The sequence below is a fragment of the Variovorax sp. 05L425 genome, assembly GCF_056397705.1.
Map to the genome: position 1 here is coordinate 1 of NZ_JBFTNY010000010.1, position 56993 is coordinate 56993.

Consider the following 56993-nt stretch of genomic DNA (forward strand, 5'->3'; position numbering starts at 1 on the left):
CACGGCAACCCGAAGGGAAGGTATGCCAGGACGGGCCACTCGGCGTTGCGCTCCTTGCATGTGCCAACGCACATGCGGCGTCGCGCGCCTTGATTGGCCCGTCCTGGCATACCTTCGCGACCCCGGAAGTAGTGTGAACAGGCCCTAGCGCAGCCCCTGCCACCAGCGCACGTTGGCCCGCGGCTGGCCGATGGTGAGCACTTCGCCGATCTCGGGTGTCGCCAGCTCGATGTTCTTGCGTTCCGCGAGATCAGCGATGCGGTCGAGTGGGTCGTGCCAGGCGTGGAAGGCCAGAGCGAAGGTGCTGTTGTGCACCGGGAACAGCACCTTGCCGCGCAGATCCTGGAAGGCCTGCACGCTTTGCTCGGGCGTCATGTGCACCGAAGGCCAGTAGGCATCGTAGGCGCCGTTTTCGATCATCGCGAGGTCGCAGCCGCCGAAGCGTTCGCCGATCTGCGCGAAGCCTTTGTTGTAGCCGGAGTCGCCGCTGTAGAAGATGCGCTGGTCGCCGCTCTGGATCATCCAGGACGCCCAGAGCGTCTTGTTGCGGTCGTTGAGCGTGCGTCCCGAGAAATGCTGCGACGGCGTGGCCGTGATTTGCACGCCATCTTGCTGGCCGGTCTGCCACCAGTCGAATTCGGTGACCCGATCGGCCGGCACGCCCAGCTCGACGAGGCGGGCCTTCACGCCCAACGGAACGAAGTAATGCTGCACGCGAAGCGCAAGGTACTCGATGGTTCCCACGTCGAGATGGTCGTAGTGATCGTGCGAAAGGATCAGTCCTTCGATTGGCGGAAGTTGCTCCAAGGCAATGGGAGGCTTTTGAAAACGACGGGGCCCGATCCATTGGAAGGGCGATGCGCGTTCGCTGAACATGGGGTCGGTCAGCCAGTAGTTGCCGTGGAGCTTGAGCAGGTTCGACGAATGTCCAATGCGGATCACATGGTTGGCCTTCGGATCCAGCGCTTCGAGTTGCTCGATGCTGACGGTTCGAACGGGGATCGGATCGACCGGCATCGTGTCAGGCTTGGACTCGAAGAGAAAGCGCGACCAGATCTTCCACTGGCTTGCGGTGGGCAACGCGTCGGGGTTGGGCGGATTCCGGAAGCCGCAGCCCACGAATTGCGGCGATGCCGCGTAGGGGCTTTCGCAGGCGCCGTGGGTTGCGCAGCTGGCGAGCAGGCCGCCCAGGGCAATCAGCAGGCTCGCGAACATGTGGCGAGGCCAGTCTCGGGGCTGGTGCAGCAGCTGCAGCGGGTTCATTGGACGCCGACTTTAACCAACAGCGCCTGCAACCCTGCGCTCCGGCATAGACCGTTCGAGCCATTGATGCAGCGGGTCAACCATGAAATATTGCAGTTCGAACGACGAGGAGCGGCATGGACGAGACCATCCAGAAGCTGGTTGCCGAACGTCGCCGCGCACTTCATGGCGACGACGACGGACGACGGCCCTGGGGCCTCGCGTTGTCCGGCGGAGGGATCCGCAGCGCGACTTTCTGTCTCGGGCTGCTCAAGGCGCTGGCCAGTCATCGGCAATTGCTCAAGTTCGACCTCGTCTCGACCGTGTCCGGCGGCGGCTACATCGGCGCGACTTTGGGGCGCCTGTGCACCAATGCCAAGAGTCCCGACGACATACGCGAGATCGAACGCGCGCTCGGCGATGTCGATCGCGCGCGTTTCGGCTGGTGGCTGCGCGCCAACGGCCGCTATCTGATTCCGGGCGGCCTGCGCGACACGCTCTTCGCCGGCGCACTCTATCTTCGCAACCTGCTGGGTACGCACATCGAACTCGCGATTGCCGCGAGCCTGATCGGCATGGTGCTGGCCGCGACGAATCTGCTGCTGTGGGACGCGGTGTTCCGCGCCGTGGACCTCAACAGCGTGCCGCCGGACACGGTGAGCAGCGTCACCGATCTGGATGCGATGCAATACCTGCGGCTCCTGGTGGAGTGGGCCACGCAATGGCCGACGCTCTGGTTCACGCTCGTGGGGCCGTTCATCGCATCCATCATTCTTGCGTGCGCCTATTGGTCGGTGCGCGACAAGCCGTCGACCTCGTCGATGCTTTTGCAGATCGCGATGTGGCTCGCGCTTGGCGCCGGCGCGTGCTGGATCGGCGGCCCCTTGGTGGAGCGCTTCAGTGGGCCGGTGTGGATCACGCCCGCATTCGTCGGCTTTGCGCTGTGCTGGGTCATCGCCTTGCTCTGGGTGCTCTACTACAGCCGAAAGAAGAACGCGGCCGCGCTGCGCAACGAACTGACGGATCGGCTGGCCTCGGTGATCAACACGGCACTGCTGATCGTGATGCTGGGTCTCCTCGACCGCAGCGCCTGGTGGCTGGCCGCCGAGGACCAGCAACAGCGCGTGTCGTACGGCGCGGTGCTGCTGGTGGTCGCGGCGGCGCTGCGCGGGGTTCTGCCGATGTTGCTGTCCCATCGGCAGGAAATACCGGGCGTCGGCAAGACGGTGGTGCTGACGCTGGCGAGCCTGCTCGGGCTGGTCCTGGCCTTCTGCCTTGCGGCCTGGTGGGTGTCGGTGGTCTATGTGGCCGTGCTGTTGCCCGTGTTTACGCCTGCGGGACTCCAGTTCACGCGCGGCTGGGCGTGGCTTGGCACCATTGCCGTGATCATCGGCAGCTACGCATTGGTGACGGGGCGCAACTTCGCCTTCCTGAACGTCTCGTCGCTGCACATGTTCTACAAGGCGCGCATCGTGCGAGGCTATCTCGGCGCGGCCAATGCGCGGCGGCTCGGCGCCAGTCCGACCGATCAGGTCTCGGGGCTGGAGCCGCCGCAGGTGCCGGTGGGCGAGGTCGACCCGCACGACGATATTTCGCAGCTCCACTACGCGCCACAGGCTCACGGCGGGCCGGTGCATCTCGCGAACATCTGCATCAACCAGACGCACGACACCAAGGACCGGTTGTTCAACCGCGACCGCAAGAGCCAGCCGCTCACCGTCGGTCCGCAGGGCTGGATGCAGGCCGGCGGCGCGCAGTGGATGCAGGCACATGGCGACGGTGCGCTCACGCTCGGCGGGTGGATGGCGATCTCCGGCGCGGCTTTCGCGCCCGGCCTCGGGCGGCTCACCAAGCGCGGCCTTGCAGCGCTGTCGGTGTTCGCGGGCCTCCGGCTCGGTTACTGGTGGAACAGCGCCGAGGCCGGCATCGCGCAGCACGGCGCGGTCGTGCATGCGAGCCCGCTGCTGATGAAGACGCGTTTCCTGCTGCTGGAGTGCTTCGGCGCCTTTCCGGGCAGCAGTTCGGCCAACTGGTATTTGAGCGACGGCGGCCACTTCGAGAACACCGGCGCGTATGCCCTGCTGCGCCAGGAGTGCGCGCTGATCGTGATCGCGGACTGCGGCGCCGATCCGGAATACCGCTTCTGCGACCTGGAGGTCCTCATCCGGCGCGCGCGCATCGATCTCAATGCCGAGATCACTTTCATGAAGCCGCGTCCGGGCGCGGAATGGACGCATCTCGAAGCCTTCGGTTCGCTCAACGACCTGGCCTCGTCGAGCAGCCAGGCGTGTCTCGCGCTGGCGCAGGTGCGCTATGCGAGCGGCGCGACGGGGCAGATCGTGCTGGTCAAGCCCAATGTGTCGGCGTCGCTGCCGGTGGATCTGGTGAACTTCAAGGCCGCCAATCCGCTGTTTCCTCAACAGCCGACGACGGACCAGTTCTTCGACGAGGCGCAGTGGGAGAGCTACTTCCGCCTCGGCTCCGAGATCGGCTACAGGCTCGAGGACGAGATGCTCGCGCACGTGGCGATGGGCGCCCCGGGCCTGTTCGTGCCGGACGACGGCCAACCGGATACGTCCGCGCATGCCGCCAAGCCTGGCGACAAGGACAGCGCCGCCGCCGCCGCGGTCGGAACGATGAGCCGTCTGCAGGCGCGCGTGCTCAGGGCGGGTGCGGTGACGGCCTCCATCGGCATCGGGACGGCGGCGACCTTCGGCGTGGCCGCGTGGCAAGGCATCGACAGCTGGCGCGGTCAGCGCGCGGACCAGACGAATTCCGAGAACGCGGCCTTCAAGGACCTCACCGAACGATGGGCGCACCTGCATGCGGGCAACGCCGGCGGGGATGCACCGGCATTGCTGGCCGCCGAATTGCTGCGCACGGGCGACCTGTTGTGCAGGGAAGGCAGCGACAACTTCATGGCGAAGTTCCGCCTGTCGGTGCGCATCGTCGACGATGCAAAGCAGGCCTGCGGCAACGAGGCCTTGCCGCAACGCTCGCCCGCGTGCGCGCGGCTGCTCGATCCGGGCAACGGCATCGACTGTCTGCAGCCTCCACAGGCGTCGCCATGTGCGCCGCGCTATTGGGCGCGCGACTATTCCGGCCAGACAGGTTCGAAGCAGAACTGCAGCGGCATCCTGCCGGAGCCCTGGCCCGTGGCGGTGTGGGCGCGCGACCTCGTGACGGGGCGCCGCGGCGAAGTACAGGTGGCATCGGCGCCGCCGCCGCCGCCGCCGCCCGCACCAACCCCACCGCTGGATGCCGGGGGCAGTGCGCCGTCTTACGGGGGGTCGGCTGCCGCGCCCGCCGCGCCCGCACCGCCGCCGCCCGATGTCTGCGCCGGCGCCGTGATCTACATCCAGACCTACGGCACTGCGCTGCGCGACAAGGCGCGCACATGGCGCGGACCCTGGCGCGCCCTGGGCGCCTCCGTGCCGCCGATCGAAGACGTGCTCAGTACCTCGCGGCGTGCCGGTCGCGCGCCGCCGGTGGGGCATCCGGATCCGACGGTCGTCATCCGCGAGGAGTCGTCACGGGCCTGCGCACAGGCGCTGATCCAGACCGCTGCATCGCCGACAGGCCAGCCCTGGGTCATCAAGTACCTGCCCCGGGCGATCAAGGCCGATCCCGGTTCGATCGAAGTGTGGCTGCCCCGGATCAAGGATTCGGCGGCCAGTTGATCCTCTTGGCGAGGGATGACAGCGGAGTCGGCACGGTACCCAATCGTGTGACGAGGAGGAATGGCCATGAACATTTCACCTACGGCGGCGCTTCTTGCGCTGGGCGCACTCGTCGCCGCCTGCGAATCACAGCCCAGTGTCACGTTCGTCACGAACGGGAGTGATTTCAACGTGCTCGGCCTGACGCACGACCAGTCCACCTGCGAGGCGCCCGGCCGCCTGGCTTACCTGACGTGGTGGGACGGCCAGACGCTGCGCGGATGCTGGGTGCGCGACCATGCGCACATTCGTGCGCGTTTCGACGACATGGACGACCGGCGCATCCCCGTCGGCGAATTCCGGCCCACCGAGGTTGCCGACTACCAGAACCTGTCGCTCGATTGAGCTTCAGTCCGAGCCTGCCCGCCAGACCTTCGCCAGCACGCCCAGCTTGGTGCGGAAGGTATGGCGCTCGTCGGAGAGCGCATCGATGAAGTCCGACAGCCGGCGCGACTTGACCATCGTGTAGACCGTGAGCCAGGTCGTCAGCACAAAGGTCACGCCGAACCAGAGCAACTTGCGCCACATCGGCGATTCGGCTTCGGCAAGCAGGTTCATGCCGAGGAAGCCGGTCGTGATGGTGCCGATCAGGCCGAACAAGGTCACCACGGTGAGCCGCACGACCGTGTTGGCCTGTCGCCGCAGGCTGTCGGCATCGAGGTAGGTGTTCATGTCGGCGATGCGCTCCTTGAGTTCGTCGTAGAGCGGATCGAGCCCCAGGTGCGTGGTGCACAGGTGCGACAGCGCACGCACCTGCGCCTGCTCGGAGATCTCGTGGAACCAGTAGCGATGCGTGAAGCGCAGGAAGCCCTCGAAACTGGCGCGGATCGCACGCTTGAAGCGCTTGACGCTGGCAACGTCGTGAATGTTCAGGTTGCGCAGCGCCTCGACGAGCTTGTCCGAATACATCAGCAGCGCAGCCTTCTGGAAGTGCGCGATGAGGAACAACAGGAAATGCTGGTGACGGAACTGCGCCAGGACACCGCGGTCGCGGCAGCAGAAGAACTCCGAGTCGGCCTGGCCCACCACGATGAGCGCGCGGCCGTTGCACAGGTAGCGCGTGTTCGGCGCCGCGCCGGCGTTGACCCAGAAGCGGTCGTAGCAGTAGCGCTGCTCGAAGTCGATCATGAGATCGTCTGCGAAGGGCAGCGGTCCGGTGCCCGACACGGCGGGCTCGGCCGCGCCCGATACAAGCGCGAGCCGAATGAAATCCGCGCGCGACAGCCGCCTGGGATCGTCGAGCGCGAGGTAGGCCATGACCGGCATGCGGTAGTACTCGATCTGGCGGTAGCGCAACTCGCCGGGCTCGTCGGAATGGTCGATCACCAGCGGCTGCATCAGCCAGGCCCAGTGCGCCGTGATGCGCGGCGCGCGGTGCTCCGCCACGTGCGAGAGGAAGGGCTCGCGCTGCTGAGCGTCCGAAACGGACAGCACCGTGCCGCCCGCACCCAGCCACTCGACGCTGTGCATGCAATGCAGCGCTGCGCCCTGGGCATCCCAGCCGCCGGGATAGGCGCGGCCGAAGCGATAGAGGATCTCCTGGGCCTGCGGCAGGCTGAGGTCGTCCGCGCCGATCTCCATGTTGAGGATCACCACGTCGACGTCGAAGAAGAAGTACAGGTCGACATGCACCACCTGCAGCGTGATGGGCGCGTCGCCCGATCGTGCAACGACGCGCACGGCCGTCACGTCGCTGCGCCGGAATACGCGCATCGGCGAATCGCTTCCATAGTCGGTGCCGCCGGCCTGGCCCCCCTTGCGTCCGTCGCCGTAGAGAAAGCGCTGAACGTAGGGCAGGAAGCTCACGAACTCGTTGTAGTGGCGCTCGTGGAAGCGATCGCTTCCGCCGGTGTATTCGTCGATCTCCTCGCGCCACGGCGACGCATCGCCGAGGTCGCGCAGCACCTGCCACGGGCCGCGATGCGCGTGTCGCGGCTGCGCCGTGGGCATCAGGCGCAGCGGCCAGAGCAGGGTCTGGCGGAGGTGATGCACGGCAGGCGTGTCGACTGCACTCGCGACCTGAGTTTCTGCTTCCGATGATTCGGTGATCAGCATGCCGTCAGTGTAGGCACGGCGGGGTCCTAGGGGAATCCCTAGGCTGGTGCTGAAACCGGTTTCACATATACTGACCTGCACCGCGGCGACGTTCGTTCGAAGCGGAAATGCACCACTCCGAACCTGCTTCGAATAGCCACCACTGCCGTGAACTATCAATTCCAGTTCGATGCCGTCTTCGCGGCCTGGCCGCTGCTGCTGAAGGGCACGTGGATCACGATCCAGCTCTCGCTCGTTGCCACGCTGCTGGGCCTGGTGGTCGCCATCTTCTGTGCCTGGGGCAAGACTTCGGGACCGGGCTGGCTGCGCTTCATCGTGAACGCGTACATCGAGGTCATCCGCAACACGCCGTTCCTGGTGCAGTTGTTCTTCTTTTTCTTCGCGCTGCCGGCCATCGGGCTGCGCTGGTCGCCTTACACGGCGGCGCTCACGGCCATGGTGGTGAACCTCGGCGCTTATGCGGCGGAAATCGTGCGCGCGGGCATCGAATCCATTCCCAAGGGCCAGATCGAGGCGGGCAGGGCGCTCAACCTCAAGCCGTGGGAGATCTTCCGTTTCGTGATCATCAAGCCGGCGCTCAAGGCAATCTACCCGGCGCTCACGAGCCAGTTCATCCTGCTGATGCTCAGTTCGGCAGTGGTGTCGGTCATCTCCGCCGACGACCTGACCTCGGTCGCTGCCAACCTGCAATCGCAGACCTTCCGGAGCTTCGAGATCTACATCGTGGTGGCCGGCATCTATCTCGCGCTGGCGCTGTCGTTCTCGGCTTTGTTCAAGCTGATCTACAGGCGCACCCTCAACTATCCGGATCGGCGCTGAACACCATGCGTACCTTCGGCTTTCCAGAATTCTTGTTCATCCTCCAAGCGGCCCAATGGACGCTGGCGCTGTCGCTGATCGCCTTCATCGGCGGAGCGATCCTGGGGCTCTTGATCGCGCTGGCGCGCACGTCGGAGAACAAGACGGCGCGGGTGCTGTCGACCGCCTTCATCCAGATCTTCCAGGGCACGCCGCTGCTGCTGCAACTGTTCCTGATCTTCTTCGGCGCGCCGGTGCTGGGTTTCGACATCAATCCGTGGATCGCGGCGGGCGTGGCGCTCATCCTGAACAGCGCGGCCTTCCTCGGCGAAATCTGGCGCGGGTGCATCGAGGCGATTCCGCGCGGCCAGTGGGAGGCAGCGCAGGCGCTCAACCTCAACTACGTTTCGCGCATGCGTGACGTGGTGCTGCCGCAGGCCTTCAAGATCGCGCTGGCACCGACGGTGGGCTACGTGGTGCAGATCATCAAGGGCACCTCGCTCGCGGCGATCATCGGCTTCACCGAAATCACGCGCGCCGGGCAGATCATCAACAACGCGACCTTCCAGCCGCTGGAAGTCTTTGCGACGGTGGCAGCGATCTACTTCGTCATTTGCTGGCCGCTTTCGTTGCTGGCCGCGCGCATGGAGCGCAAGCGTGCTCGCGCTCTTGCCCGCTGACCCGCCCATCCAGTTTCTCTTTCGCCTTTTCGTTTTCAGTCCTCAAACTCAAGGAGACCTTAGATGATTCGTTCCAACACCCGCCGCGCTGCCATCGCAGCCCTGGGCCTGGGCGCCGCGCTGACCGTATTCGCCCCCTTCGCAACGGCCCAGACGGTGGCCGACATCAAGAAGAAGGGTGAGCTCACCATCGGCATGCTGGTCGACTTCCCGCCCTACGGCACCACCGATGCGAAGAACCAGCCCGACGGCTACGACGCCGACGTCGCCAAGCTGCTGGCCAAGGACTGGGGCGTGAAGGCCAACATCGTGCCGGTCACCGGTCCGAACCGCATTCCCTTCCTGCTCACGAACAAGGTCGACCTCCTCGTCGCCTCGCTGGCCGTGACGCCCGAGCGCGCCAAGCAGGTCCAGTTCTCGCAGCCCTATGCGGCAGCGACCATCGTGCTCTACGGCAAGACTGGCACGCCGATCAAGACCGCCGCCGACCTCAAGGGCGTGCGCGTGGGTGTCGCCCGCGCCAGCACGCAGGACGTGGCCGTGACCAAGGCAGCGCCCGAAGGCACCGAGATCCGCCGCTTCGACGACGATGCATCGGCCATGCAGGCACTGATGTCAGGGCAGGTCGACGCAATTGGCGCTTCCACCACGGTCGCCGCACAGATCGCCAAGCGCGTACCGGCCAACACCTTTGAAAACAAGTTCACGCTGGTGCAGCAGAACATGGGCATCGCGATGCGCCCCGGCCAGGAAGACTTGCAGAAGAACGTGAACGAATTCATCCAGAAGAACACAGCCAATGGCGAGCTCAACAAGCTCTACCAGAAGTGGCTCCAAACCGACCTGCCCAAGCTGAACTGATGAGCTAACCCCCAGGCTTCGCGCACTTCGTGTCGCTACGCCAACCCCCTTGCTGGGGGCAACACCGGCGGCCCGGCAAAGCCGGTTCCGCGGTGTTTCCCGAAAAATCCGGGACTGTGAATTCTTGAAATGATGGAACTCTTATGACCGATGCAGTCACGACCCACGCCGGCACCGAATCGATCATCCAGATGGAGGCGGTGAACAAGTGGTACGGCACCTTCCAGGTGCTGACCGGCATCGACCTTTCGGTGCGTACCGGCGAGCGCATCGTGATCTGCGGGCCTTCGGGCTCGGGCAAGTCGACGCTGATCCGCTGCATCAACCGGCTCGAGACGGTGCAGAAGGGCCGCATCGTGGTCGACGGCATCGATCTCACCGCCGGCGGCAAGAATGTCGATGCGGTGCGTGCCGAAGTCGGCATGGTGTTCCAGCAGTTCAACCTGTTCCCGCACCTCACCATCCTGCAGAACTGCACGCTGGCGCCGATGCGCTCGCGCGGCATGTCGAAGACGCAGGCGGAAGAGGTTGCGATGAAGTACCTCACCCGCGTGCGCATTCCCGAGCAGGCGCACAAGTATCCGAGCCAGCTTTCCGGCGGCCAGCAGCAGCGTGTGGCCATCGCGCGCGCGCTGTGCATGTCGCCCAAGATCATGCTGTTCGACGAGCCCACTTCGGCGCTCGACCCGGAGATGGTCAAGGAAGTGCTCGACACCATGATCGGCCTGGCTGAAGACGGAATGACGATGCTTTGCGTGACGCACGAGATGGGCTTTGCGCGCAGCGTGGCCGATCGCGTGATCTTCATGGCCGACGGAAAGATCATCGAGCAGGGGCCGCCGGCCGAGTTCTTCGGCAACCCGAAAAACGAAAAGACGCGCCAGTTCCTGGGGCAAATCCTGAGTTCGCACCAGGCGCACTGAGGCGTCGATCACCAACGGTATGACGCAGGTATTGATTTCTCTCTCATCGTTCGGCGCCGCCGAGATCGGCCGCCACGGCCAGCTCTGGTGCGCGCAGCTCGCCAAGGCAGCTGGCGCCGACAGCGTTGAAGTGCGCGGCGAGTTGCTGCGCGATCCGGCGACGGAGTTGCCAGCGATGGCTGGTCTTGCATCTGTCTATTCCAGCCCCGAAGGCCTCTGGGCCGAAGGGGGCTGGCTCGACAGCGCCGCGCTCGGGCGCGGCATCGCGGCCGCGACCACGCTCGGCGCCAAGCGGCTGAAGATGTCGATCGGCGACTTCCGCCCGTCGTCGCACGGCTCGCTGTGGGGCCTCAAGGTTCAACTCGCCGAAACGCGCATCGAACTCGTGATCGAGAACGACCAGACCGTTTCCGCCGGGACGCTGAACGCGCTGCAGGCCTTCTTCGACGCCGCCGACCATGCCGGGCTCGACCTGGGCATGACCTTCGACATGGGCAACTGGCACTGGGTTGGCGAATGCCCCCTGCAGGCCGCCCAGGCGCTGGGCCGCCGTGTGCGCTACGTGCATTGCAAAGGCGCGCAGCGGTTGCCGGCCAAGTGGGTGGCGGTGCCGCTCGCGGACTCCGCGGCGCCCTGGCGCGCCGTGTTGCGCGCGCTGCCGGCCGACGTGCCGCACGCCATCGAATATCCCCTGATCGGAGACGACCTGCTGGCCGTCACGCGCGACCAGATCGCGCACATCCGCTCTTTGCGAGCCACTTCATGACGAATCCTTCCTTCGACGTCGCGCTGTTCGGCGAAGCCATGCTGCTGCTGGTGGCCGACCAGCCCGGCCCGATCGAAAACGCCACCGCTTTTCACAAACGCACGGCCGGCGCCGAGACCAACGTGGCGATCGGCCTTTCGCGCCTCGGCCTCAAGGTCGGCTGGGCCAGCCGGCTCGGCACCGACTCGATGGGCCGCGCGCTGCTCGCCACCATGCAGGGCGAAGGCATCGACTGCTCGCACGTGATCACCGACGCGACGCAGCGCACCGGCTTCCAGTTCAAGGGCCGCGTGACCGACGGCAGCGATCCGCCGGTCGAATACCACCGCAAGGGATCGGCCGCCAGCCACATGGGCCCCGGGGATGTCGATGAGAACTGGCTGCGCTCCGCGCGCCATTTGCACGCGACGGGTGTGTTCGCGGCGATTTCCGACACCAGCCTGCAGGCGGCGATCAAGTCGATGGACGTGATGCGCAGCGCGGGCCGCACCATTTCCTTCGACCCGAACCTGCGGCCGACGCTGTGGTCGTCGGCCGAGACGATGCGGCACTGGATCAACGATCTTGCGTCGCGCGCCGACTGGGTGCTGCCCGGCATGGAAGAGGGCCTGATCCTCACCGGCGAAAGTACGCCCGAAGGCGTGGCGCATTTCTATCGGAAGCTCGGCGCGAAGCTGGTCGTGGTGAAGCTCGGTGCCGAGGGTGCCTACTACGACAGCGATGTCGCGGGCACGGGGCGCGTCGAAGGCTTTCCGGTCAAGAAAGTCGTCGATACCGTGGGTGCCGGCGACGGCTTCGCGGCCGGCGTGGTCAGCGCGCTGCTCGAAGGCAAGTCGGTGCCCGAAGCGGTCCGGCGCGGGGCCTGGATCGGCGCGCGTGCCGTGCAGGTGCTCGGCGATACCGAAGGACTGCCGACCCGCATGCAACTCGAAGAGGCTGGCATCGAAGGCCCCCACGCTCAGCGCTTCGCGTCATCGCTGCCCCCCGAGGGGGCCGCAGCCGCCTTGGGGCGGCCCGGCGGCGGCTGGACTCGCAAGAAGATCCTCGTCTTTCGCGAACTCCCCGACGATCAACTGGCCCGACTGCAGGCCGCGCACGATGTCACGGTCGCCAATCCGCGCGAGGCCGCACAGCGTGATGCATTTGATGCAGCGCTGCCGCACGCGCAGGGCCTGATCGGTTCCAGCTATCCGGTCGACGATGCGCTGCTCTCGCGAGCGCCGCGGCTCGAAGTCGTGTCCAGCGTCTCGGTCGGTGTCGACAACTACGCGCTGGCGTCGCTGCACGCGCGCGGGATCATGCTGTGCCATACGCCCGGCGTCCTCGATGAGACCGTGGCGGATACCGTCTTCGCATTGCTGATGGCGACCAGTCGCCGCGTCGTCGAGCTGTCGAGCCTCGTGCGCGAGGGTGCCTGGACGAAGAACATCGGCGAAGACCTGTTCGGCTTCGACGTGCACGGCAAGACGCTGGGCCTGCTGGGCTTCGGCCGCATCGGCCAGGCGATTGCGCGGCGCGCGGCCCTGGGCTTCGGCATGCCTGTGCTCTATCACGCGCGCCGGCCGGTGGATCTCGCAACGCAGGCGCCGGAACTGCAAGGACGCGCAATCCACACGCCGCTTGACGCGCTGCTCGCGCAGTCCGACTTCGTCGTCGCCATGCTGCCTTTGTCGGACAGCACGCGCGACATGATCGACGCCAAGGTGTTCGGCGCGATGAAGCCTGGCGCCATCTTTGTCAACGGCGGACGAGGCGCCACGGTGCGCGAAGATGCGCTGCTCGCGGCGCTCGATCACGGCACCCTGCGCGCTGCCGGCCTCGACGTGTTCGCGACGGAGCCGCTGCCCATGGATTCGCCGCTGCGTACGCATCCTCGCGTGACACCGTTGCCGCACATCGGCTCGGCCACGCACGAGACGCGCCACGCCATGGCCGAGCTTGCGACGACCAATCTGCTGCGTGCCTTGGCCGGTGAGCGGCCGCTCGCCGTCTACGACACGGCTTCGGCTTGAACGCACGAAATCCCATGCAGCGAACGGGGCGCGCGACCATTGCCGACGTGGCCAAGGCGGCCGGCGTGTCGAAGGCCACCGTCTCGCGCTTCCTCAACCATCGCGAGCGACTGCTGAGTCCGGACATCGCGGCGCGCGTCGAAGCCGCGGTCGCCCAACTCGACTACACGCCGAGCCCGATGGCGCAGGCGCTGAGCCGCGGCCGATCGCGGCTCATCGGCCTGATCGTGGCCGACATCACCAATCCGTACTCGGTGGCTGTGCTGCGCGGTGCCGAGAAGGCCTGCCAGGACGCCGGCTACCTCGTGATGCTCTTCAACCTGGGCAACGATATCGATCGCGAGCGCGAGGCCATCGATGCGCTGACTGGCTACCAGGTCGACGGCTTCATCCTCAACACGCTGGGTCGTGGTGCCGGGCTGGTCGATGCCGATGCGCTGCACGGCAAGCCGGCGGTGCTGGTGGACCGTCGTCACGCCGGCATGCATACCGATTTCGTGTCGCTGGACAACGTGGCCGCGATGAAGTCGGCATGCAGCCATCTCGTGGACGGCGGATTCCGCGAACTGCTCTACATCACCGAACCGCTGAAAGGCGTGAGTTCGCGGCGTGAGCGTTCGGCGGCGTTCGGCGCCTGCATGAAAGCGCACGAGCCGCGCGTGGCCGGTGAGGTTTTCGAATGCACGGGCGACGACAGCGAAAGCCTCGATACCGCATTGCGCGCGTTGCACAAGCGTGCCCGACGTGGCCGCCGCGCCGCCGTGCTGGCCGGCAACGCGGTCGTGACGCTGCGCGTGGCCACGGCGATGGCGCGGCTGGGGCTGAGTTTCGGCACGGACATCGGCTTTGTCGGCTTCGACGATCCCGACTGGGCGCCGCTGATCGGGCCCGGCCTGACCGCCGTCGCTCAACCCACCGACGCGATCGGACGTACTGCCGCTGCCTGCCTGATCGAACGCCTGCAGGGCCTCGAAGGGCCGCCACGGCAACTCTTGCTGCCGGGCGAACTGGTGATTCGAGGCTCGTCGAGCCAGGTTTGAGGGCAGCCTGTGGGCAGCCGCAGTGGCTGTGCGGCTCCCACTCGCCGCCTGAAGGCCTATAGCCGGAAGCCGACATTCACGTCAACAGGACCGCCTCACCCATCTTTGCCGGATTCGCCACGATGCTGATCGACGAGATTCGATCCTCGTTCGTCTCGAACGCCAGCACTGAATGCAGCGTACCGTTGAAGAAGCGAAGCAGTCCCAACTCGCCGTTGACGCGCACCGGGCGATAGTCGAGCCGCGCGGCATGCGCGGAAACTTGACGGGCGATCACGTGGAAGAGCCGCGCGATGCGCTCTGCTCCTTGCAAGGGCTTGAGCACGACGCGCGCATGGCCGCCACCGTCTGCCACGACCTGCGCATCGTTGGACAGCAACCCGACGATGCGGTCGATGTCGCCGCTCGTCGTGGCCGCCACGAACTGCTCCACCAACCAGCGATGCTGTGCCGGCGATGCTCGAATGCGTCCGCGCGGCTCGCCCAAGCGTTGCCTCGCCCGATACACCAACTGGCGGCATGCGCCCTCACTGCGTTGAAGGGCGTCGGCGATATCGGCGTAGTCGTAGTCGAGCATCTCGTGAAGCAGGAATGAAGCGCGCTCATCCGGGCTCAACCGCTCGAGCATCAACAGAAAGGCAATGGACAAGTGCTGGGCCTTCTCCAGCTCGGTCTCGGGCGATGCCACCTCCGCAACGATGGGCTCTGTCAACCACGGCCCGACGTAGGACTCTCGTTCCACTTTCAAGGTCCGCAGGCGGTCGATGCACCAGCGCGTCGTCACGCTCACCAGCCACGCTTCCGGCGAGCGCACGCGGCTGGTTTCGGCCTGACGCCACTTGAGGTAGACCTCCTGCACGGCGTCTTCAGCCTCCTGCCGTGTTCCCAACATCCGGTAAGCAATACCGAACAGGCGTGACCGAAGGTTCAAAAAAGTCTGGGTATCCGTCATCGCAGTGAACAGTCGTGGACGGTGACTCGGCACGCGGTGGTGACGAAACCGGAACCTCAAACGTCTTGTTCGATGAGGCTCATCGCCGAGGGGTTTCACGATGTATAGCGACTTCGATCAACCATTGACGTGGGAAGGAAATATGCTTGAGCACACCAGCACAGATGAACAGCGCATTCTCGTCACGGGCGGTACCGGCCATCTCGGCCGTGACATCGTGGGCCAACTGCTGGCCCGGGGCAAACAGGTACGAGTCTTGGCCAGGCTGCCGGGCGACGACCCACGGGTCGAATGGACCCGCGGTGATCTTGCGACGGGCGCCGGCTTGCGCGAAGCGCTTCATGGCGTGACCACCGTCATCAACGCTGCGACCTTCTCTCCGATCGCCCAGCGCGGCCGGATCCGACTGGTGGACTTCTTCACCACGCCTTCAGCGGTGGACGTGGGCGGAACGGGGCGGCTGCTGCATGAATGCCGGAATGCCGGGGTGCAGCATTTTCTGCACGTGTCCATCGTCGGCCTCAGCGAGGCTGCTTCGCTTCCTTATAGCAAGGTGAAGCTACAAGGCGAAACACTGGTTCGGCAATCGGATGTTCCGTGGTCCGTGGTGCGCGCCGGCCCGTTTTATTACCTGCTGGCGCGTCTCTTTGCCAGCATACGATGGATGCCTTGGTGGATCGTTCCCAACGTCATCATGGACGCGGTGGACACCGCCGATGTCGCGTCGTATCTCATCGAGTGCGTCGACGACGGCAGGCGCGGTGTGCGTGACGAGATCGGCGGGCCGTCAGCACTGCAGCTCTCGGAGCTTGCCCGCCAATATCTGCAAGCACGCCGACTGAACAAGCGCGTGGTCGGCTTCGATGTCGCCCCACAGACGGCGGTCCGGCTGGGCTTTGCCGAAGCGCACGGCCGCAAGGGGACCGCTGCCTGGCGTGAATGGCTCGCCGCCAACATCGACGAACCCAAAGGCAGGGTCAGGCGAGCGCCACTGCCTGCAACCGCATTCACTCCCGATGAAAGAGGCGCAAATTGACTACCAACCCACTCGACACCTGGCATCGCATCGTCGTTACTCAAGATCCGAGCGGTCTGCGAGACCTGCTCGCCGACGACGTGGTGTTCCACTCTCCCGTCGTCCACTCGCCGCAACGCGGCAAGGAACTCGCGACGCGTTACCTGGACGCCGCGCTGCACGTGTTCTTCAACCCGACCTTCCACGTCGTTCGCAAGCTCTTCGGCGAGAAGGACGCGATGCTTGAGTTCGAGAGCGACATCGATGGCGTGACCATCAACGCGGTGGACATCGTCAAATGGAATGCCGCTGGCCAGATCGTCGACTTCAAGGTGATGGTCAGGCCACTGAAGGCGATCGGCGTGGTGCAGCAGAAGATGACGGCGAGGCTTCTGGCGGGCAAGTGACGGACTCGTTGGGGACGCTCGATCGCCTTCGCAGAATTGCAGCTGACTCCATCGCCGTCCTTGACCCGAACGTATCGGGGTAGGCATGATTCAGTATCGCCGCCACCCAATTCGGGGACGGGCTCAAGATGCTGGGAGGTGGGACATGATTGGGCGTCGTCGAATCATCTCTGGCCTCGCGTGTGCCCTTGGGACGACGGCGCTGGCCCAGGTTCCGGGGCGGACGTATCACATCGCCTGGTTCGGATACACGGCAAAGAACACTGCGGACGAGGACCGGTACTTGGCGGCGTTCATCAATCGACTGGTTGAGCTCGGCTTCGTGGAAGGTAGGAACCTGACAATCGATTGGCGCTACGCGGAGGGAAAGAATGAACGCTACGCGGAGTTCGCTGCAGAGATGCGGGACAAGGGTGTCGACCTGGTCGTTACCGGCACTTCGACGGCGGCACACGCCGTGGTCGAGGCAAGCCGTAACATCCCAGTAGTCACGTTCGGAATCTTCGACCCGCTGCATACGGGTCTGGTCGAGAGCTTCGCACATCCGGGCGGCCAGGTCACTGGGATTTCAAACTTCAACTCCGACCTCATGCCAAAGCGAGTCGAGCTGTTCAAGGCCGCGGTCCCCACCGTCTCCAAGATCGCATTGGCCCGATGCCCGGAATGCGGGCGGCTGTCGGGCCTCAGCAGCGCAAGTATTGATGCGGCTTTCGAGAGCTACCGTGAAAGCGCGCGATCGGTTGGAGTCACCCTCATCCCCCTGGACATCAACGCGTCCGCAGATTTCTCGGCGGCGGTCGCGTTGATCGAGAGGCAACGAGCCGACGGAGTACTCCTGGGACCCAACCAGATCAACGCGAAGCTGCAGGATGACTGGCTTGCCTTCGAGGCAGCGAATCGGGTGCCTGTGATGGCAGGCAATCGCTTTGGAGCTCTCCTGTCATACGGCCCGGACTATGCGGCGATCTTCCGACGCGTGGCGGAGATCGGGGTGCAGATACTCAATGGCGCAAAGCCCGGCGACCTGCCGATGGAGCTGCCAACGAAGGTTGAGTTCGTTGTCAATCTGAAGGTTGCCAGAACCATTGGCTTGACCATCCCGCAGAGCGCGCTCCTTCGGGCCGACCAGGTCATATCGTGAGTCTCTCGTTGAGGCATGCTGTGCCGAAACCTGTTCCACTTGAGGAATCTGCTTCCCCCTAAGAGGTCGCACCATGAGACATGCCTCCGCCGACCATGACCAGCTGGAGCGACTTGCTCGCCGTCGCGCCAGCGCCAAGATGGGTTGGTACATCCATGCGTTCGTGTACGTTCTGGTGAACCTGCTCCTCATTCTGTTGGCTTCCTCGCGCGGGCAGAACTGGTATGTGTACCCGCTCCTCGGCTGGGGCCTGGGGCTCCTGATACACGGCGCGGTGGTATTCCTTGTCGCGCCGGGCGGGGGCCTCTACGAGCGGGTGCTTGAGCGCGAGCGCAAGTCGCTGCGGGGCGGTGACCGTCGGTGACCCCCACACTGCCGTGAACTACGCCGACGGTCTGATGTTCTGGTTCAGGCGAAAGAAGTTGGCTGGATCGTACTTGGCCTTGAGCGCAGCGAGGCGTGCGTAGTTTTCGCCATAGGCGGCGCGCACGCGATCCTCGCCCTCATCGCCGAGGTTGTTCGCATAGACACCTCCCGTCGAGAAAGGCTTGACGGCGTTCCAAATGTCGCGTGCCCACCGGACGGCCGGACCCTCCTCGGATGGCGCATCCCAGATTGAAATGGGAAAGCAGTCGTAGCGCGCATCGCGATTCGCGTAGGGCGTTGCCGAGGCGGCGACGCGAGCGATGGCGCCGCCGACGTGCTGGAACACCACGAGCGAGGTCGTCGAGGGCGCACGCGCGTAGACATCGAGCAGCGTGTCGATCGCCGCGTCGGTGAGTGAGTGCAGAAACTGCGCCTTCCAGTAGTAGCTGCGTCCTCGCGGAAAGAGACTGTCGCCGCCTGACTGAATCTGAAGGTAGGGAACGGGCGTCAGCTGGCTTTCGACCGAAGAGCCGTGCGCCAGGAGCGGACGCATGATGCGCTCGCCGATCTCGTTCGGGCCGCAGTAGCAGGCCGAGATGTTGAAGAAGCGCTCGCCCGACGCATTCGTGACGAGGGCCGCGTCCACACTGAGTTCGTCCGGGGCCTGGGCGCAGAAATCGTCGTAGAAACGCATCGCATCGCGCGCGCGGGGGTAGGGGTGGAGGGCGGTGTACATCAGCAGCGCTGGCCCGACCGGGTGGAGTTGGTATTCGAAAGTCGTGACGATGCCGAAATTGCCCCCGCCACCGTGCAATCCCCAGAACAGGTCCGCATTCTCGGTGGCGCTTGCCCTCAGCAAGCGGCCATCCGCCAGCACGACCTCCGCGGCGAGCAGGTTGTCGCAGGCCAGGCCGTGTTTGCGGCCGAGCTTGCCGAAACCGCCGCCCAGCGTCAGCCCGGCAATGCCCGTGTCGCTATTGACGCCCATCGTGGTTGCCAATCCATGGGCCTGCGTGGCGGCATCGAACTCGCCCAGGCTGAGGCCGGCCTCGGCGCGGGCCACGCAACGTTCCGGGTCGACAGAAACGCGTTTCATGCGAGACAGATCGATCACGATCCCATCGTCGCAGACCGACAGGCCCGCCACATTGTGTCCGCCGCTGCGGACCGCCACGAGATGGTTGCCCGATCGCGCGAACGCCACGGCTTCGATGACATCGGCGGTGCTGGCGCAGTAGACAACCATGGCCGGACGCTTGTCGACGGCGCCGTTCCAGACCGCGCGCGCTTCCTCGTATCCGGGATCGTCCGGGAGGACCACTTTGCCATGCAGCTTGCGCCGCAAGGTGTCGAGATCGGACGTGGACTGACCGGCCCCGAGGCGGTTGCCTGAATGATGAGTGTCCATTCTTACCCCCATGTTTTCGGGCTGATCGGTGCCAACCCATCTGACAGGGAACATGCTGTCACACGCTGCTGCGCACGGCAAAATCAAAGAACTCAGCTGCAGGTGAGGAAAACTCATCCACGTCACGTCCATGAGAAAGCTGCCCCCTCTGCGATCGCTCCAGGCCTTCGAGGCTGCCGCCAGGCTTGGCAGCTTCAAGGCGGCGGCCGCCGAACTCCATGTGACGTCTACAGCCATCAGCCATCAGATCCGGCTCCTGGAAGAGACCTGCGGGCACAGGCTGTTCCAGCGCCATCCGCGACCTCTGGTGCTCACGGGCGCGGGGGCGAGGTTGTTCCCGGCGCTGCGTGATGGCTTCGATGCGCTTGTGAGTGCGGTGGCCTCGATTTCAGAGTCCGGCGCGCCCGTACCACTGCGCGTGACCAGCCCCAATGCGTTTGCGAGCCGATGGCTGGTTCCGCGCCTGCCTGCGTGGCGGGAGCGATATCCGGACATTCCGCTCGAGATCATCGGAACGGATGCGGTCCTGGATCTTCGATCCGGCGACGCCGATGTGGCGATCCGCTACGCCCGGACCATGCCGACCGGGTTTGTCGTTCAGGAGATCTGTCGGGACATGTTCTATCCGGTCTGCAGTCCGGCGCTGCTGGCGAAGGATGGACAGGCCATCGAGCGCGCCTCGGATCTGCTGCGTTTTCCCCTGATTCACTTCGACTGGATGACCCGGGATCCGCAGGCGCCCACCTGGCGGCAATGGCTGGCGACCGCAGGCCTGATCGATCCCGACCTGGCGGTGATCGACAAGACGTGGGCGATCAGCTTTCGGGAGGAACTGCATGCGATCGACGCCGTGGTTGCGGGGCAGGGGATCGCGATCTGCAGCGATGTGGTGGTGGGGCGTGAATTGAATTCCGGGGCGCTGGTCAAGGCGCACCCGCTGTCGCTGCCGGGATATGGCTTTTACGTCGTCACCATGGCCCGTCATTTGCGGCAAGCAGAGATCGAGGCGTTTGCGACCTGGATGGGGACGGCAGACTGAGCGGAGCCTGCGGCCCACGCAAACTTCCGTGCCCCGTGTGCGCGGCGGCTCGGGCGCGCTAAGCCTCGACCAGCGCGAGCACGCGCAACGGACTGCCCGAGCCTTCCTGGATCTTCAGCGGCGCCGACACGATCAGCGCCCCGGTGGGAGGAAGCTGATCCAGATTCTTCAGGCACTGAAGCCCATATCGGTTGGCGCCATGCATCAGCGTGTGGCAGGGGTAGGCCAGCGGCCAGCCGTACGACTGGCCGGCATCCGTGTTGATGGTCTCGACGCCGAACCCATGCACGTTCCGCTCGCGGATCAGCCACTCGACCGCCGCCTGGGTCGGGCCCGGCGTGTGCGCGCCGTCTTCGCGCATGTTGACGAAGGCGGCCGGGTCGCCGAGCCGCTTGGACCAGTCGGTGCGGAACAGTACCCAGGCACCTTCGGGAATGCGGCCATGGGTGGATTCCCAGGCTTCGAGGAACTCGACGGTGAGCAGCCAGTCGGGGTTGTCCGCGACCTCCGCGCTGGCGTCGATGACCACGGCGGGCGCGATGAAGTTGTCGGGCGCGATGGTGTCGACGGTATTGCGCGGGTGGTCCTTGCCCGTGACCCAGTGCGCGGGCGCATCGAAATGCGTGCCGGTGTGCTCGCCGCATGAAAAGTTGTTCCAGTACCAGCCCGGGCCGGCTTCGTCGTAATGGGAGATGCGCTCCATCTTGAACGGGGAGACCTGGCCGAACTGCGGCGGCAGTTGCAAGGCGGGGAAGTCTTCGCTCAAGGTGTGCGTCAGGTCGATCGTGCGAACCGTCTGGTTGCGCATGGCCTGGGCCAGTTCGGTCAGGATAGTCATCGGTGGGTCCTGTGAAGAGAAATGGAGATTAAACGCTGCGCCGCGCGGTCACTTCAAGCTCGACCTTCGCGCCTTCCACGGCCAGGGCGCTGCAGAGCGTGGTGTTCGCCGGGCGGTTGCTGCCCAGGCGGCGCCGCAGCACCTGGCTGACGGCCACCACGTCGCCACGGTCCGGGATGTAGACGCGCACGCGGACCACGTCGGCCAGGCTTGAATGCGCCTGCGAGAGGGCGCTCTCGATCGTGTCGAGCGCGACCTCGCATTGCTGCTCCGCCGTCGCAGGAAACTCGCCGGTCGCAAAGTCCTGCCCCAGCGTGCCGGAGACGAAGACCCATTCGCCGTCGACCACCGCGCGCGAGTAGCCGGCCAGTTCTTCCCAGCGCGAGCCGCTCTGGATGAATTCGCGTCCCATGTTCGACGCGTTCGTCATTGCGCCTTGAAGCCCGACTCGCGAATCACCTTGCTCCAGTTGCGGTTGGTGTCGACCACCCATTGCGCGACCTCACGGGCCGGCGCCGGATCAACCTCGTTGCCCATCTTCGCAAGGCGTTCCTGCAGTTCGGGCTCCGCCAGCACGGTCTTCATCGCCTGGTCGAAGGTCTCGACGAATTCCGGCGACATGCCCTTCGGTCCGAAGAAGGCCAGCCAGGGATTCTTGTCGATGCCGCTGAACCCGAGTTCTCGGAAGGTCGGGATTTCCGGTGCGGTCTTGCTGCGCTCCTGGCCCGAGCTGGCCAGGATGTGGACCTTGCCGTTGCGGTGGTATTCGATCAGCTCGGTCATCGAGGCGATGCCGATCGGGATCTGGCCGGCGAGCAGGTCCTGCACCATGGGCGCGCCGCCCTTGTAGGGCACCGAGTTCATCGTGACGCCGAAGGACTTGCCGATGATGTGGCCGATGAACTGCGGCACGCTGCCTGCGGCTGGCACGCCGTAGTTGGCCTCGGTCGGATGCGCCTTCACCCAGGCGCGGAGTTCGGCCATGTCCCTGACGCCGGTGGAGGCGCTGACGGCGAGCACGTTGTAGTAGCCCGCCACGCCAGCCAGCGCGGTGAAGTCGTTCACCGGGTCGTAGCCGGCGGCGGCGACCGTCAGAGGAATGATCACCTGCGTGTGGTCGATCGACAGCATGATCGTCGAGCCGTCCGGCGGCGCGGCCTTGAGCAACTGCGCGGCAATCTGCCCCCCGGCGCCGGGCTTGTTGTCGACGATGAAGACCTGGCCGTTCATGGCCTTGCCGAGCTTGTCGACGATGGCGCGTGCCACCACGTCCGTGGCGCCGCCCGGAGGAAACCCCACCAGCACGCGGATCGGACCGGTGTAGGGCTTCGTGGCGGCGAACAATGGCGACGAGAGCGCGGGCGCGAGCAGGGCGGCGGTGAATGCCTGGCCGAAGTGACGTCGGTTCATGGTTTTTTCCTCGTGGTGGTTTTCGGAGAACTGGCGGGTGCTATCCGTGGTGCTTCTGCAGATCCAGCCGAGCCTGGATCAACAGCACTTCGACTTCGTGGCAGCGCACGAGGCGCAGCCACCGGTCATCGTCCATGCCGGGTGTGCGTGACGCGAGCAGGCTGATTCGGCAGCAATCGTTGCCTTGGGCGAAGGCGGTGCCGGGTTCGACCACGGCGCTGATGCGCGGGCTCAACGCTTCCGGCGAGCCGCCCACGTGGTACACGACCGTGAGGCGCGCCGCGTCGGCAACGGGACGCACCCAGCTCGGCTGATCGTCGAACAGGGAGTGGCCCTGCACCACGCCGTCGCCGACGGACCGCGTCTGCCAGCACCCCATTGCCCATTGCCCGAGTTGAAGGCCGTCGGCAAGAAAGGCCAAGGCGACATCCGCGGACACCCGGCACACGATCGAGGCGCGATGCGACGGCAAGGAAAGCGTCGACATTGGGGACATCAGCGTGTCAGGCGCGCCAGTTCGCGCAGGGCGCCGACAACGTCGTCGGCGGTGTTGTAGAAGTGCGGGGCGATGCGAATGACGTCGTTGCGCGCCGAGACGACGTAGCCGGCTTGCAGCATCTGTGCCTCGACCTGCGCGGCATTCGGGATGCGGACCGCCGTATTGGCGCCCTTGGCGGAAGGCGTCGCCGGGCTGGCCACCGACAATCCCAGGCGTGCGGCTTCTTCGAGCGCGACCTCGGACAGTTGCGCCAGGTACGCCTCGATGGCGGGCACGCCGATCTCGTTGAGCAGGCCGATGCTGGCGCGCGCCACGCTGGCGCACATCATGGGCGGCGTGCCCGTGTTGAAGCGCTGGGCGCCGGCGGCGAAATCCAGCTTGCCGGGGTCGAACTCGAAGGGGTTCACGCGGCCGAACCAGCCGGTGACCGTGGGCGTGAGGTGCCGCGCGAGTTCGGGCCGCACATAGAGGAAGGCGATGCCCGGAATCCCGAGCAGGTACTTCTGTGCGCCGGCGGCGAGGATGTCGATATCCTGCGCGCGGACGTCGATCGTGATCGACCCGGCCGACTGGTATGCGTCGACGAACTGGACGGCGCCGTGCCTGCGCGCTTCGCGGCCGGTGGCGGCGATGTCGACGATCTGGCCGTCGTAGAAGCAGGCGTGCGACACCGACACCAGCGCAGTCTGCGCGTCGATGGTTGCCGCGATGCGGCGCGTCGCATCCGTGCTGCCGGCATGGCCCTGCACGAAGCGCACCTGTGCGCCGCGAGGCTGCTGCGCCAGCCAGACGTGACAGAGCGACGGGAAGTCGAGCGTGGTGGTGACGATGTCGCGGCGATCGCCCTCGAACCGAAGCGACGAGGCGATGCTCGACGCGGCATCCGACACGCTGCCCAGCACGGCGATGTCATCAGCATCGGCATGGATCATGCGAGCGAACTCCGCGCGCGCCAGCGCCACCTGGTCCATCCAGTAGCCCCAATCGGCACCGCGCCGAATCCAGACGTCGAGGTATTCGTCGATCGCGCGCTTGACCGGCAGGCTGAGCGCGCTTTGCGAGCAACTGGACAGCTGGATCGCGTTGTCCAGGATAGGGAAGAGCTTTCGGTACGAAGAGAATGGGTGTTTCATGAACTTGCCTTGTGCGACGACAAGGCCTTGAGGCGATGAACAAGAATGCCGACACGGCAGCTTCCCCTTCGGCGTGGATCGAGGTGCCGCATTTCGGTTGGAACACACTGATCGCGGACAGTGCGCCCACGGTGTTGTTTCGCAAGGGGGAAACCCTGTATTCGCAGGGCGACCCCGTCACGCGCGTGTATGTGGTGGAGGAGGGGCGCGTGCGCCTGGTGCTGCTGTCGGAGGCCGGCCATGAGAAGCACATGGCCATCGTCGGCACGCACGGCATGGTCGGGGAGTGCAGCGCATTCCTCGATGGCCGGCACTCCGTGAGCGCCGTGGCCTCGTCGGATGTCGTCGCGCGCCAGGTCGAGCGCGCGCAGTTGCTGCAGCGCATGGAGCGCGATCCGGAATGCCTGCGCCAGGTGCTGTGGCTCATGAGCGTCAAGCTGCGTGTGCTGGCGAACCAGAACCTGCTGCTGAGCCAGGCGACGGCGGCCCAGCGGGTGATCCATCATCTGGTGCAACTGGCCGACACGTACGGCGAGGTGCAGGCGGCCGGTGTTTCGATCCGCATTTCCTTCACGCACCAGGAGATGGCCAACATCACCGGCCTCAGCCGCGTCATGACCTCGAACGTGCTGATTCAGCTTCAGGATGAGGGACTGATCGAGATGGCCAGGTCGCATTGCGTGATTCGCGATATGCAGGGGTTGAGGCGGCGTGCGCCGGGTCTGTGATGCGTTTTGAAAGGTTGTGGGCCAGTTTAGGAATGCGCCGGAACGCCGTATGTCAACGGCTTTACATCGGCTGATGTTTTTTCGCGGCCGACCTTTCGACCTTTCGACCTTTAGATCATTCGCCCCGTCGTTTCGTCCGAAAGGCGCGGCGCTTCGCCGCAATGCTGGCTTCCGCCTGCCAGCATCCGACTCTAGAGTTGGGCAGGTGCCGGCGAACGCCGTGGAAGGGGACCCTCATGAACACGCTCAATCTCGGAATCGTCAAGGTGCTKGTCCTGGGCGCCGGCAAGGTGGGGGCCACGGTGGCCGACATGGTGGCCGAGTACCACCACCTGCCCGTCACGCTCGCCGACCGCATCCATCCGCCGCACGCGCCTGGCGACCGGCTGGTGTCGCGCGCGCTCGTCGATGTCGAGAACGACACGGCACTCGCTGCGGCTCTGGCTGGCCATGACGTGGTGATCAACGCCTTGCCCTTCTATCTCGCGGCACGCGTTGCAGCCGCGGCCCGCGCCCATGATGTGCACTACTTCGACTTGACCGAAGACGTGGCCGCAACCACCGCCGTCCGTGCCATGGCCGATGGCGCGAACGCCGTGCTGATGCCGCAGAGCGGACTCGCACCCGGCGTGATCGGCATGCTGGGCGGCCACCTGGCGGGGCGCTTCGACGAACTCTACGACCTGCACCTGCGCGTCGGCGCGCTCTCGCGCCATGCGACCAACGGCCTGCGGTACAACTTCACCTGGAGCATCGATGGCGTGATCAACGAGTACTGCCAGCCGTGCGCGGCCATTGCGCAGGGCCGGCCGGTGTCGGTGCAGCCGCTCGAAGGCCACGAGACGCTGGTGCTCGACGGCGACACCTACGAAGCCTTCAACACCTCGGGCGGGCTCGGAACGCTCTCCGAGACACTGGCCGGACGAGTGCGCAACCTCGACTACAAGACGATCCGCTATCCCGGCCACCGCGATGCCATGGCTTTCCTGTTGCACGACCTGCGCCTGATCGAGCGGCGTGACCTGCTGCGGCAGGTGCTCGAACAGGCCGTGCCGCACAGCCGGGAGGACGTCGTGATCGTGTTCGCTTCGGCATCCGGCCTGCGAGGCGGACGCTTCGAGCAGGAAACCCGCATGGCGCGCATCCACGGCGGCCGGCTGCGCGGCGTGGACCGGACCGCGATCGAACTGGCGACTGCGGCCGGCGTGGTCGGCGTGTTCGAGTTGCTGCGAAATGGCCGCCTGCCGGCACGTGGATTCGTCGGACAGGAGCACGTGTCGCTCGAAGACTTCCTTGCCACCCGCGTCGGCGGCTGCTATGCCGCGCTGGGCGCACCGGGCGCCGACGCGGCACCGCCCAGCCCGCACCGCGGCACGACCTTCGCTCATACTTGGCCGCCACAGGCGCGACGCCGCGCCAGGAAGGAGCCCAGCGAATGAACGACCTGCGAAATGTCTTCGAACGGAGCGGCATCGCCGCCTCCGAACTGTCCGGTGGCACCTTGGCCGTGCGCTCGGCCGTCGAAGGCGCCGAACTGGCGCGGCTGCACGAGACACCGATGGCAACGATGCCCGACGTGATCGGGCGGTCGGCTGCCGCCTTCCGCCATTGGCGCGAAGTCCCGGCGCCGGCGCGCGGCGAGCTGGTTCGCCTGTGGGGCGAAGAGCTTCGCAAGGCGAAGGCCGACATCGGCCACATCGTGTCGATCGAGGTCGGCAAGATCGCGCAGGAAGGCCTGGGCGAAGTGCAGGAGGGCGTCGACATCTGCGAATTCGCGCTCGGCCTGTCGCGGCAGCTCTATGGCAAGACCATCGTGTCCGAGCGGCCCGGCCACCGCATCATGGAGCAGTACCACCCGCTGGGCCCGGTGGCGGTCATCACGGCATTCAACTTTCCGAGCGCGGTGTTCGCGTGGAACGCAGCCATCGCGCTGGTGTGCGGCGACCCGGTGATCTTCAAGCCGTCGGAGAAGGCGCCCTTGTCCGGGCTCGCGACGTTCAGGGCCTTGGAGCGCGCGATGGCGCGATTCGACCGCGCGCCGGAGGGACTCGCGCAGATCGTCATCGGCCGTGCGGCACAGGCGCAGGCGCTCGTCGACAGCACCGACATCGCGCTGGTGTCCGCGACCGGCTCCACGCGCATGGGCCGCGAAGTCGGTCCGCGCGTCGCCGCACGCTTCGGCCGGCGCATCCTCGAACTCGGCGGCAACAACGCGATGATCGTGACGCCCGCCGCCGATCTCGACATGGCACTGCGGGCGATCCTCTTCAGCGCGGTGGGCACTGCCGGCCAGCGCTGCACCTCGCTGCGCCGGCTCATCGTCCATCGCACCGTCAAGGACGCGCTGATCGCCAAGCTGCTGCCGGCCTATGAAAGCCTGCGCATCGGGCATCCGCTGGAGGAGGGCACGCTGGTCGGCCCGCTGATCGACGGGGCGGCGTACGACACATTGCGGCGCGCCATCGACGATGTCGAGGCGCAGGGCGGACGCATTCTCACAGGCGGTGATCGCGTGCTGGCCGAGCGCTTCCCCGAGGCCTTCTACGTGCGTCCCGCCATCGCGGAGATGCCGACGCAAACCGAACTGGTTCGCCGCGAAACCTTCGGTCCGCTGCTTTATGTGCTCAGCTACGAGGATCTCGACGCGGCGATCGCGATGCACAACGATGTTCCGCAGGGACTGTCGTCGTGCATCTTCTCGAATGACTTGCGCGAGGTCGAGCGCTTCATCTCTGCGGCCGGTTCCGACTGCGGCATGGCCAACGTCAACATCGGCCCGAGCGGCGCGGAGATCGGCGGCGCATTCGGCGGCGAGAAGGAAACCGGCGGCGACCGCGAGAGCGGGTCCGACGCGTGGAAGCAGTACATGCGGCGCACCACCAACACCATCAACTTCTCGACCGAACTGCCGCTGGCGCAGGGCATCCGGTTCGGTTGAGTTGCTCGCTACGCAGCCAGCCGCAGCGGAATCCGCCGCCGCCCGAAGCCTTTCTCGAAGGCGCCGAAGCGGCCGGCGATCGGCGTGCCGCAATGCGGGCAGATGCCGCGCTCGTCGAGTTGGCAGTCCAGCACGAGATACCAGTCGCGCCGCACCAGCGCTTCGTGGCATTGCGGGCAGAAGGTGGTGCCGCCTTCGACGTCGTGCACGTTGCCGGTGTAGACGTGGGGCAGCCCGTTGGCGAGCCCGATCGCGCGGGCTCGCTTCAGCGTGGCCGGTGGCGTCGGGGTGACGTCGAGCATCTTGTAGTCCGGATGAAATGCCGTGAAGTGCAGCGGCACATCCGGCCCGAGCCGGTCGGCGATCCAGCGCGTCATCGCATCGATCTCGGCATCGCTGTCGTTGTGACCGGGAATCAGCAGCGTGGTGATCTCGAACCAGCAGTCGGTCTCGAACCGCAGGTACTGCAGCGTGTCGAGCACCGGCGCGAGGTGGGCGCCGGTCTGCTGGAAGTAGAAGTGCTCAGTGAAGCCTTTCAGGTCGACGTTCGCCGCGTCCATGTGGTCGTAGAAAGCGCGCCGCGGCTCGGCATGCATGTAGCCCGCCGTCACCGCGACGCTGTGCAGGCCGAGCGCGTGGCAGGCGTCGGCGGTGTCCATCGCGTACTCGGCAAAGATCACGGGGTCGTTGTAGGTGAAGGCCACGCTCGCGGCGCCGCTTGCGCGCGCCGCCTCGGCGATTCGTTCGGGCGAGGCAGCGTCCATCAGCCGGTCCAGTTCGCGGCTCTTCGAGATGTCCCAGTTCTGGCAGAACTTGCAGGCGAGGTTGCAGCCCGCCGTGCCGAAGCTCAACACGCTGCTGCCGGGAAAGAAGTGGTTGAGCGGCTTCTTCTCGATCGGATCGATGCAGAAGCCCGAACTGCGCCCGTAGGCGGTGAGCACCATCGCGTCGCCCACGCGCCGGCGCACGAAGCACATCCCGCGCTGGCCTTCGTGCAGCCGGCAGTCGCGCGGGCACAGGTCGCACTGGATGCGCCCGTCGTCGAGCCGGTGCCACCAGCGGCCGGGCGTCATGGCAGCGCTTCGAAAGCGATCGAGCAGTAGCCGACCACGCGGTCGTGGGTGCCGGCGGTATCGCCCGAGTTGCGCAAGTCGAGCAGCCGAGGCGCGAGGCCCTGCCGGCGCGCGGCGACCAGCGCGCCGTTGATTGCCGTCGATCCGCAGGCCTCGTGTGGCGAGAGGCCGGCGTCGAGCCGCAGGATGCGTTCCGCGGTGGCCCGGTCGGCGACGCGGGCCTGGGCGTACGGCAGGTAGTGCGACAGGTCGGAGCTGATCACGATCACCGTCTCCGTGCCGCCCCAGAGCCGCTCCAGCACTTGCGCCACCGCCTCCGCGCCGGCGTCGCCAACCACCAGCGGCACGAGCGTGAAGTGGCCGAGCACGGCCTGGAGGAATGGCAACTGGACTTCGAGCGAATGCTCGCGCTCGTGCGCCGCGTCGTTGCGGATCACCTGCGGCAGGTCGTCGAGGCTGGCGAGCGCCTCGGCGTCAAGCGGGATGCGGCCCAGCGGTGTCTCGAAGGCCGTGGCCTCTGGGGCAGCGAGGCCGCGCACCCGCACGCGATGCGCGGGGCCAAGCAGCACGACGCGGCGGATGACGGGCTCGCGCCGCCGTCCGAGCAGGGCATACGCGCGCGCGGCGATCGGGCCGGAATATTCGTAGCCGGCGTGCGGCGCGATGAGCAGTTTCGGTGGGGGGAGTGCACCCTCGCTATCGGCAACTTCGTCCAGGTAGCCCGCGATCTGCCCGCGCAGCGCGATGGGCGCGGCGGGGTAGAACAGGCCGTCGACAGCGGCGCGGCGCACGGCAGGCATGGGCAGGACTCCTACCGTTGAATTTGAACCTTCTGCGGCTGAAAATCAACCTTGGCCGGCTTCGCCGAAGCGCCTCATCCGGGAGATCGCCATGAATGAAGAGACCTTCAATCTCAGCATCCGCAAGTTTCTCAAGATGGTCGGCGTCAGCTCACAGCGCGAGATCGAACAGGCCGTGGCGAAGGCGGTTGCGGCGGGGGCGGTCGCCGGCAACGCCGCCTTGCCGGCCAGGATGACTTTGGAGATCCCGGGCCTCCAGCTGAAGATCGGGTTCGACGGCGAGATTCGGCTGGACTGAGATCTCCCCCAGCCTCGCCCACTTCGTGTGGCTCGGGCACCCCCTCTCCGGGGGCAACCCTGGCGGCCCGGCGAAGCCGGTTCCGCGGGGTTTCTGGAGTGGGCTGAGCCGCCCCGTCAGGCTGCCTGAGGCGGTGGCGCCACGGCGCTGCGGCGGTCGATCTTGCGGCTGAGGACCACCGAGGTGTGCGTGTGCTGGATGCCTTCGATCAGGCCAATGCGGTCGAGCAGCGCGTCGAGCTGCTCGTTGCTCTCGCAGCGCAGGAACACCATGTAGTCGTACGGGCCACTGACGGCTGAAAGCTCCTCGACTTCGGGCAGGCGTTCGAGCGCGCGGACGACGGCGGCGCCAGTCTTCGGTGCAACGACGAGGCCGCAATAGGCGCGCACCGCCGCCTGTTCGAGCCGCTGGCCGAGTCGCACACCGTAGCCTGAGATCACGCCTTCGCGCTCGAGCCGCGCAATACGGGCGACGACCGTGGTGCGTGCCAACTTGAGCTTGCGCGCCAGCGTCGCCGCCGGCTCGCGTGCGTTGGCCTGGAGCAGGCTCAGCAGATGGCGGTCGGTGTCGTCCAAGACGGATGCAGCTTCAGTCCACTTCGGCGATCAGCTCGATCTCGACGCAGGCGCCCATCGGGACCTGCGCGACGCCGAAGGCGCTGCGGGCGTGGGCACCTTTTTCGCTGCCGAAGACTTCGGCGAGCAATTCGCTGGCGCCATTGGTCACGAGGTGCTGCTCGGTGTAGGTGCCGACCGAGTTGACCAGGCTCATGACCTTGACGACGCGCTTGATCTTGTTGAGATCGCCCACTGCGGCGTGCAGCGTGCCGAGGAGGTCGATCGCGATGGCGCGAGCGGCCTGCTTGCCTTCGTCCGTCGTCATCGTGGCGCCGAGCTGGCCGACCCACGGCTTGCCGTCCTTCCGCGCAATGTGGCCCGAGAGGAAGACCAGCTTGCCGGTCTGCACGAAAGGCACGTAGGCCGCGGCCGGGACCGAGACGGGCGGCAGGGTGATGCCGAGGCTGGAGAGTTTGTCGTAGATGCTCATCAAGGCTCCTGGTTCTGGGATTGCGTTTGCGATTGCGTTTGTGTTTGTGATTGCGTCTGCGTCTGCGTCTGCCTCTGCGCGACTTGCACCGCTTCGTCCCGGCGCTCCTCCAGCGGCAGCACCGTGACACCAACGTGCAGGGTATGCCGCGCGCCGCCGTGCAGCACGCCGCGCATCGGCGACACGTCGGAGTAGTCGCGGCCGATGGCCAGCGTCACGTAGTCTTCGCCGGGCTGGCGGCCGTTGGTCGGATCGAAGTCAGCCCAATCGCCCGGGCCGTCCTCGCCGGGCAAATAGACCGATACCCAGGCGTGCGACGCGTCGGCGCCGACCAGGCGGGGCTCGCCGGGCGGCGGCTGTGTGAGCAGATAGCCGCTCACGTAGCGCGCGGGCAAGCCCATGGTGCGCAGGCAGGCGATCATGATGTGCGCGAAGTCCTGGCACACGCCCTTGCGCTGCGCGAGCGCCTCGATGGCCGGCGTGCTGATCTCGGTGCTGTCGGCGTCGTAGGTGAAGTCGCGGAACATGCGCATCGTCAGGTCCATCGCGGCGTCGAAGGCCGGACGGCCGGCCGCGAAGCTGGCGCGCGCGTAGGCGGCAAAGTCGTCATGGCGCGGCACGTAGCGCGAGGGGAAGACGAATTCCGCCGCGGGGTCGTAGCTCGAACCCTTCACGTAGCGGAAGCGCTCGCGTACTTCTTCCCATGGCAGGTCGCGCGCCACGGCGGACGACAGCAGCGGCTCCGAAGTCTCGACCACGCTCTCGGCCGTGACGACGAGTTCCTCGTGCGTGGATTCGAGTGCGAAGAAGGCGCGCGTGTTGCCGTAGACATCGGGCGACTCGCTGCTTTGCGCAGGCGTCGGGCTGATGGTCAGCGCGTGGCTCACCAGCCGCTGCGATGCCGTGCTCATGGGCTTCAGGTGCGCGAGGTGCTGCGCCGTCTCCACCGGCGGGGTGTAGTCGTAGCGCGTCGAATGCGTAACGTGCAGCAGCATGGTCAGGCTCCCACCGACCTGAGTGATTCGGACGTGAGCGTGAAGTAACGCGTGCCGATCGCGTCCGACACGTGGTAAGCGGCCGTCTCGCAGGCGGTGAACAAGTGGACGAGCGCAGGATACTGCGCATCGGGCCCGGCTTCGCACAGACGTTCCAGCGTCCACTCGTCGGGATCGGGCAGTTCGTAGGACAGGGCGGTGAGCCTGTCGGGCGCGCTGCCCGCCAGCTTGGCGATGCGCTTGCGCAGTGTTTGCGCGACCCAGCACAGCGAGCGCGGGTTGTCGCCGTCGAGCACCAGCAGGTCGACCAGCGTCGCCACGTCGCGGCGCTGCTGGTAGCGGGCGTGGAAGGTAATCGTGCTGTCGAACACCGCCACCATGGCCTCGAACCCGCTCACCTCATGCACCGAGCCGTGCTCGAAGCCGGCCGTGAGCGCGCTGCAAAGGAAGGCCAGGCGCTCGATGTGCCGCCCGATGGACAGCAGGCGCCACGCATCGTCGCGCGTCATGCGGTCGGTCTGGGCGCCGGTCATGGCGGACAGTGCGCTGCTTGCCGATTCGAGCAGGCGCAGCGCGGCGCTGGTCTCGTAGCCGGCTTCGCCTTTTTCGCCGGCTTGCTCGGCGCTGCGGCGGAGGAAGTCGGTCTCCGCACGCACGATCTGGTTCCAGTGGTCCTGCGACAGCCGTTCGCGCACCGCGGCGGCGGACTGGCGGATGCAGCGCAGGCTGTAGCCCACGCTGCCGCCGTGGTCGACGTCGCCCAGTTCCGCGATGAGTGCACGTTCGAACACGCGGCGCGACTTGGGCAGGCTCGGCACTTCGCGCGGCACCAGCGAATTGCGCAGCGCCAGTTGGTGCAGCCAGACCAGCAACGCGTGGGAGGATGCGTCCTCGCCGCCGAGCAGATCGAGCGTGACGCGCGCGAGTCGCACCGCGTTTTCGGCGCGCTCGGTGTAGCGGCCCAGCCAGAACATGTTTTCCGCTGCACGGCTGGTAACCGGCGCGCGGTGCCGCGCCAGCGAGGCCGGCGTGGCGTGGGGGTGCAGCCGGGTGGTCCGATCGACTTCGCCCGGCGTCTGCACCCACACGTCGGCGCTGCTGCCGCCGCGCTGCATCGAGGCGATCTGCGCATCGCGCCCCGCCAGGCGGGCGAGGCCGCCGGGCAGCACGCGCCAGGAACGCGGCCCGTCGCTGATCGCGAAGACGCGCAGCAGGACCGAGCGTGGTGCGATGTGGCCGCGACCGAGGTCCTGCGTCCAGGTCGGCATCTGCGAGAGCGGGAGGTAGCTCTGCACCGTGTGCTCATCGCCCTGGCGCACGATGCGGCCCGCCCATTCGTCGAGGTCGCGGCGCCCCATGTGGCGTCCGAGCACTGCATCGAAGCTGGCGTGCGAGTCTTCGCCGGTATAGGTGGACTTGATGGCGCAGTCGGCCAGTTGCGGCAACACCGCTTCCATGGCGGCGCGCTCGCCGCACCACCAGGTAGGCAGCGCGGGGAGTTGCAGCTTTTCGCCGATGAGGCGGCGCGCGAGAGCGGGCAGGAAGCCGAGCAGCGCCGGCGATTCCAGAAAGGCCGACCCGGGCATGTTGGCGACCAGCACGTTGCCGGCGCGGATCGCCTGCAGCAAGCCCGGCACGCCGAGCGTCGAATCGGGCCGCAATTCCAGCGGATCGAGAAACTGGTCGTCGAGCCGCTTGATGAGCCCGTGCACCGGCCGCAGGCCCTGCAGCGTCTTGAGGTAGAGCCGCTGGTCGCGCACCGTCAGGTCATTGCCTTCGACCAGCGTGACGCCGAGGTAGCGCGACAGGTAGGCGTGCTCGAAATAGGTTTCGTTGTAGGGCCCGGGCGTCAGCAGCGCGATGTGCGGCGGCTGCCCGGCGGGGCACATGCCTTGCAAGCCTTCCATCATCGCGTTGTAGGTTGCGGCGAGGCGCTGCACCTGCAGGCTCTCGAAAGCCTGCGGAAACTGGCGCGTGATCGCTAGGCGGTTTTCGAGCAGGTAACCGAGGCCCGAAGGCGCCTGCGTGCGCTGCGAGACCACCCACCAGTTGCCGTCGGGTCCGCGCGCCAGGTCGAAGCCGGCGATGTGCAGCCAGGTGTCGCCGGGCGGCTTGACGCCGTGCATCGCGCGCAGATAGCCGGGATGCCCCTGCACCAGTGCGGGCGGCAGCAGGCCTTCGGCCAGCAACTGCTGAGGCCCGTAGACATCGGCCATCACGCGATCGAGCACACGCACGCGCTGCTGCACCCCGGCCTCGATCTGCGCCCAGCTTTCGGGCGAGACGATCAGCGGGAACAGGTCGAGCGACCAGGGCCTCTGAGGGCCGTCGGTATCGGCATAGACGTTGTAGGTGACGCCGTTGTCGCGGATCTGCCGCTCCAGGCTGATGGCGCGCCGCGGCAGGTCGTCGAAGCCGCCAGGGCCGAGATGCTCGAAGAAATCGGTCCAGCCCGGGGCCAGGGGGGCTTGCTCGCGGGGCGCGCCGTCGTCCTGTTCGGCGACGCGCGCAGCGGGTGGAACAGATGCGGCATCGTGAAGCGGCGCGGGCTGCGACGACGCGCCGAGGCGCGAAGCGCTCTGCGGCGAGGCGGCACCGCGCAACTCGTCGAAATGGCCCGGCAAGGCCGGGGGAGCGAGCGCCGAGGCCAGGTCGGCAGGCGCCTCCATCGCTTGCGCGTCGAAGAGGGATTCGTTCAGTGGGTCCACGGTGTCATTGTCACTCGCCCCCAGGTTGCCCGCACTTCGTGTCGGGCGCCCACCCCCTGCCGGGGGCAATACCGGCGGCCCGGCGAAGTCGGTTCCGCGGTATTCCTGGGCTTAGCGGCGCAGGTCCAGCGTGAAGGGGAACTCGCGGCTGCCGGCGATTTCGATGGTTGCCGGCGGGGTGGTGAGCAATCCGGGTGTGTGTCCCATGCGTGAGAAGCGCGAGTGGCGACGGCTCTCGGCCTCGTAGGCGTTGACGGGGAAGGTGTCGTAGTTGCGGCCGCCCGGGTGCGCCACGAAATACTGGCAGCCGCCCAGCGAGCGCTTCATCCAGGTGTCGACCAGGTCGAAGGTCAGCGGGGCGTGGGCGCCGATGCTCGGATGCAGCGCCGAGGGCGGATTCCACGCCTTGTAGCGCACGCCGGCAACGAACTCGCCCGTGGTGCCGGTGGGTTGCAGCGGCAGCACCTTGCCGTTGACAGTGACGACATGCCGGCTCTCGTTGAGCCCGGTGACGCGCACTTCGATGCGTTCGAGCGACGAGTCGACATAGCGCACGGTGCCGCCCGCCGAGCCTTCCTCGCCCATCACATGCCACGGCTCCAGCGCGTTGCGCAATGACAGCTCGATGCCCATGGCCTGCACCTGGCCGACCAGCGGGAAGCGGAACTCGAAATGCGGCGCGAACCAGTTGGGGTCGAAGGCAAAGCCCGCCTGCCGCATTTCGCTGATGACGTCGTCGAAGTCCATCTTCACGAAGGTCGGCAGCAGGAAGCGGTCATGCAACTCGGTGCCCCAGCGGGTGGCCGGCGCAGCGTAGGGCGCGTCCCAGAAGCGGGCGATGAACGCGCGCAGCAGCAGTTGCTGCGCGATGCTCATGCGCGCATGCGGCGGCATCTCGAAGGCGCGCAGTTCGAGCAGGCCCAGCCGGCCGGTGCTGGAGTCCGGCGAGTAGAGCTTGTCGATGCAGAACTCGCTGCGGTGCGTATTGCCGGTGACGTCGACGAGGATGTTGCGCAGCGTGCGGTCAACGAGCCAGGCGGGCATGTTCTGCCCGTAGATCTCGCGGTTGCGCGCGATTTCCTTCAGCGCGATCTCGAGCTCGTAGACCTGGTCGTTGCGCGCCTCGTCGACGCGCGGCGCCTGGCTGGTCGGGCCGATGAACATGCCCGAGAACAGGTAGCTCAGCGACGGGTGGTTGTGCCAGTAGAGCAGCAAGCTGGCGAGCAGCTCGGGCCGTCGCAGGAAGGGGCTGTCCGTCGGCACCGCGCCGCCCAGCACGAAGTGGTTGCCGCCGCCGGTGCCGGTGTGGCGGCCGTCGGTCATGAACTTCTCGGCCGACAGGCGCGTCTCGAAGGCCGCGTTGTAGAGGAACTCCGTGTGGTCGACCAGTTCGCCCCAGTTGTGCGCCGGATGGATGTTGACTTCGATCACGCCCGGATCGGGTGTGACCTGCAGCATCTTCAATCGCGGATCGCGCGGCGGCGGGTAGCCCTCCATCACGATCTTCACGCCGAGTTGTTCGGTCGTGGCTTCGACGGCCGCGACGAGATCGAGGTAGTCCTCCAGGCGCGCGAGCGGCGGCATGAAGACATAGAGCACGCCCGAGCTGTCGCCGACCTTCTCGGCCGCCGGACCGTTGGCGCGGCGCGGGTCGCGCACTTCCACGCACAGCGCGGTGCGCGTGACCCAGTGGGCCGATTCGCCGCGACGCGGATGACGTGCAATGGTGGGATCCTGCGTCGCGTCGGCGTGTTCACCGCCATCGCCGCCTTCACCGCCCGGCGTCTGCATGCGCACCGTGGCTGGCGTGGCCTGAGGATTGCCGAAGGCGTAGGGCACGGCGCCGCGGTCTGCGTCCGGCCCCGCGGGTGCGCTCGCATAGCGCGCGCGGTAATCAGCGGCGGTGGGCAGGCTGCCGCGCGGCGCGGTCGGATCGCGCTCGACGAGGTAGGGGTAGTCGCCCTTGCTGGCCCAGGGCTGGGAATCGAGCGGGAGGCGATAACCCATCGGCGAATCGCCGGGGATCAGGTACATGCGGTCATCGCGCAGGAACCAGGGGCCGGTCTTCCATCCCGGGCCAGCCAGTGCGGGCGCATCGGCGTCGGCGTTCGAGGCCTCGATGGGCAGCATGTAGCCGATCACGGCATCGAGCTTCTGGGTGAACACGCGGCGCAGGCGCACGCGTTCCATCTCGTCGTCGAGTTTCGAGTCGAAAGGATCGACATTGACCGGCAGCCGGCGTTCGCGCCAGAGGTAGTAGTAGACGTCTTCGTAGCCGGGCTGGATGTAGCGCTCGGTCAGGCCGAGACGGTGCGCGAGCACGGTGGTGAAGCGGCGCGCGTCTTCGCTCGTGTAGTGCGTGGGGGTGCGTTCATCGGCGAAGAGTTCGGGGTTGTGCCATAGCGTCTCGCCGTCGGCGCGCCAGAAGATCGACAGCGCCCAGCGCGGCAACTGCTCGCCCGGATACCACTTGCCTTGCCCGAAGTGGAGGAAGCCGCCCTTGCCGTATTCGGCGCGCAGCTTGTGCACGAGTTCGGTGGCGTAGAAGCGTTTCGTGGGGCCGAGCGCCTCGGTGTTCCATTCGGGCGCGTCGCGGTCGGTGGTGGCGACGTAGGTCGGTTCGCCACCCATGGTGAGGCGCACGTCGCCGGCTTTCAGGCGCTTGTCGACCGCCTCGCCGAGCGCGAGCACCTCGGCCCATTGCTCTTCGGTGTAGGGCTTGGTCACGCGCGGCGATTCGTGAATGCGCGTGACGTTCATCTCGTGGCCGAACTCGACCTCGGCGTCATCCACCACGCCTTCGATCGGTGCGGCGCTCGACGGCGTCGGTGTACAGGCGAGCGGAATATGGCCTTCGCCGGCCAGCAGGCCCGACGTGGCGTCCAGCCCGATCCAGCCGGCGCCTGGGAGGTAGACCTCGCACCATGCGTGCAGGTCGGTGAAGTCAACGGTCGTGCCGCTCGGACCGTCGAGCGCTTTCACGTCCGGCGTGAGCTGGATGAGATAGCCCGACACGAAGCGCGCAGCCAACCCGCAATGGCGCAGCAGTTGCACCAGCAGCCAGCCCGAGTCACGGCACGAGCCGGAGCCGTTGGTGAGCGTCTCTTCCGGCGTCTGCACGCCGGGCTCCATGCGGATCAGGTAGTTGACGTCCTTCTGCACCTGCTGGTTGATCCCCACCAGGAAATCGATGGTGCGCTGCGTCTTGCGATCGATCTTGTCGAGGTAGGCCTGCACCAGCGGCGTGGCCTCGTCGGCGACGAGGTAGGGCGCCAATTCCTGCGCCTGTGCTTCGGTGTACTTGAAAGGGAAGTTCTCGGCCTGCGGTTCGAGGAAGAAGTCGAAGGGGTTATAGACCGCCATCTCGACCACGAGATCGACCGTGACCTTGAATTCGCGCGTCTTCTCGGGAAACACGAGCCGCGCGAGGTAGTTCGCGAACGGGTCCTGCTGCCAGTTGATGAAGTGCTGCTCGGGTTCGACCCGCAGCGAATACGAAATGACGTTGCTTCGGCAGTGCGGCGCCGGGCGCAGGCGGATCACCTGAGGCCCTAGCTGCACTGGACGGTCGTACTTGTAGTGAGTGACGTGGTGAAGTGCGGCGTGAATGGACATTCTTTTTCCGTGCGTCGAGCGTGCCTCGGGTGGCTCGCATACTAGCCCACACCGGAAGCAATTAGCGCGCCATAAAGGCGTGCCAGGGGTTTCCCGGGTTCGCCGGTGTCGGGAGGGTGTCGCTCCGCATCCGTGCTTCGACATAGGTGTTTTCGATAGTGTTGGCGTTATTGTCAACAACGACGTTGACAGTTGTGTTGTCAGAGCCTAAATTGCGCCTCATCAGCTTCCGCTCGGGGCTTGCGAGGGTCCGAGGGCGATATGCAACCAAGGAGACAACAGATGCAATCCACCACGGCTCTGCCGCAAACGGCGCTCGCCAATCCAGCCCTCCAGCCCTCCAAGGTGCGCTGGAAGATCTTCCTGATGATGTTGTTCCTGATCTCGATCAACTACATCGATCGGGCTTCGCTGTCGGTGGCCATGCCGCTGATCGCCAAGGAGTTCGACATCGGCCCGGCGGTGCAGGGCCTGCTGCTCAGCTCCTTCTTCTGGACCTATGCCTTGATGCAGATTCCGGGCGGCATGCTGGCCGACCGCTACGGCCCGCGCGTGGTGATTGCCGGCGCCACCCTGGGCTGGGGCTTTTTCCAGGCGATCGCCGCTGTTTGCACCGGCTGGGTCCCGCTGCTGCTGACGCGGCTGGGCCTCGGAGCCGCTGAAGCGCCGATCTACCCGGCTGGCGGCAAGCTCAATGGCATCTGGATGACCCAGACCGAGCGGGGCCGCGGCGCGACCTTGCTCGATGGCGGCGCACCGCTTGGCGCCGCGCTGGGCGCGATCCTCATCTCGGCCTTGATCGGCCTGCTCGGATCCTGGCGCCTCTCGTTCGTCATTGCCGGCATCGGCACCGTGCTTGCCGGCTTCTTCGCCTGGAGCTACATCCGCAACCATCCGCGGCAGCATCCTGGCGTCAATGAAGCCGAGGCAAGCTACATCGAGGCCAGCCATGCCGCCGATGCCGCCAAGGAATCGAAGGATGCGAGCGGCCGCGTGCTGGACTTCTTCCGCTACCGCTCGGTGTGGGGCATGTTCTTCGGCTGGATGTGCTTCAACGCACTGTTCTACGGCCTGCTCACCTGGATGCCGAACTACCTCTCGAAGGTGCACGGTTTCGACATCAAGCAGATGGGCGGCGCGGTGTTCATCATGTTCTTCTCGGGCTTCGTCGGCGAAATGTTCGGCGGGTGGCTCGCCGACAAGTGGCAGGCGAGCGGAGCGTCGCAAGGGAAGGTGCTTCGCACGCTGTTCGGCTTCTCGTCGATCATTGCCACCGCCTCGATCTACATGGTTTCGCAGATCACCGACCCGATCGCTGTCGTCGTCCTGTTGTCGGTGACGCTGTTCTTCCTGCGCTGGTGCGGCCTGTTCTGGTGCGTGCCGGCGATCCTCGGCACGCGCGCCCGGGTCGGCTTCCTCGGCGGCACCATGAACCTGGGCGGCAATGTGGCGGGCATCGGCGTGCCGATCGTGGTCGGCCTGATCGTGCAAGCCACAGGCTCCTACTTCCTGGCGCTGATGCTGTTCGCGGCAGCGGGTGCCGGACTGTTCGTCTGCTCGACGATGTTGATCGACTACAGCAAGAAGCTGCCGGTCTGATGATGGCTCAGCGCAAACTCATTGGCGTGCTGACGCCGTCGTCCAACACCGCGCTCGAACCGCTGACCAGCGCGATGGTCAGTGGCGTGCCTGGTGTCTCGGCGCACTTCTCGCGTTTCACCGTCACCGAAATCTCGATGCGCGATGCGTCCCTGAACCAGTTCGACGACAGCAAGATCCTCGAAGCCGCACGGTTGCTGGCCGACGCGAACGTCGACGTGATCTGCTGGAGTGGCACCTCGGCCAGCTGGCTCGGCTTCGAGAAGGACCGGGCACTGTGCGCCCGCATCACCGAGGCGACCGGCATTCCGGCCACCACCTCGGTGCTGGCGCTCAACGAACTCCTGGCGGCCCAGGGCGCGCGCACGCTGGGCCTGGTCTCGCCCTATGTCGAGGACGTGCAGCGGCGCATCGTCGCCAACTACGCCGGCATCGGCATTGACTGCGTCGCCGAGCGGCACCTCGACCTGACGGTGAACTTCTCGTTCAGCGAAGTCGGGCCCGACACGCTGCGCCGCATGCTTCGCGAGGTGGCCCGGGAGAGGCCCGACGCCATGACCATCATGTGCACCAACCTGCAAGGTGCGCAGCTGGTCGAAGAGATGGAGCGCGAACTCGGCATCCCGATCTACGACTCGGTGGCCACCGTGGTGTGGAAGGCGTTGAAGACCGTCGGCGTCGACCTGCGCAGCGTCAAGGGCTGGGGCCGGTTGTTCGACGCGCACGCCTGAACTCGAATCAGAATCCCGCAAAAGAGAAACATGACCATTCGCGAACTTGATCTGGTGGTGCGCAATGCCCGCGTCGCGACCGCCAGCGACACCTTCGATTCGGACATCGGCATCCGCGACGGCCGCATCGTGCAACTCGGCCTCGATCTGCCCGCCGGGCGGCAAGAGATCGACGCCGCCGGCCGCTACGTGACGCCGGGTGGCGTCGATGCCCACTGCCATCTCGACCAGCCGATGGAGCCGCCGGTGCGCATGGCCGACGACTTCGACACCGGCACCCGGGCCGCGGCCTGCGGCGGCACCACGACGGTGATTCCGTTCGCCGCCCAGCACAAGGGGCAGTCGCTGCGCGCCGCCGTGCAGGACTACCACCATCGCGCCGAAGGCCGTGCCCACGTCGACCACGCTTTTCACCTGATCGTCAGCGACCCGACCGAGGAGGTGCTGAAGCACGAACTGCCGCAGTTGATCGCCGAGGGCTACACCTCCTTCAAGATCTACATGACCTACGACGACCTGAAGCTCGACGACGGCCAGATCCTCGACGTGTTGTCGGTGGCGCGCGAACAGGGCGCGATGGCGATGATCCATGCCGAGAACGCCGACTGCATCGAATGGCTGACCAAGCGCCTCGAAGCCAGCGGCCGGACGGCGCCGCGCTTCCATGCACATTCGCGGCCGATGCTGGTCGAGCGCGAGGCGACGCACCGCGCGATCGCGCTGTCGGAGCTGGTCGACGTTCCGATCATGATCGTCCACGTCTCGGGCCGTGAGGCCGTCGAGCAGATCCGCTGGGCGCGCGCGCACGGCCTGAACGTGTTCGCCGAGACCTGTCCGCAGTATTTGTTCCTGACCGCCGAGGATCTCGGCATCGACGACAGCTATCAGGGCGCGCGCTGCATCTGCAGCCCGCCGCCGCGCAACCGCGACAACCAGCAGGTGATCTGGAACGGCCTGGCCGATGGGCTGTTCACGATCTTCTCGTCGGACCACGCGCCGTTCCGCTTCGACGCGCCCGAAGGCAAGAAACCCGGCGGCGAGGAGGTCGCGTTCCGTCATATCCCCAACGGAATTCCGGGCATCGAGACGCGGCTGCCGCTGCTGTTTTCGCACGGCGTGCTCGATGGTCGCATCACCATCAACCGCTTTGTCGAACTGACGTCCACCAATCCGGCCAAGGCCTACGGACTGCATCCACGCAAGGGCACGATCGCCGTGGGTGCCGACGCCGACCTGGTGGTCTGGGGTACCACGCCGCGCGCGATCCGCAATGCCGACTTGCACCATGCGGTCGACTACACGCCCTACGAGGGCATCGACGTCAAGGCCTGGCCGGCGGTGACGCTGGCGCGCGGCGAAGTCGTCTGGGACGGCGAGCGCTTCCATCCGCGGGCAGGGAAGGGGCAGTTCCTGCGCCGTGCGCAGCCGACCTTGCTGCCGGACCGCCGCCTCCGCTGAACAACGCACGCTTCGAGAGCACACCATGAACCTGCTGCTGATCAACCCCAACACTTCGCAAAGCGTTTCCGACCTGATCGCGGCCGAAGCCAGGCGTGCCGCGGCGCCCGACACGCGCATCGAAGTCCTGACCGCGCCCTTCGGCGTTGCCTACATCGAGACCCGGTTCGAGTCGCTGATCGGCGCCTACGCGACGGCCACCCTGGCGGCCGAGCATTGCGACAAACACGACGCCATCGTGGTGGCCGCATTCGGCGACCCCGGCATCGATGGGCTGCGCGAGGCGCTCGACATTCCCGTGGTCGGCCTGACCGAGGCGGCGCTCATGAGCGCCTGTTTGCTCGGCAAGCGTTTTTCGATCGTGGCGATCTCGCGCCGCATCACCGCCTGGTACCGCGAATGCGTGCAGGCCAATGGCCTGATCGACCGCATGGCGAGCATTCGCAGCCTCGACGGTCCGCTGAAGGACATCGGACGCGTGCAGGACGACCACGAGCAGCGCCTCGAAGCACTGTGCCTTTCGGCCGTCGAGGACGACGGCGCCGACGTGATCATCATCGCCGGCGCGCCGCTGGCGGGCTTGGCGCGTTCCATCAAGGACCGGATTCCGGTGCCCGTGGTCGACGGTGTGTCCAGCGCGGTCTGCCACGCGCAGACGCTGGTGTCGCTTGCGCCCGCACCGGCGCGGCGCGGCAGTTTCGCGCCGCCGCCGATCAAGCCCAACCAGGGTCTGCCGGAATCCCTGGCGCGCCTGTTGGCAGGCGGTGCCGGTCGCGCATGAAGCCGCGCGCCTGTGGCTGCAAGCCTTCGCTCGCAGCGGCACGGCTAGAATCGATTTCGATGGTCAGCAAAGCTTCCGCTCGCATTGAAAACGCTGCCGCCGCCCGCGAGCACGGCACCGATGAGATCGCGGAGAAAATCTCTTCAGCGATTCTCGAACACCGTCTGGCGCCGGGCACCAAGCTCGGCGAGGACCGCCTGGCGACGATCTTCGGCACCAACCGCGCCAAGGTGCGCGAGGTGCTGGCCCGCCTGGCGCACGAGCAGATCGTCGAACTCATTCCGCAGCGCGGCGCCTTCGTCGCAAAGCCCACCATCGAGCAGGCGCAGGATGTGTTCGAAGCACGCCGGCTGATCGAGCCCGGCGTATTGCGCCGGCTCATCGCCACGCTCGACGACGTCAAGCAGCAACGGCTGCGCCGCCATCTCGAACTCGAAGCCGAGGCGCGGCAGCGCGACGACAAGCGCGCCATCGTGCGGCTGTCGGGTGAGTTCCATGTGCTGCTGGCCGAACTGGCGGGAAACTCGGCGCTGGCCCGCACGATGCGCGAACTGTCGGCGCTGACATGCCTGATCATCTCCCTGTACGACGCACCGACCGCCACCAGTTGCCGCGCCGACGAACATGAAGAGATCGTCGACGCGGTCAAGCGCGGCAACGTCAAGCGTGCCGAGACCCTGATGCTTCAGCATCTCGATCACATCGAACAGAGCCTGAAGCTCGACGCCGACGTCGAAGAAGCCGACCTCGAAAGCATTCTGGGCTGACCCCGGCGTTGATTGTCTTTGCCGCGATGGCCGGTTCGGTGGTGGGCGCGGCGTTGCAATTGCAGCAGGCGGCGCTATGGCCTTGGACGGTCTACGCGGGGCTTGTGGTTGGCTCTCTGGTCGGCGGGTTGGTGTGGCGCCGGCGCATTCAGGCCGCCTTTCCATTTCTGTCTGTAGCGCTGCTGCTCGGAGCGATGGCCGGCGCCGGCCTGACGGGCTGGCGTGCGGCAACGTATGCGGAAGACGTGCTGCCGGCGGCGCTGGAAGGCCGCGACGTCCTGGTTTCGGGCGTGGTGGCCCAGATGCCCCAACGCGGCGAGGGCGGTGTGCGCTTCACATTGGAAGTCGAGTCGGCGCGGTGGGTCGATTCCACCTCGGAGGATGGACCACCGCCCGTGCCGCCGCGCATTGCGCTCGGCTGGTATTCGGAGGGCACCGGCCTTTGGGGTCGCGCCTCGGAGAATGCCGTCGAGACCGGTGCACCTTCGGCGGCCGGTCCGGTGCATGCCGGCGAACGCTGGCGTCTGGCGGTACGGCTGAAGGCGCCGCACGGTCAGCTGAATCCACACGGCTACGACCACGAACTCCGCCTGTGGGAGCAGGGCGTGCAGGCGACGGGCTATGTGCGCACCGGCCCGCGCGATCCGCGCCCCGAGCGCATCGGGACGACGTGGCGCCACCCGATCGAGCGCATGCGCGAATCCGTGCGCGATGCGATCCTCGAGCGGGTGGCCGACCGGCAGGCGGCCGGCGTGATTGCGGCGCTGGTCACCGGGGACCAGAACGCGATCGATCGCGCGGACTGGGATGTCTTCCGCGCGACCGGCGTTGCGCACCTCGTGGCGATCTCGGGGCTTCATATCACCATGTTCGCCTGGCTCGCGACGGCCGCGGTCGGCGGCCTGTGGCGGCGCAGCAGCCGCCTGACGTTGCGGTGGCCGGCGCAGCATGCGGGGCTGATCGGCGGCGTGACGCTCGCGACCCTCTATGCGGTGTTCAGCGGATGGGGATTGCCTTCCCAGCGGACGGTATGGATGCTGGCGGCCATCGCCTTCCTGCGCCTGTCCGGGCGACGTTGGCCCTGGCCTTGCGTTTGGCTGTTCGCTTGCGCGGTCGTGGTCCTGCTCGATCCCTGGGCGCTGATGCAGGCGGGTTTCTGGCTGAGTTTCGTGGCGGTGGGCGTACTGTTCGCCGCCGGGGCCGATGGAAGCGGTGGCGCCAACGCGGGCCGGCTGGCGCGACTGCTTCGAGAGCAATGGGTGGTCACGCTGGGATTGACGCCCTTGACGCTGCTGCTCTTCCAGCAGATTTCCGTCGTCAGCCTGCCGGCCAATGCCGTGGCGATCCCGTGGGTCACGCTCGTGGTCACGCCTCTGGCGATGCTCGGCACGGTGCTGCCGCCGATCTGGGACGTGGCCGCCTGGGCGGTTCAGGCCATGTCGGTGCTGCTGCAATGGCTCGCGCGCTGGCCGTTCGCGACGGTGTCGATGCCCGCGCCGCCACTCTGGATGGCGGTTGCCGGCGTCGCGGGAGGGCTCTTGCTCGTCATGCGCCTGCCGTGGTCGATGCGCACGCTCGGCCTGCCCTTGCTTCTGCCGGTGTTGCTCTGGCAGGCGCCGCGCCCGGTGTCGGGCGAGTTCGACCTCCTTGCCGCCGACATCGGGCAGGGCAACGCTGTCTTGGTGCGCACGGCCGGCCACAGCCTGCTCTACGACGCCGGGCCGCGCTACAGCCTCGAATCCGACGCAGGCAGCCGGGTGCTCGTCCCGCTGTTGCGGGCCCTGGGCGAGCGCCTGGATACCGTGGTCCTGAGCCACCGCGACAGCGACCACACCGGTGGCGCGCCGGCGGTGCTGGCGTCGCAGCCTCAGGCGGAACTGCTGAGTTCGATCGAAGCGGGCCATCCGCTGCAGCACCTCCGCGCCGCCCGGCGATGCCTCTCGGGCCAGCGCTGGACCTGGGAAGGCGTGGACTTCGAGATCCTTCATCCCGGCGAGAACGAGTACACCTTTTTCACCCGACCGAACGCGGTCTCCTGCGTGCTCCGCATCACGAACGGACGCGCGACGGCACTGCTGGCCGGCGACATCGAGCGTCTTCAGGAAACTGCCCTGGTGGTGCGCAACGCCGGTCTGGACGCCGACGTGCTGCTCGTTCCGCACCATGGGAGCAAGACCTCGTCGAGCCCGCTGCTGCTCGATGCGGTGCGCCCGCGCATCGCGCTGGTCCAGGCCGGCTGGCGCAACCGTTTCGGGCATCCGGCGCCGGAGGTGGTGCAGCGCTACGCCGAACGCGGCGTTTCATTGGTGGACACGCCGCACTGTGGCGCGGCATCGTGGTCCAGCGTTGCGCCGGATGAGGTGAACTGTCAGCGGCAAGCCGCGCGGCGGTACTGGCACCACGACGTTTCGTCATATTCCGCCGATATTTGGCCTTGAACTTGCTAAGCTACGGTCAAGGAGATTGGTCGTCCATGCACAAATTCGACGAGATGTATGAGCAGCTGCCCTACAACGGCGCTGCCGTCAGGAGCCACTACAAGCGATACGACCAATGGCTCGCGAAGCAGCCCGCCGAGGTGATGCGACAGCGGCGCGAGGAGGCGGAAATGATCTTCCGCCGAGTCGGCATCACTTTCGCGGTCTATGGCGCGAAGGACGAAGACGGCTCGGGCACCGAGCGGTTGATTCCCTTCGACCTGCTTCCGCGCATCATCCCGGCCCATGAATGGGCCTCGATGGAAAAAGGCCTGGTGCAGCGCGTGACGGCGCTCAACCGCTTCATCCATGACGTCTACCACGGCCAGGAAATCATCAAGGCCGGCGTCATCCCGGCCGAGCAGATCCTGAACAACGCCCAGTACCGCCCCGAAATGGTCGGCGTGAAGGTGCCGAACGACATCTACTCGCACATTTCCGGCATCGACATCGTCCGGGCGCCCGACGCCAGCGGCAATGGCGAGTACTACGTGCTCGAAGACAACCTGCGCGTCCCCAGCGGCGTGAGCTACATGCTCGAAAACCGCAAGATGATGATGCGGCTCTTCCCCGAGCTGTTCAGCCAGAACCGCATCGCGCCGGTGGCGCATTACCCCGACCTGCTGCTTGAAACGCTGCGTGCCTCCGCGCCGCCCGCGACCGCCGAGCCCACCGTCGTGGTGCTCACCCCCGGCATGTACAACAGCGCCTATTTCGAGCACGCCTTCCTCGCGCAGCAGATGGGCATCGAGCTTGTCGAGGGGCAGGACCTTTTCGTCAAGGACGACTTCGTCTACATGCGCACCACGCGCGGCCCCAAGCGCGTCGACGTCATCTATCGCCGTGTGGACGACGATTTCCTCGATCCGGAAGTCTTCAGGCCCACTTCCACGCTCGGCTGTCCCGGCCTGATGCGCGCCTACCGCGAGGGCAACGTCGTCATCTGCAATGCCGTGGGCACCGGCGTCGCGGACGACAAGTCGATCTACCCCTACGTGCCGAAGATGGTCGAGTTCTACCTCGGCGAGAAGCCGATCCTGAAGAACGTGCCCACCTACATGTGCCGCAACAAGGACGACCTCGACTACACGCTCGCCAACATGAAGGACCTGGTGGTCAAGGAAGTGCATGGCGCCGGTGGCTACGGCATGCTCATCGGCCCGGCGGCGACCCAGGCCGAGATCGAGGACTTCAAGAAGGCCGTGCTGGCCAAGCCCGACGGCTACATCGCGCAGCCGACGCTGAGCCTTTCGAGCTCGCCGACCTTCGTCGAATCAGGCATCGCGCCGCGCCACATCGACCTGCGGCCCTTCGTGCTGTCGGCCAAGGAAGTGCAGATGGTGCCGGGCGGCCTCACGCGCGTCGCGCTCAAGGAAGGCTCGCTGGTCGTCAACTCGTCGCAGGGCGGCGGCACCAAGGACACCTGGATCCTCGAGGCGGACCGCGGCGCCCGTGCGCCATCGGCGGCGCAAACCCAGACTCAAACTCAAACTCAAACCCAGTCGTCCTGATCAACGGGAGCTTTCAGATCATGTTGTCACGCACCGCCGATCACCTCTACTGGATGTCCCGCTACACCGAGCGTGCCGAGAACACCGCGCGCATGCTCGATGTCAACTACCAGACCTCGCTCCTGCCGCAATCCGCCGAAGTCGCGAAGTACGGCTGGCAGGGCCTGCTGTCGATCAGCGAACTGCTGCCGCTCTACAACGAGAAGCACGAGGGCGAGGGCTTCAAGCCCGACGAGGTGATGGAGTTCATGGTCAGGGACGAGTCGAATCCTTCGTCCATCCTCTCGTGCCTGCGCGCGGCGCGCGAGAACGCCCGTGCAGTGCGCGGCGCGCTCACCACCGAAGCCTGGGAAACGCAGAACACCACCTGGCTCGAAGTCAATCGCATGCTGCGCGCCGGCGAGTTCGAGCGCGACCCGGCGCAGTTCTTCGAATGGGTCAAGTTTCGTTCGCATCTTTCGCGCGGCGTGACGCTGGGCACCATGCTGCAGGACGAAGCCTTCTACTTCTCGCGCCTGGGCACCTTCCTCGAGCGCGCCGACAACACCGCAAGGCTGGTCGACGTGAAGTTCCATGCGCTCAACAGCGAGTTCTTCGGCACCGCCACCGAGGAAGATCAGGAATACGACTTCTATCACTGGAGCGCGATCCTGCGCAGCGTCTCGGCCTTCGAGGTCTACCGCAAGGTGTACCGCGACGTGATCAAGCCTGAGCGCGTGGCCGAGCTGCTGATCCTGCGCGCGGATATGCCGCGGTCACTGCATGCGAGTCTGCATGAGGTCGTCAGCAACCTCGACAGGGTGAAGAACGAGCAGAGCGCGGAGACGCAGCGGCGCGCGGGCAAGCTGCTGGCGGACCTGCAGTACGCGACGGTCGACGAGATCCTCGCGACCGGGTTGCATGCGTATCTGACGCAGTTCCTTGATCGGGTGAACGAGTTGGGGTGGCGGATCAGCCAGGACTTTCTGGTTCCGACGCACTGAGCACGGCGTCGAATCGCCGGCGTACACGATGTGCGCCGAATGTGTCGGGCTTGGTGACAGTCCGTCGTGGTGTTGCAACGCCTTTTGTTTCGTCGCCGCAGGCAAATTGCGCTTTGCCGTGATCCCTGTTGTATCTTGGTCCCTGAACTAGAAACATAGATCAGGGGGCAGCCTATGAAGGCTGGATATGCGGGCGCTGCAGTGCCTGTTGTCGTGTCGCGCGCCGGTCAGCAAGCCGGAGTCATCGCGCAATGGCGGTTTTTGATTGCAAGGTCCGCAGGGGCCGCCTTGCTACTTGCCTCACTTGTATTGACGGGATGCAAAACCGCCAACGTCGGGCACGCGAACGCCTCGGAACCCTTGGACAACATGAAGCTGCCGCCCGGGGAGGGGCCGGTCGCAATGACCTGATCAAGATCTTCAGCCAGACCTATTAAACAAACAAGGAGCATCGAACAATGGGGAGCATGGACAAGAATCCGGACGGCGTGGATGCCGATCTGGCCACTGAAGATCAATTGCAGAGCTATCCGCGCGCGGAGGCGGACTTGGCGCAGTTGCAGAGACCGATGCCGCTGCATCCCTCGATGAATCGACCACTTTCGGCGCGGAGGTCCGCATGGGCCGCTGTATTGCTCACCTCACTTGCTTTGACAGGATGCCAGACCGCCATGTCCAGTTCAGCCAATTCCACGGAACCCTTTGACAACATGAAGCCGCCGCGTGGGGAGGCGCCGTCTACCGACACCGTGGTTGATTGGCCGTTGCGGTTTACGGGGCATTGGTTTGCCGCGTACAGCTACAGCACCTATGGCTGCAAGGTGAAATATGCCCGCTACCACATGGATGACCCCGAAGACGTACTGCAGTTGTCCTCGGCCTCCATCGGCGACAAGTATCCGAACAATCTGGGCGCCAGCTACGGCCCGATCCGCAGCTTTCCGCCACCTGCCGTTGTCACGTGGCGGTCCAAGGACGGTACTTCACTGCGAGCCGAGGTTGATATTGCGGAAATCTTCAAGGACCGGCTGATCAGGCACAACCTCAAGCGCGAGGAGGTTTCAACGAATGCCAGCGGCATCACGCCGGGAATCATTCTGGAGGTCAACGACCGTGCCATCAATGTGTATATGCGGGCCTTCATTTCTACAAAGGAGGAACAAAGACCGGGGCACCCTCATAGCAACTATCGCAATGACCTGGTCAAGGTCTTCAGCCAAACCTACTAAACAAATAAAGGGCATCGAACAATGGGGAGCATAGACAAGAATCCGGACGGCGTGGAGGCCGATCTGGCCAATGAAGATCAATTGCAGAGCTATTCACGCGCCGAGGCGGACTTGGCACAGTTGCGCATACCTGTGCTGCTGCACGCCGACAATCCGCACGAGCGCCTGTATGTCGCTGCGCAGGATGGCACCGGCGACAGCCTGTACAAGGATGCGCCCGAACACCACAGTATCGTGGCGCAGGTTCATACACAAATAGACCGCATGAAAAAGCAAGGCGTTGCCAACATCGCCAGCGGTTACGTCGAAGGGATCTATACCCAGGACAATCCCCTCAAGCGCATCCCGGACGGGATCAACGGCTACACCTTCGAGCGAAGGGTGGAAAAGGCCTATTACCAGTTCTGTGAGCAAGCAAAAATATGGATCGATGAAGACCCCCACGCACAGATCCGGGTGATGGGCATCGGTTTCAGCCGCGGCGCCGAACAGACAGCAGCGCTGATGCGGATGATCGAGGTGCGCGGCATCCAGGACCCCACCGATGCGAGGATTGTCCTGGACGGAGACGAACTCATCGCCCACACTGAATACACCAAGCCGCCCCTGATTCAGCCCGGCCACACCATCCAGGCCGCATTGCTGCTGGACCCAGTAGCCACCGGCATCAAGGAACACGACCGCCGCCTGCCATCCTCGGTCATGTCAGTCCTCCAGGTCACCGCAGCGGACGAGCGCCGCGACCAGTTCAAGGTCAGCGACCACATCCCGCTCGGCTTCAGCGAAGACAAGCGCGCGCTCAACGTCACCGTCGGCGGCGCGCACAGCGACATCGGCAACACCTACGCCGTCGACGGCCTGGGTGTGCTCAATTACAACTTCGCGGTGCAATACATCAACCGCCTCAGCGACACGCCCATCCTGCCAATGCGGATGCAGCCCGAGGACCCGGATCAGTACCGCATCCATCGCTCCGACCAGCACGCCTTCTTCTACAGCACCCGTGGCTACGACGCGAATGGCCTGCGCGACCATGCCCATGAGCTCGGGTCCAAGGCGCAATGCCGTGTGGTCGAAGTGCGCGAGTGCATCAGCAAGGACCCGATGAGCCCGGTGCTGGAGCAGCAACTGGAGCGTCGCACCGCCGAGCTGTCGCTCGCGCCCGCGCAGCAGGCGGAGGCTGGGCCCAAGAGTGATCTGGACCGCATGATCGACCAGTTGTACGAGGCCTCGCTGAGCGGCGACAAGGCCACCTGGCAGCAGGCGCTGCAGGCCACGTCGCAGCAGTTCATGGCCTCGCCACAGGGGCAGGCCTGGCAGCGCGAAGTGGACGAATACGGGCGGGCGCAGCAGGCCTTGCAGGAGGCTCAGCAACAACAGCAAATGCAGCAGCAGGAAGCTCCCGCCCACAGGCTTCACGCCATGCGGATGTGACGCTCTCCCGAGACAAGCCAGGGAGAAACAACTGATGAAAACAGACAGCACCGAAGAAGCCCAGCAGTTGCTGGTAAAGCTCGCGCACCTCGCCAGCCAGATCGAGGCCGGGAGCGCCGACGCGCTGCGCCGCATCGAAGCTGGCGCCGCCGCCATGCACCAGGGTGTGCAGCGCCTGGACGATGGCGTCGAGCGCTTTGCCCAGCAGGCCATGCAGGCGATCAGCCAGGGTTCGCAGGCGGCCGTCGCTCAGGGCGCGAGCCAAGCATTGGAGGCGTTCAACCATCAATTGCAGCAATCCGCCAGTCACGCGAAATGGGCCGCTGACGCGCTGGGCGAGCAGCGCCGGACGCTGACGCACGCGCAGCGCACATTGGTGTGGAAGGGCCTGATTGCGCTGACCCTTGGCTCTCTGCTGGCCGCCGGCGGCAGCGCATATGTCGCCTGGAGCAGCATGCGCGAAGTCCGGCAGGCCGAATTCGGCACGGCCATCTTGCGAGCCACTCGTTCCGGCGCGTTGACAGCCTGCGGCGAGGAGCAGGCGCTGTGCGTGCGAGTGGGGCAGAAATCGCGCCGCGTCGGTGCTCGCGGCGAGTTCCTGCTTGTGGACGAGTGAGCTGGGGCGGCGGCGGAGGCTTATGCGACCAACGTCGCCCGTCGCACCGCCAGTTCCCACTTCGCCATCGCTTCATCCGCCTTGCCCCGACTCAACGTCGGCATGAAGCGCCGCTCGACGCTCCACAGCTTGGACAGCTGACTCACATCGCTGTAGACGCCGGTCGACAATCCCGCAAGGTAGGCCGCGCCCAACGCCGTGGTCTCCGTCACTTCCGGCCGCACGACCGGAATGCCCAACAGGTCGGCCTGGAATTGCATCAGCAGATCGTTCACCGACGCTCCGCCATCCACCCGCAATTCGGCCACAGGCGTGCCGCCGGCGGCGACAGCATCACGGCTCATCGCCTGCAGCAGCGCGGCGCTCTGGTACGCAATGCTTTCAAGCGCCGCGCGCGCGATGTGCGCCACGGTGGTCCCGCGCGTCAGACCGGTGATGATGCCGCGCGCCTCGGCATCCCAGTAGGGCGCGCCGAGGCCGGTAAAGGCCGGCACCATCATCACGCCGCCGGCATCGGGCACGGTTTGGGCCAATGCCTGCACCTGCGCGCTGCCCGGAATCGCCTTGAGTCCGTCGCGCAGCCACTGCACGACGGCGCCGCCGACGAACACGCTGCCTTCCATCGCGTACTGCGGCTGTGCGCTGGTCTGCGCGGCGCTGGTCACGAGCAGGCCGTTGTGCGAAGGCTGGAAGGCACCGCCCGTGTGCATGAGCAGGAAACAGCCGGTGCCGTAGGTGTTCTTCGCCATGCCGGCTTCGAAGCAGGCCTGGCCGAAGAGGGCGCTTTGCTGGTCGCCCGCGACGCCGCCGATCGGCAGGCTGCGATCGAACAGGCCCTCGGCCGTATCGGCGAAATGCGCGCTCGACGGCTTGACCTCTGGCATCAGCGATGCCGGGATGTCGAGTGCCTTCAGCAGATCGGCGTCCCACTGGTTGGTGTGGACGTTGAACAGCATCGTGCGCGACGCATTGCTGACGTCGGTGACGTGCACCTTGCCGCCGGTCAGTTGCCAGATGAGCCAGCTGTCGATGGTGCCGAAGGCCAGTTCGCCGCGCTCGGCCTGGGTGCGCACGCCGGGCACGTTGTCGAGCAGCCAGCGCAGCTTGGTGCCGGAGAAGTAGGCATCGATCACGAGGCCGGTCTTGTCGCGGATGGTGTCGGCCATGCCGTCTTCGCGCAGCTTCGCGCACATCGGCTCGGCGCGACGGTCCTGCCAGACGATCGCGTGGTGCACCGGTTGCCCGGTCCTGCGGTTCCACACGACCGTGGTTTCGCGTTGGTTGGTGATGCCGACCGCGTGGATGTCGCTCGCTTTCAACTTTGCCTTGGCCAGCACTTCGTGCGCGGTGGCGAGCTGGCTGGTCCAGATCTCCATCGGATCGTGCTCGACCCAGCCGGGTTGGGGGTAGATCTGCGTGAGTTCCTTTTGGGCGATGGTGACGATGCGGCCCGCGCCGCCGAAGACGATGCTGCGTGAGCTCGACGTGCCCTGGTCGAGGGCGAGAAGGTAGGTCATGAGAGGGTCCTTCAGTGTTCGCGAGCTATTTCGCAGCGTACTTGCGCTTGTTCGATCAACTCCGGGAAGGGCGGCGGCGGCTCGGCGTCCGTGAACAGGCAATCGATCTGCGAGAGCTTGGCCAGTTCGATCATCGCAGGCCGGTTGAACTTGCTGGCATCGGCAGCAAGCCACACCTCCCGCGCCTGCGCGATGATGGTTTGTGCCACCTTGACTTCGCGCAGATCGAAGTCCCGCAGCGTGCCGTCGGCCTCGATGCTGGACACGCCGATCAGCGCGATGTCGACCTTGAACTGCCGGATGAAGTCGACGGTCGCCTCGCCCACGATGGCGCGATCGCGCAGCCGCACCGAGCCGCCGGCCACGATCACTTCGCAGTGGGGGTTGTCGCTCAGGATGGTCGCGACATTGAGGTTGTTCGTGATCACCCGAAGCCCGCTGTGATGAAGCAGCGCCTTCGCGATGGCCTCGGTGGTCGTGCCGATGTTCAGGATCAGCGAGCAGTCGTTCGGCACCCGCGCTGCCACCGCGCGTGCAATTCGTGCTTTGCCTTCGGCATTCAGCGTTTCGCGCTGCTGGTAGCCGATGTTCTCCGTGGTCGAACTCGGCACGCGCACGCCGCCGTGAAAGCGCGCGAGCAGTCGTTCATCTGCCAGGCGCTGCACGTCGCGGCGGACCGTCTGCAGGGTCACGCCGAGCATGTCAGCCAGTTCTTCGACGGTGATCGAACCACGTGAGCGGACGGTATTGAGCAGCTTGAGTTGGCGGGGATTCGAGTTCACGGAGGGGCAGACAGACGCGTTCGGCTGACTTTAGAGCGAAAGGAAACGAATGGAATTAAGGGTTAACGCCGAAGAAAATCGCGCCTTAAGGAACCAGAATGAAAAGATACGAAAAAGAAAGCGCCTCGATTCGCGCAATAAGCAACCTTGGAACGGAGCCAACCCCCTTGAGCGCAACCGTCTCGCCACTCTCCGCTTTTGCCGCCGATTGCGACGTGCTGATCGTTGGTGGCGGGATCAACGGCTGCGGGATTGCGCGCGATCTCGCGGGGCGCGGCTGGCGCGTGGTGCTCTGCGAGAAGGATGATCTCGCCGCGCACACCTCGTCGTCATCGACCAAGCTGATCCATGGCGGCCTGCGCTACCTGGAGTACTACGAGTTCTCGCTGGTGCGCAAGGCGCTGCAGGAGCGCGAGGTGCTGCTCAAGAGCGCGCCGCACATCATGTGGCCGCTGCGCTTCGTCATGCCGCACGACCCGTCGATGCGGCCGGCCTGGATGATCCGCTTCGGTCTCTTCATGTACGACCACTTGGCCAGGCGCGAGGTGCTGCCGGGTTCGCGCACGATCGACCTTCGGCGCCACGAGGCCGGCGCGGCGCTCAAGCCCGAGTTCAGGCGTGGCTTTGTGTATTCGGACGGCTGGGTCGACGATGCGCGGCTCGTGGTGCTGAACGCGATCGACGCACGCGCGCGCGGCGCCGAGGTGCTGACCCGCACCTGCTGCATCAGCGCGCAGCGCAACGCGGAAGGCTGGACCGCCGTGCTCGAAGGCCCCGAAGGGCGGCGCACGGTGCGCGCCCGCGCGGTGGTGAACGCGGCGGGCCCCTGGGCGGAGGCCTTTCTGCGCGGCGTGGCGCATGCGGCGCAGGGCGAAGCGTTGGCGACCCGGCATCTGCGGCTGGTCAAGGGCAGCCACATCGTGGTGCCGCGCGTGTTCGGGCACGACCATGCGTACATTTTCCAGAACCCCGACAAGCGGATCATCTTCGCGATCCCGTACCAGGACGACTTCACGCTGATCGGCACGACCGACATCGAGCTGCAGGGCGACGACCCTGGCGCCGCGCGCATTGGCGACGACGAGGTCGAATACCTGTGCAACCAGGCCAGCCGCTATTTCGAGAAAGCGATCTCGCCGTCGGATGTGGTTTGGACCTATTCGGGCGTCCGACCGTTGCTCGACGACGACTCGGGCGATCCCTCGGCCGTCACGCGCGACTACATGCTCGAATCCAACACCGCAGCGGCGCCGTTGCTGTCGGTGTGGGGCGGCAAGATCACCACCTTCCGCAAGCTGGCCGAGGATGCGGCCGACGAGCTGGGGCGCATGCTCGGCGACACACGCACGCCGTGGACCGAAGGCGCCTTCATGGCCGGGGGTGACCTCTCGACATGGATCAGCGGCACCAGCCGCACATCGCGGCCCGACGACGACTTCGAGCGCTTCGTCGAAGCGGTCCGCACGAAATACCCGTGGCTCGAATTCATCCTGGCGCGTCGGCTCGCACGGGCCTACGGCGCCCGCGTCGCGGAGGTCATCGGCGACGCGCAATCGATGAACGACATGGGCGAGGCCGTCGCGCCGGGGCTCCACGAGCGCGAACTGCACTACCTGCGCGACGAGGAATGGGCTTGCAGCGGCGACGACGTGCTGTGGCGGCGATCGAAGCTCGGTCTGCACTTCACACGGCTGGAGCGCGAACAGGTCAACACGTGGATGCAGGCGCATGCACGTTCCGACGCCTATGCGACAGAGGGAGGTCCATGCAGCTGACACTCGAACGCGTCACCAAGAAGGTGGGCGCGCAGACCTGGCTCTACCCGCAGAGCATCGTGCCGAAGAGCGGCGCGGTCACCGTGCTGCTGGGCGCCACGCAGGCCGGCAAGACCAGCCTGATGCGGCTCATGGCCGGGCTCGATGCGCCCACCGAAGGCAAGGTCTTCGTCGACGGCAAGGACGTGACGGGCGTGCCGGTGCGCGAGCGAAACGTGGCGATGGTGTATCAGCAGTTCATCAACTACCCCTCGCTGAAGGTGGCCGAGAACATCGGCTCGCCGCTCAAGCTCCGCGGCGAAAAGAACGTCGAAGCGCGCGTGCGCGAACTGGCCGACAAGCTGCACATCGGCATGTTCCTCGACCGTTATCCGGCGGAGCTTTCGGGCGGCCAGCAGCAGCGCGTGGCACTGGCACGCGCGCTGGCCAAGGGCGCACCGCTGATGCTGCTCGACGAGCCGCTGGTGAACCTCGACTACAAGTTGCGCGAGGGCCTGCGCGACGAGCTCACGCAGCTCTTCGCGACCGGAGACTCGACCGTGATCTACGCCACCACCGAGCCCGGCGAGGCCTTGCTGCTCGGCGGCTACACGGCGGTGATGGATGCCGGCGAACTGCTTCAGTACGGGCCGACCGCCGAAGTTTTTCACGCGCCGCAGTCGCTGCGCGTAGCGCGCGCATTCAGCGATCCGCCGATGAACCTGATGACAGGACGCACGGTGGACGGCGGCGTGCAGATCGAAGGGGGCCCCCTGCTGCCGGTGGCGCTGCCTGCAGGCGCCGACGGCGTCGTCACTGTCGGCCTGCGCGCCAGCGCACTCAATGTC

49 protein-coding genes and 2 pseudogenes (1 of these 51 running past the window's edge) are annotated in these 56993 nt (G+C 66.1%); 33 read left to right on the forward strand and 18 right to left on the reverse strand.

Features of this window, described 5'->3' with window-relative positions; genetic code table 11:
• Nucleotides 1–144: 144 nt before the first annotated feature.
• Nucleotides 145–1263, reverse strand: coding sequence for an MBL fold metallo-hydrolase (locus tag AC1DN9_RS13135; protein ID WP_478100774.1), 1119 nt, complete (start codon nt 1261–1263; stop codon nt 145–147).
• Nucleotides 1264–1379: 116 nt separating this feature from the next.
• Between AC1DN9_RS13135 and AC1DN9_RS13140 the strand changes: the two genes are divergently transcribed.
• Together AC1DN9_RS13140 and AC1DN9_RS13145 are read left to right on the forward strand one after the other, a co-directional pair.
• Complete coding sequence (locus tag AC1DN9_RS13140) at nt 1380–4922, forward strand: patatin-like phospholipase family protein (RefSeq protein WP_478100776.1); 3543 nt, start codon at nt 1380–1382, stop codon at nt 4920–4922.
• Nucleotides 4923–4988: 66 nt separating this feature from the next.
• A complete protein-coding gene (locus AC1DN9_RS13145; RefSeq protein ID WP_478100778.1) occupies nt 4989–5306 on the forward strand; it encodes a hypothetical protein in 318 nt (105 codons plus the stop codon).
• 3 nt (nt 5307–5309) lie between these two features.
• Here the strand turns inward: AC1DN9_RS13145 and AC1DN9_RS13150 are convergent, their stop codons facing one another.
• The gene (locus AC1DN9_RS13150) at nt 5310–7016 is read right to left on the reverse strand and encodes a hypothetical protein (protein ID WP_478100780.1); all 1707 of its coding nucleotides are present in this window, start codon (nt 7014–7016) and stop codon (nt 5310–5312) included.
• A 147-nt stretch (nt 7017–7163) separates the two neighbouring features.
• On the opposite strand from AC1DN9_RS13150, the gene AC1DN9_RS13155 reads away from it, so the two are divergent.
• From AC1DN9_RS13155 to AC1DN9_RS13190, 8 genes and pseudogenes are all read left to right on the forward strand, one after another.
• On the forward strand, nt 7164–7835 hold the full coding sequence (locus tag AC1DN9_RS13155; protein ID WP_478100782.1) for an amino acid ABC transporter permease: 672 nt from the start codon (nt 7164–7166) through the stop codon (nt 7833–7835).
• A gap of 5 nt (nt 7836–7840) precedes the next feature.
• Entirely contained in the window at nt 7841–8494 is a 654-nt protein-coding gene (locus tag AC1DN9_RS13160) for an amino acid ABC transporter permease (protein WP_478100784.1), read from the forward strand.
• Between the two features lie 63 nt (nt 8495–8557).
• Entirely contained in the window at nt 8558–9355 is a 798-nt protein-coding gene (locus AC1DN9_RS13165; RefSeq protein WP_478100786.1) for a transporter substrate-binding domain-containing protein, read from the forward strand.
• 143 nt (nt 9356–9498) lie between these two features.
• Nucleotides 9499–10278 (forward strand): amino acid ABC transporter ATP-binding protein, encoded by a 780-nt coding sequence (locus AC1DN9_RS13170; RefSeq protein ID WP_478100788.1) that lies wholly within the window; start codon nt 9499–9501, stop codon nt 10276–10278.
• Nucleotides 10279–10297: 19 nt separating this feature from the next.
• Nucleotides 10298–11044: a sugar phosphate isomerase/epimerase family protein gene (locus tag AC1DN9_RS13175; RefSeq protein ID WP_478100789.1), complete on the forward strand. Its 747-nt coding sequence runs from the start codon at nt 10298–10300 to the stop codon at nt 11042–11044.
• Nucleotides 11041–11988, forward strand: a pseudogene (locus tag AC1DN9_RS13180) (sugar kinase); the annotation flags it as partial. The gene AC1DN9_RS13175 and the pseudogene AC1DN9_RS13180, both read left to right, overlap by 4 nt.
• Before the next feature lie 60 nt (nt 11989–12048).
• On the forward strand, nt 12049–13056 hold the full coding sequence (locus AC1DN9_RS13185) for a 2-hydroxyacid dehydrogenase (RefSeq protein WP_478101115.1): 1008 nt from the start codon (nt 12049–12051) through the stop codon (nt 13054–13056).
• A 14-nt stretch (nt 13057–13070) separates the two neighbouring features.
• Nucleotides 13071–14096, forward strand: coding sequence for a LacI family DNA-binding transcriptional regulator (locus tag AC1DN9_RS13190; protein WP_478100790.1), 1026 nt, complete (start codon nt 13071–13073; stop codon nt 14094–14096).
• A 76-nt stretch (nt 14097–14172) separates the two neighbouring features.
• Here AC1DN9_RS13190 and sigJ read toward each other — a convergent pair whose 3' ends face one another.
• Complete coding sequence (sigJ, locus tag AC1DN9_RS13195; protein WP_478100792.1) at nt 14173–15048, reverse strand: RNA polymerase sigma factor SigJ; 876 nt, start codon at nt 15046–15048, stop codon at nt 14173–14175.
• Between the two features lie 100 nt (nt 15049–15148).
• Here sigJ and AC1DN9_RS13200 point away from each other — a divergent pair, with 100 nt between their 5' ends.
• The 4 genes from AC1DN9_RS13200 to AC1DN9_RS13215 all read left to right on the forward strand — a co-directional run bounded on the left by AC1DN9_RS13200 (nt 15149) and on the right by AC1DN9_RS13215 (nt 17975).
• On the forward strand, nt 15149–16084 hold the full coding sequence (locus AC1DN9_RS13200; RefSeq protein WP_478100794.1) for an SDR family oxidoreductase: 936 nt from the start codon (nt 15149–15151) through the stop codon (nt 16082–16084).
• Nucleotides 16081–16470, forward strand: coding sequence for a nuclear transport factor 2 family protein (locus AC1DN9_RS13205; protein ID WP_478100796.1), 390 nt, complete (start codon nt 16081–16083; stop codon nt 16468–16470). The genes AC1DN9_RS13200 and AC1DN9_RS13205 overlap by 4 nt, the downstream gene beginning before the upstream one ends.
• Before the next feature lie 145 nt (nt 16471–16615).
• A complete protein-coding gene (locus AC1DN9_RS13210) occupies nt 16616–17611 on the forward strand; it encodes an ABC transporter substrate-binding protein (RefSeq protein ID WP_478100797.1) in 996 nt (331 codons plus the stop codon).
• A 73-nt stretch (nt 17612–17684) separates the two neighbouring features.
• A complete protein-coding gene (locus tag AC1DN9_RS13215; RefSeq protein ID WP_478100799.1) occupies nt 17685–17975 on the forward strand; it encodes a 2TM domain-containing protein in 291 nt (96 codons plus the stop codon).
• 18 nt (nt 17976–17993) lie between these two features.
• On the opposite strand, the gene AC1DN9_RS13220 is transcribed toward AC1DN9_RS13215, so the two are convergent.
• Entirely contained in the window at nt 17994–19385 is a 1392-nt protein-coding gene (locus AC1DN9_RS13220) for an FAD-binding oxidoreductase (RefSeq protein WP_478100800.1), read from the reverse strand.
• A gap of 130 nt (nt 19386–19515) precedes the next feature.
• Here AC1DN9_RS13220 and AC1DN9_RS13225 point away from each other — a divergent pair.
• Together AC1DN9_RS13225 and AC1DN9_RS13230 are read left to right on the forward strand one after the other, a co-directional pair.
• Nucleotides 19516–19650 (forward strand): annotated as a pseudogene (locus AC1DN9_RS13225) (LysR family transcriptional regulator); the annotation flags it as partial.
• Nucleotides 19651–19716: 66 nt separating this feature from the next.
• Nucleotides 19717–20424 (forward strand): LysR substrate-binding domain-containing protein, encoded by a 708-nt coding sequence (locus AC1DN9_RS13230; protein ID WP_478101117.1) that lies wholly within the window; start codon nt 19717–19719, stop codon nt 20422–20424.
• Nucleotides 20425–20482: 58 nt separating this feature from the next.
• Here the strand turns inward: AC1DN9_RS13230 and AC1DN9_RS13235 are convergent, their stop codons facing one another.
• Genes AC1DN9_RS13235 through AC1DN9_RS13255 form a run of 5 tightly spaced genes read right to left on the reverse strand, consistent with a single transcriptional unit; the run spans nt 20483 to nt 24304 of the window.
• Nucleotides 20483–21262: a cyclase family protein gene (locus AC1DN9_RS13235; RefSeq protein ID WP_478100801.1), complete on the reverse strand. Its 780-nt coding sequence runs from the start codon at nt 21260–21262 to the stop codon at nt 20483–20485.
• A 28-nt stretch (nt 21263–21290) separates the two neighbouring features.
• Entirely contained in the window at nt 21291–21692 is a 402-nt protein-coding gene (locus AC1DN9_RS13240; protein WP_478100802.1) for a RidA family protein, read from the reverse strand.
• On the reverse strand, nt 21689–22672 hold the full coding sequence (locus tag AC1DN9_RS13245) for a Bug family tripartite tricarboxylate transporter substrate binding protein (protein ID WP_478100803.1): 984 nt from the start codon (nt 22670–22672) through the stop codon (nt 21689–21691). Before AC1DN9_RS13245 ends, AC1DN9_RS13240 begins: the two co-directional genes overlap by 4 nt.
• A gap of 40 nt (nt 22673–22712) precedes the next feature.
• On the reverse strand, nt 22713–23159 hold the full coding sequence (locus AC1DN9_RS13250; RefSeq protein WP_478100805.1) for a hypothetical protein: 447 nt from the start codon (nt 23157–23159) through the stop codon (nt 22713–22715).
• 8 nt (nt 23160–23167) lie between these two features.
• The gene (locus AC1DN9_RS13255) at nt 23168–24304 is read right to left on the reverse strand and encodes an aminotransferase class V-fold PLP-dependent enzyme (protein ID WP_478100807.1); all 1137 of its coding nucleotides are present in this window, start codon (nt 24302–24304) and stop codon (nt 23168–23170) included.
• 35 nt (nt 24305–24339) lie between these two features.
• Here AC1DN9_RS13255 and AC1DN9_RS13260 point away from each other — a divergent pair, with 35 nt between their 5' ends.
• The 3 genes from AC1DN9_RS13260 (at nt 24340) to amaB (ending at nt 27970) form a co-directional block, all read left to right on the forward strand.
• Nucleotides 24340–25032, forward strand: coding sequence for a Crp/Fnr family transcriptional regulator (locus AC1DN9_RS13260; RefSeq protein WP_478100809.1), 693 nt, complete (start codon nt 24340–24342; stop codon nt 25030–25032).
• A gap of 236 nt (nt 25033–25268) precedes the next feature.
• Complete coding sequence (locus AC1DN9_RS13265; RefSeq protein WP_478100811.1) at nt 25269–26471, forward strand: saccharopine dehydrogenase family protein; 1203 nt, start codon at nt 25269–25271, stop codon at nt 26469–26471.
• A complete protein-coding gene (gene amaB, locus AC1DN9_RS13270; RefSeq protein WP_478100813.1) occupies nt 26468–27970 on the forward strand; it encodes an L-piperidine-6-carboxylate dehydrogenase in 1503 nt (500 codons plus the stop codon). Before AC1DN9_RS13265 ends, amaB begins: the two co-directional genes overlap by 4 nt.
• 8 nt (nt 27971–27978) lie before the next feature.
• Here amaB and amrS read toward each other — a convergent pair whose 3' ends face one another.
• Nucleotides 27979–29043 carry an AmmeMemoRadiSam system radical SAM enzyme gene (gene amrS, locus AC1DN9_RS13275; RefSeq protein ID WP_478100814.1) on the reverse strand — a complete coding sequence of 355 codons (1065 nt, stop codon included), beginning with the start codon at nt 29041–29043 and terminating at the stop codon, nt 27979–27981.
• Nucleotides 29040–29843: an AmmeMemoRadiSam system protein B gene (gene amrB, locus AC1DN9_RS13280; RefSeq protein WP_478100815.1), complete on the reverse strand. Its 804-nt coding sequence runs from the start codon at nt 29841–29843 to the stop codon at nt 29040–29042. Before amrB ends, amrS begins: the two co-directional genes overlap by 4 nt.
• Nucleotides 29844–29934: 91 nt before the next feature.
• Here amrB and AC1DN9_RS13285 point away from each other — a divergent pair, with 91 nt between their 5' ends.
• Nucleotides 29935–30141: a DUF6494 family protein gene (locus tag AC1DN9_RS13285; RefSeq protein ID WP_478100817.1), complete on the forward strand. Its 207-nt coding sequence runs from the start codon at nt 29935–29937 to the stop codon at nt 30139–30141.
• A gap of 116 nt (nt 30142–30257) precedes the next feature.
• Here the strand turns inward: AC1DN9_RS13285 and AC1DN9_RS13290 are convergent, their stop codons facing one another.
• The 5 genes from AC1DN9_RS13290 to AC1DN9_RS13310 form a co-directional block, all read right to left on the reverse strand.
• Nucleotides 30258–30716: an Lrp/AsnC family transcriptional regulator gene (locus tag AC1DN9_RS13290; RefSeq protein ID WP_478100818.1), complete on the reverse strand. Its 459-nt coding sequence runs from the start codon at nt 30714–30716 to the stop codon at nt 30258–30260.
• 13 nt (nt 30717–30729) lie between these two features.
• Nucleotides 30730–31188: a RidA family protein gene (locus AC1DN9_RS13295; RefSeq protein ID WP_478100820.1), complete on the reverse strand. Its 459-nt coding sequence runs from the start codon at nt 31186–31188 to the stop codon at nt 30730–30732.
• Nucleotides 31188–32183 carry a transglutaminase family protein gene (locus AC1DN9_RS13300; RefSeq protein WP_478100822.1) on the reverse strand — a complete coding sequence of 332 codons (996 nt, stop codon included), beginning with the start codon at nt 32181–32183 and terminating at the stop codon, nt 31188–31190. The genes AC1DN9_RS13295 and AC1DN9_RS13300 overlap by 1 nt, the downstream gene beginning before the upstream one ends.
• Before the next feature lie 2 nt (nt 32184–32185).
• On the reverse strand, nt 32186–34852 hold the full coding sequence (locus AC1DN9_RS13305; protein WP_478101118.1) for a circularly permuted type 2 ATP-grasp protein: 2667 nt from the start codon (nt 34850–34852) through the stop codon (nt 32186–32188).
• Between the two features lie 150 nt (nt 34853–35002).
• Nucleotides 35003–38506 (reverse strand): transglutaminase family protein, encoded by a 3504-nt coding sequence (locus AC1DN9_RS13310; protein WP_478100824.1) that lies wholly within the window; start codon nt 38504–38506, stop codon nt 35003–35005.
• Between the two features lie 282 nt (nt 38507–38788).
• Here AC1DN9_RS13310 and AC1DN9_RS13315 point away from each other — a divergent pair, with 282 nt between their 5' ends.
• The 11 genes from AC1DN9_RS13315 (at nt 38789) to AC1DN9_RS13365 (ending at nt 52092) form a co-directional block, all read left to right on the forward strand.
• A complete protein-coding gene (locus AC1DN9_RS13315; protein ID WP_478100826.1) occupies nt 38789–40105 on the forward strand; it encodes an MFS transporter in 1317 nt (438 codons plus the stop codon).
• A 2-nt stretch (nt 40106–40107) separates the two neighbouring features.
• Nucleotides 40108–40836, forward strand: a complete 729-nt coding sequence (locus AC1DN9_RS13320) for a maleate cis-trans isomerase family protein (protein WP_478100828.1) — start codon at nt 40108–40110, stop codon at nt 40834–40836.
• Between the two features lie 30 nt (nt 40837–40866).
• Nucleotides 40867–42294: a dihydropyrimidinase gene (hydA, locus tag AC1DN9_RS13325; RefSeq protein WP_478100830.1), complete on the forward strand. Its 1428-nt coding sequence runs from the start codon at nt 40867–40869 to the stop codon at nt 42292–42294.
• A 25-nt stretch (nt 42295–42319) separates the two neighbouring features.
• Nucleotides 42320–43075, forward strand: a complete 756-nt coding sequence (locus tag AC1DN9_RS13330) for an aspartate/glutamate racemase family protein (RefSeq protein WP_478100832.1) — start codon at nt 42320–42322, stop codon at nt 43073–43075.
• Nucleotides 43076–43134: 59 nt separating this feature from the next.
• Nucleotides 43135–43842, forward strand: coding sequence for a GntR family transcriptional regulator (locus tag AC1DN9_RS13335; RefSeq protein WP_478100834.1), 708 nt, complete (start codon nt 43135–43137; stop codon nt 43840–43842).
• Between the two features lie 26 nt (nt 43843–43868).
• Complete coding sequence (locus tag AC1DN9_RS13340; RefSeq protein ID WP_478101120.1) at nt 43869–46280, forward strand: DNA internalization-related competence protein ComEC/Rec2; 2412 nt, start codon at nt 43869–43871, stop codon at nt 46278–46280.
• 35 nt (nt 46281–46315) lie between these two features.
• Nucleotides 46316–47830, forward strand: coding sequence for a circularly permuted type 2 ATP-grasp protein (locus tag AC1DN9_RS13345; protein ID WP_478100835.1), 1515 nt, complete (start codon nt 46316–46318; stop codon nt 47828–47830).
• A 20-nt stretch (nt 47831–47850) separates the two neighbouring features.
• Entirely contained in the window at nt 47851–48813 is a 963-nt protein-coding gene (locus AC1DN9_RS13350) for an alpha-E domain-containing protein (RefSeq protein ID WP_478100837.1), read from the forward strand.
• 467 nt (nt 48814–49280) lie between these two features.
• A complete protein-coding gene (locus AC1DN9_RS13355; RefSeq protein ID WP_478100838.1) occupies nt 49281–50042 on the forward strand; it encodes a hypothetical protein in 762 nt (253 codons plus the stop codon).
• Nucleotides 50043–50174: 132 nt separating this feature from the next.
• Nucleotides 50175–51476, forward strand: a complete 1302-nt coding sequence (locus AC1DN9_RS13360) for a phospholipase effector Tle1 domain-containing protein (protein WP_478100840.1) — start codon at nt 50175–50177, stop codon at nt 51474–51476.
• A gap of 34 nt (nt 51477–51510) precedes the next feature.
• On the forward strand, nt 51511–52092 hold the full coding sequence (locus AC1DN9_RS13365) for a hypothetical protein (RefSeq protein ID WP_478100842.1): 582 nt from the start codon (nt 51511–51513) through the stop codon (nt 52090–52092).
• Nucleotides 52093–52112: 20 nt separating this feature from the next.
• On the opposite strand, the gene glpK is transcribed toward AC1DN9_RS13365, so the two are convergent.
• Entirely contained in the window at nt 52113–53609 is a 1497-nt protein-coding gene (gene glpK, locus AC1DN9_RS13370) for a glycerol kinase GlpK (protein ID WP_478100844.1), read from the reverse strand.
• 11 nt (nt 53610–53620) lie between these two features.
• Entirely contained in the window at nt 53621–54391 is a 771-nt protein-coding gene (locus AC1DN9_RS13375; RefSeq protein ID WP_478100846.1) for a DeoR/GlpR family DNA-binding transcription regulator, read from the reverse strand.
• A 98-nt stretch (nt 54392–54489) separates the two neighbouring features.
• Between AC1DN9_RS13375 and glpD the strand changes: the two genes are divergently transcribed.
• Complete coding sequence (gene glpD, locus AC1DN9_RS13380; protein WP_478100848.1) at nt 54490–56166, forward strand: glycerol-3-phosphate dehydrogenase; 1677 nt, start codon at nt 54490–54492, stop codon at nt 56164–56166.
• Nucleotides 56157–56993 carry the 5' portion of an ABC transporter ATP-binding protein gene (locus AC1DN9_RS13385; RefSeq protein WP_478100850.1) on the forward strand. The gene runs 240 nt beyond the window's last position, so 837 of the gene's 1077 nt are visible here — the first part of the coding sequence; the start codon lies at nt 56157–56159; its stop codon lies off the right edge, out of view. The genes glpD and AC1DN9_RS13385 overlap by 10 nt, the downstream gene beginning before the upstream one ends.

What these genes read in the sequence shown, in the direction of transcription:
- AC1DN9_RS13340 (WP_478101120.1), top strand. Translation starts at nt 43,869, where the DNA reads ATGGCCGGTTCGGTGGTGGGCGCGGCGTTGCAATTGCAGCAGGCGGCG.
- AC1DN9_RS13345 (WP_478100835.1), top strand. Translation starts at nt 46,316, where the DNA reads ATGCACAAATTCGACGAGATGTATGAGCAGCTGCCCTACAACGGCGCT.
- AC1DN9_RS13145 (WP_478100778.1), top strand. Translation starts at nt 4,989, where the DNA reads ATGAACATTTCACCTACGGCGGCGCTTCTTGCGCTGGGCGCACTCGTC.
- AC1DN9_RS13310 (WP_478100824.1), bottom strand. Translation starts at nt 38,506, where the DNA reads ATGTCCATTCACGCCGCACTTCACCACGTCACTCACTACAAGTACGAC.
- sigJ (WP_478100792.1), bottom strand. Translation starts at nt 15,048, where the DNA reads ATGACGGATACCCAGACTTTTTTGAACCTTCGGTCACGCCTGTTCGGT.
- AC1DN9_RS13135 (WP_478100774.1), bottom strand. Translation starts at nt 1,263, where the DNA reads ATGAACCCGCTGCAGCTGCTGCACCAGCCCCGAGACTGGCCTCGCCAC.
- AC1DN9_RS13300 (WP_478100822.1), bottom strand. Translation starts at nt 32,183, where the DNA reads ATGCTGCTGCACGTTACGCATTCGACGCGCTACGACTACACCCCGCCG.
- AC1DN9_RS13165 (WP_478100786.1), top strand. Translation starts at nt 8,558, where the DNA reads ATGATTCGTTCCAACACCCGCCGCGCTGCCATCGCAGCCCTGGGCCTG.
- AC1DN9_RS13305 (WP_478101118.1), bottom strand. Translation starts at nt 34,852, where the DNA reads ATGGAGGCGCCTGCCGACCTGGCCTCGGCGCTCGCTCCCCCGGCCTTG.
- AC1DN9_RS13315 (WP_478100826.1), top strand. Translation starts at nt 38,789, where the DNA reads ATGCAATCCACCACGGCTCTGCCGCAAACGGCGCTCGCCAATCCAGCC.
- glpK (WP_478100844.1), bottom strand. Translation starts at nt 53,609, where the DNA reads ATGACCTACCTTCTCGCCCTCGACCAGGGCACGTCGAGCTCACGCAGC.
- AC1DN9_RS13190 (WP_478100790.1), top strand. Translation starts at nt 13,071, where the DNA reads ATGCAGCGAACGGGGCGCGCGACCATTGCCGACGTGGCCAAGGCGGCC.
- glpD (WP_478100848.1), top strand. Translation starts at nt 54,490, where the DNA reads ATGAAAAGATACGAAAAAGAAAGCGCCTCGATTCGCGCAATAAGCAAC.
- amrB (WP_478100815.1), bottom strand. Translation starts at nt 29,843, where the DNA reads ATGCCTGCCGTGCGCCGCGCCGCTGTCGACGGCCTGTTCTACCCCGCC.
- AC1DN9_RS13250 (WP_478100805.1), bottom strand. Translation starts at nt 23,159, where the DNA reads ATGTCGACGCTTTCCTTGCCGTCGCATCGCGCCTCGATCGTGTGCCGG.
- AC1DN9_RS13210 (WP_478100797.1), top strand. Translation starts at nt 16,616, where the DNA reads ATGATTGGGCGTCGTCGAATCATCTCTGGCCTCGCGTGTGCCCTTGGG.
- AC1DN9_RS13295 (WP_478100820.1), bottom strand. Translation starts at nt 31,188, where the DNA reads ATGAGCATCTACGACAAACTCTCCAGCCTCGGCATCACCCTGCCGCCC.
- AC1DN9_RS13260 (WP_478100809.1), top strand. Translation starts at nt 24,340, where the DNA reads ATGAACAAGAATGCCGACACGGCAGCTTCCCCTTCGGCGTGGATCGAG.
- AC1DN9_RS13235 (WP_478100801.1), bottom strand. Translation starts at nt 21,262, where the DNA reads ATGACTATCCTGACCGAACTGGCCCAGGCCATGCGCAACCAGACGGTT.
- AC1DN9_RS13160 (WP_478100784.1), top strand. Translation starts at nt 7,841, where the DNA reads ATGCGTACCTTCGGCTTTCCAGAATTCTTGTTCATCCTCCAAGCGGCC.
- AC1DN9_RS13355 (WP_478100838.1), top strand. Translation starts at nt 49,281, where the DNA reads ATGGACAAGAATCCGGACGGCGTGGATGCCGATCTGGCCACTGAAGAT.
- AC1DN9_RS13365 (WP_478100842.1), top strand. Translation starts at nt 51,511, where the DNA reads ATGAAAACAGACAGCACCGAAGAAGCCCAGCAGTTGCTGGTAAAGCTC.
- AC1DN9_RS13170 (WP_478100788.1), top strand. Translation starts at nt 9,499, where the DNA reads ATGACCGATGCAGTCACGACCCACGCCGGCACCGAATCGATCATCCAG.
- amaB (WP_478100813.1), top strand. Translation starts at nt 26,468, where the DNA reads ATGAACGACCTGCGAAATGTCTTCGAACGGAGCGGCATCGCCGCCTCC.
- AC1DN9_RS13220 (WP_478100800.1), bottom strand. Translation starts at nt 19,385, where the DNA reads ATGGACACTCATCATTCAGGCAACCGCCTCGGGGCCGGTCAGTCCACG.
- AC1DN9_RS13200 (WP_478100794.1), top strand. Translation starts at nt 15,149, where the DNA reads ATGTATAGCGACTTCGATCAACCATTGACGTGGGAAGGAAATATGCTT.
- AC1DN9_RS13175 (WP_478100789.1), top strand. Translation starts at nt 10,298, where the DNA reads ATGACGCAGGTATTGATTTCTCTCTCATCGTTCGGCGCCGCCGAGATC.
- amrS (WP_478100814.1), bottom strand. Translation starts at nt 29,043, where the DNA reads ATGACGCCCGGCCGCTGGTGGCACCGGCTCGACGACGGGCGCATCCAG.
- AC1DN9_RS13140 (WP_478100776.1), top strand. Translation starts at nt 1,380, where the DNA reads ATGGACGAGACCATCCAGAAGCTGGTTGCCGAACGTCGCCGCGCACTT.
- AC1DN9_RS13330 (WP_478100832.1), top strand. Translation starts at nt 42,320, where the DNA reads ATGAACCTGCTGCTGATCAACCCCAACACTTCGCAAAGCGTTTCCGAC.
- hydA (WP_478100830.1), top strand. Translation starts at nt 40,867, where the DNA reads ATGACCATTCGCGAACTTGATCTGGTGGTGCGCAATGCCCGCGTCGCG.
- AC1DN9_RS13150 (WP_478100780.1), bottom strand. Translation starts at nt 7,016, where the DNA reads ATGCTGATCACCGAATCATCGGAAGCAGAAACTCAGGTCGCGAGTGCA.
- AC1DN9_RS13245 (WP_478100803.1), bottom strand. Translation starts at nt 22,672, where the DNA reads ATGAACCGACGTCACTTCGGCCAGGCATTCACCGCCGCCCTGCTCGCG.
- AC1DN9_RS13350 (WP_478100837.1), top strand. Translation starts at nt 47,851, where the DNA reads ATGTTGTCACGCACCGCCGATCACCTCTACTGGATGTCCCGCTACACC.
- AC1DN9_RS13285 (WP_478100817.1), top strand. Translation starts at nt 29,935, where the DNA reads ATGAATGAAGAGACCTTCAATCTCAGCATCCGCAAGTTTCTCAAGATG.
- AC1DN9_RS13255 (WP_478100807.1), bottom strand. Translation starts at nt 24,304, where the DNA reads ATGAAACACCCATTCTCTTCGTACCGAAAGCTCTTCCCTATCCTGGAC.
- AC1DN9_RS13320 (WP_478100828.1), top strand. Translation starts at nt 40,108, where the DNA reads ATGGCTCAGCGCAAACTCATTGGCGTGCTGACGCCGTCGTCCAACACC.
- AC1DN9_RS13215 (WP_478100799.1), top strand. Translation starts at nt 17,685, where the DNA reads ATGAGACATGCCTCCGCCGACCATGACCAGCTGGAGCGACTTGCTCGC.
- AC1DN9_RS13335 (WP_478100834.1), top strand. Translation starts at nt 43,135, where the DNA reads ATGGTCAGCAAAGCTTCCGCTCGCATTGAAAACGCTGCCGCCGCCCGC.
- AC1DN9_RS13240 (WP_478100802.1), bottom strand. Translation starts at nt 21,692, where the DNA reads ATGACGAACGCGTCGAACATGGGACGCGAATTCATCCAGAGCGGCTCG.